The organism is Actinotalea alkalitolerans (genome assembly GCF_023369855.1).
Classification (GTDB): Bacteria; Actinomycetota; Actinomycetes; order Actinomycetales; family Cellulomonadaceae; genus Actinotalea.
This window is the reverse complement of the sequence record NZ_JAMBPP010000014.1, coordinates 1-57272: the sequence shown is the minus strand read 5'-3', so window position 1 is coordinate 57272 and position 57272 is coordinate 1. Positions and strand designations below refer to the sequence as shown.

Annotated in this window: 52 protein-coding genes and 1 riboswitch (1 of these 53 running past the window's edge); of the genes, 20 read left to right on the top strand and 32 right to left on the bottom strand. The window is 71.7% G+C overall.

The annotated features are described in order from the left end of the window. On the bottom strand, positions 1 to 336 hold the 5' portion of the coding sequence (dapE, locus tag M1R94_RS16460) for a succinyl-diaminopimelate desuccinylase (protein ID WP_374109483.1). Its footprint begins 807 nt before the window's first position; the window shows 336 of its 1143 coding nt (coding positions 1-336); its start codon is at positions 334 to 336; its stop codon lies beyond the left edge, outside the window. A gap of 89 nt (positions 337 to 425) precedes the next feature. Here dapE and dapD point away from each other — a divergent pair, with 89 nt between their 5' ends. Both dapD and M1R94_RS16450 read left to right on the top strand, forming a co-directional pair. Beyond that, the gene (gene dapD, locus M1R94_RS16455) at positions 426 to 1358 is read left to right on the top strand and encodes a 2,3,4,5-tetrahydropyridine-2,6-dicarboxylate N-succinyltransferase (RefSeq protein WP_249382801.1); all 933 of its coding nucleotides are present in this window, start codon (positions 426 to 428) and stop codon (positions 1356 to 1358) included. A gap of 4 nt (positions 1359 to 1362) precedes the next feature. Beyond that, positions 1363 to 2253: a hypothetical protein gene (locus M1R94_RS16450; RefSeq protein WP_249382800.1), complete on the top strand. Its 891-nt coding sequence runs from the start codon at positions 1363 to 1365 to the stop codon at positions 2251 to 2253. An 18-nt stretch (positions 2254 to 2271) separates the two neighbouring features. On the opposite strand, the gene M1R94_RS16445 is transcribed toward M1R94_RS16450, so the two are convergent. From M1R94_RS16445 to fdxA, 3 genes are all read right to left on the bottom strand, one after another. After that, positions 2272 to 3570, bottom strand: a complete 1299-nt coding sequence (locus M1R94_RS16445) for a citrate synthase (RefSeq protein ID WP_249382799.1) — start codon at positions 3568 to 3570, stop codon at positions 2272 to 2274. A 285-nt stretch (positions 3571 to 3855) separates the two neighbouring features. Then, positions 3856 to 4983: a succinyldiaminopimelate transaminase gene (dapC, locus tag M1R94_RS16440; protein WP_249382798.1), complete on the bottom strand. Its 1128-nt coding sequence runs from the start codon at positions 4981 to 4983 to the stop codon at positions 3856 to 3858. A gap of 37 nt (positions 4984 to 5020) precedes the next feature. Beyond that, positions 5021 to 5347: a ferredoxin gene (fdxA, locus tag M1R94_RS16435; RefSeq protein WP_249382797.1), complete on the bottom strand. Its 327-nt coding sequence runs from the start codon at positions 5345 to 5347 to the stop codon at positions 5021 to 5023. Between the two features lie 88 nt (positions 5348 to 5435). Here fdxA and M1R94_RS16430 point away from each other — a divergent pair, with 88 nt between their 5' ends. Next, complete coding sequence (locus tag M1R94_RS16430) at positions 5436 to 5738, top strand: putative acetyltransferase (protein ID WP_249382796.1); 303 nt, start codon at positions 5436 to 5438, stop codon at positions 5736 to 5738. Positions 5739 to 6009: 271 nt separating this feature from the next. On the opposite strand, the gene M1R94_RS16425 is transcribed toward M1R94_RS16430, so the two are convergent. The 6 genes from M1R94_RS16425 to M1R94_RS16400 all read right to left on the bottom strand — a co-directional run bounded on the left by M1R94_RS16425 (position 6010) and on the right by M1R94_RS16400 (position 16090). Continuing rightward, entirely contained in the window at positions 6010 to 8826 is a 2817-nt protein-coding gene (locus tag M1R94_RS16425) for a VanW family protein (RefSeq protein ID WP_249382795.1), read from the bottom strand. 52 nt (positions 8827 to 8878) lie between these two features. Beyond that, entirely contained in the window at positions 8879 to 9271 is a 393-nt protein-coding gene (locus M1R94_RS16420) for a DUF6113 family protein (protein WP_249382794.1), read from the bottom strand. A 5-nt stretch (positions 9272 to 9276) separates the two neighbouring features. Beyond that, a complete protein-coding gene (locus M1R94_RS16415) occupies positions 9277 to 10272 on the bottom strand; it encodes a PIG-L family deacetylase (RefSeq protein WP_249382793.1) in 996 nt (331 codons plus the stop codon). A 2-nt stretch (positions 10273 to 10274) separates the two neighbouring features. Continuing rightward, complete coding sequence (locus M1R94_RS16410; protein ID WP_374109482.1) at positions 10275 to 12032, bottom strand: BCCT family transporter; 1758 nt, start codon at positions 12030 to 12032, stop codon at positions 10275 to 10277. A gap of 81 nt (positions 12033 to 12113) precedes the next feature. Then, the gene (gene typA / locus M1R94_RS16405; RefSeq protein ID WP_249382792.1) at positions 12114 to 14024 is read right to left on the bottom strand and encodes a translational GTPase TypA; all 1911 of its coding nucleotides are present in this window, start codon (positions 14022 to 14024) and stop codon (positions 12114 to 12116) included. Positions 14025 to 14197: 173 nt separating this feature from the next. Further along, on the bottom strand, positions 14198 to 16090 hold the full coding sequence (locus tag M1R94_RS16400; protein WP_249382791.1) for an ABC transporter ATP-binding protein: 1893 nt from the start codon (positions 16088 to 16090) through the stop codon (positions 14198 to 14200). 100 nt (positions 16091 to 16190) lie between these two features. Between M1R94_RS16400 and M1R94_RS16395 the strand changes: the two genes are divergently transcribed. After that, on the top strand, positions 16191 to 16808 hold the full coding sequence (locus tag M1R94_RS16395) for a PH domain-containing protein (protein ID WP_249382790.1): 618 nt from the start codon (positions 16191 to 16193) through the stop codon (positions 16806 to 16808). 26 nt (positions 16809 to 16834) lie between these two features. Here M1R94_RS16395 and M1R94_RS16390 read toward each other — a convergent pair whose 3' ends face one another. From M1R94_RS16390 to M1R94_RS16380, 3 genes are all read right to left on the bottom strand, one after another. Beyond that, positions 16835 to 17851 (bottom strand): ABC transporter permease, encoded by a 1017-nt coding sequence (locus M1R94_RS16390; protein WP_249382789.1) that lies wholly within the window; start codon positions 17849 to 17851, stop codon positions 16835 to 16837. After that, on the bottom strand, positions 17848 to 19386 hold the full coding sequence (locus M1R94_RS16385; protein ID WP_249382840.1) for an ABC transporter permease: 1539 nt from the start codon (positions 19384 to 19386) through the stop codon (positions 17848 to 17850). Before M1R94_RS16385 ends, M1R94_RS16390 begins: the two co-directional genes overlap by 4 nt. A gap of 307 nt (positions 19387 to 19693) precedes the next feature. Further along, positions 19694 to 21514 carry an ABC transporter family substrate-binding protein gene (locus tag M1R94_RS16380; protein ID WP_249382788.1) on the bottom strand — a complete coding sequence of 607 codons (1821 nt, stop codon included), beginning with the start codon at positions 21512 to 21514 and terminating at the stop codon, positions 19694 to 19696. A 519-nt stretch (positions 21515 to 22033) separates the two neighbouring features. On the opposite strand from M1R94_RS16380, the gene M1R94_RS16375 reads away from it, so the two are divergent. Beyond that, on the top strand, positions 22034 to 24226 hold the full coding sequence (locus tag M1R94_RS16375; RefSeq protein ID WP_249382787.1) for a SpoIIE family protein phosphatase: 2193 nt from the start codon (positions 22034 to 22036) through the stop codon (positions 24224 to 24226). Positions 24227 to 24231: 5 nt separating this feature from the next. Next, a complete protein-coding gene (locus M1R94_RS16370) occupies positions 24232 to 24579 on the top strand; it encodes a DUF952 domain-containing protein (RefSeq protein WP_249382786.1) in 348 nt (115 codons plus the stop codon). A gap of 24 nt (positions 24580 to 24603) precedes the next feature. Here M1R94_RS16370 and ychF read toward each other — a convergent pair whose 3' ends face one another. Beyond that, the gene (ychF, locus tag M1R94_RS16365; RefSeq protein WP_249382785.1) at positions 24604 to 25698 is read right to left on the bottom strand and encodes a redox-regulated ATPase YchF; all 1095 of its coding nucleotides are present in this window, start codon (positions 25696 to 25698) and stop codon (positions 24604 to 24606) included. A 74-nt stretch (positions 25699 to 25772) separates the two neighbouring features. Here ychF and M1R94_RS16360 point away from each other — a divergent pair, with 74 nt between their 5' ends. Continuing rightward, positions 25773 to 27113, top strand: a complete 1341-nt coding sequence (locus tag M1R94_RS16360; RefSeq protein WP_249382784.1) for a DNA recombination protein RmuC — start codon at positions 25773 to 25775, stop codon at positions 27111 to 27113. Between the two features lie 19 nt (positions 27114 to 27132). Here the strand turns inward: M1R94_RS16360 and M1R94_RS16355 are convergent, their stop codons facing one another. After that, on the bottom strand, positions 27133 to 28164 hold the full coding sequence (locus M1R94_RS16355) for a 4-hydroxy-3-methylbut-2-enyl diphosphate reductase (protein WP_249382783.1): 1032 nt from the start codon (positions 28162 to 28164) through the stop codon (positions 27133 to 27135). Positions 28165 to 28291: 127 nt separating this feature from the next. On the opposite strand from M1R94_RS16355, the gene xseA reads away from it, so the two are divergent. Genes xseA through M1R94_RS16340 form a run of 3 tightly spaced genes read left to right on the top strand, consistent with a single transcriptional unit; the run spans position 28292 to position 31000 of the window. Further along, positions 28292 to 29596: an exodeoxyribonuclease VII large subunit gene (gene xseA, locus M1R94_RS16350; protein WP_374109481.1), complete on the top strand. Its 1305-nt coding sequence runs from the start codon at positions 28292 to 28294 to the stop codon at positions 29594 to 29596. Positions 29597 to 29621: 25 nt separating this feature from the next. Continuing rightward, positions 29622 to 29918: an exodeoxyribonuclease VII small subunit gene (locus tag M1R94_RS16345; protein WP_308199924.1), complete on the top strand. Its 297-nt coding sequence runs from the start codon at positions 29622 to 29624 to the stop codon at positions 29916 to 29918. Continuing rightward, positions 29918 to 31000 carry a carbohydrate kinase family protein gene (locus tag M1R94_RS16340; protein ID WP_308199923.1) on the top strand — a complete coding sequence of 361 codons (1083 nt, stop codon included), beginning with the start codon at positions 29918 to 29920 and terminating at the stop codon, positions 30998 to 31000. The genes M1R94_RS16345 and M1R94_RS16340 overlap by 1 nt, the downstream gene beginning before the upstream one ends. A 23-nt stretch (positions 31001 to 31023) precedes the next feature. Here M1R94_RS16340 and M1R94_RS16335 read toward each other — a convergent pair whose 3' ends face one another. The 5 genes from M1R94_RS16335 to M1R94_RS16315 all read right to left on the bottom strand — a co-directional run bounded on the left by M1R94_RS16335 (position 31024) and on the right by M1R94_RS16315 (position 36812). Beyond that, positions 31024 to 32301: a glycoside hydrolase family 15 protein gene (locus M1R94_RS16335; RefSeq protein ID WP_249382782.1), complete on the bottom strand. Its 1278-nt coding sequence runs from the start codon at positions 32299 to 32301 to the stop codon at positions 31024 to 31026. A 63-nt stretch (positions 32302 to 32364) separates the two neighbouring features. Further along, complete coding sequence (locus M1R94_RS16330) at positions 32365 to 33684, bottom strand: ABC transporter ATP-binding protein (protein WP_249382781.1); 1320 nt, start codon at positions 33682 to 33684, stop codon at positions 32365 to 32367. A 34-nt stretch (positions 33685 to 33718) separates the two neighbouring features. Beyond that, entirely contained in the window at positions 33719 to 34558 is an 840-nt protein-coding gene (locus M1R94_RS16325) for a carbohydrate ABC transporter permease (protein WP_283253539.1), read from the bottom strand. Further along, positions 34558 to 35547 carry a carbohydrate ABC transporter permease gene (locus M1R94_RS16320; RefSeq protein ID WP_249382780.1) on the bottom strand — a complete coding sequence of 330 codons (990 nt, stop codon included), beginning with the start codon at positions 35545 to 35547 and terminating at the stop codon, positions 34558 to 34560. The genes M1R94_RS16325 and M1R94_RS16320 overlap by 1 nt, the downstream gene beginning before the upstream one ends. Continuing rightward, on the bottom strand, positions 35544 to 36812 hold the full coding sequence (locus M1R94_RS16315) for an extracellular solute-binding protein (RefSeq protein WP_374109486.1): 1269 nt from the start codon (positions 36810 to 36812) through the stop codon (positions 35544 to 35546). The genes M1R94_RS16320 and M1R94_RS16315 overlap by 4 nt, the downstream gene beginning before the upstream one ends. A gap of 201 nt (positions 36813 to 37013) precedes the next feature. On the opposite strand from M1R94_RS16315, the gene M1R94_RS16310 reads away from it, so the two are divergent. The 5 genes from M1R94_RS16310 to M1R94_RS16290 all read left to right on the top strand — a co-directional run bounded on the left by M1R94_RS16310 (position 37014) and on the right by M1R94_RS16290 (position 41593). Then, the gene (locus M1R94_RS16310) at positions 37014 to 37691 is read left to right on the top strand and encodes a carbonic anhydrase (RefSeq protein ID WP_249382779.1); all 678 of its coding nucleotides are present in this window, start codon (positions 37014 to 37016) and stop codon (positions 37689 to 37691) included. A 97-nt stretch (positions 37692 to 37788) separates the two neighbouring features. After that, a complete protein-coding gene (locus tag M1R94_RS16305; RefSeq protein WP_249382778.1) occupies positions 37789 to 39216 on the top strand; it encodes a class II fumarate hydratase in 1428 nt (475 codons plus the stop codon). A gap of 39 nt (positions 39217 to 39255) precedes the next feature. Further along, on the top strand, positions 39256 to 40083 hold the full coding sequence (locus M1R94_RS16300; protein ID WP_249382777.1) for a pentapeptide repeat-containing protein: 828 nt from the start codon (positions 39256 to 39258) through the stop codon (positions 40081 to 40083). A 56-nt stretch (positions 40084 to 40139) separates the two neighbouring features. After that, a complete protein-coding gene (locus tag M1R94_RS16295) occupies positions 40140 to 40661 on the top strand; it encodes an ArsR/SmtB family transcription factor (RefSeq protein WP_249382776.1) in 522 nt (173 codons plus the stop codon). Beyond that, the gene (locus tag M1R94_RS16290; RefSeq protein ID WP_249382775.1) at positions 40658 to 41593 is read left to right on the top strand and encodes a M23 family metallopeptidase; all 936 of its coding nucleotides are present in this window, start codon (positions 40658 to 40660) and stop codon (positions 41591 to 41593) included. Before M1R94_RS16295 ends, M1R94_RS16290 begins: the two co-directional genes overlap by 4 nt. Here M1R94_RS16290 and M1R94_RS16285 read toward each other — a convergent pair. Both M1R94_RS16285 and M1R94_RS16280 read right to left on the bottom strand, forming a co-directional pair. Next, the gene (locus M1R94_RS16285; protein ID WP_249382774.1) at positions 41543 to 42889 is read right to left on the bottom strand and encodes a PhoH family protein; all 1347 of its coding nucleotides are present in this window, start codon (positions 42887 to 42889) and stop codon (positions 41543 to 41545) included. The two genes, M1R94_RS16290 and M1R94_RS16285, sit on opposite strands and share 51 nt — an antisense overlap. 270 nt (positions 42890 to 43159) lie before the next feature. After that, positions 43160 to 43921 (bottom strand): isoprenyl transferase, encoded by a 762-nt coding sequence (locus tag M1R94_RS16280; protein WP_249382773.1) that lies wholly within the window; start codon positions 43919 to 43921, stop codon positions 43160 to 43162. A 151-nt stretch (positions 43922 to 44072) separates the two neighbouring features. On the opposite strand from M1R94_RS16280, the gene trhA reads away from it, so the two are divergent. Continuing rightward, complete coding sequence (gene trhA, locus M1R94_RS16275; RefSeq protein WP_249382772.1) at positions 44073 to 44732, top strand: PAQR family membrane homeostasis protein TrhA; 660 nt, start codon at positions 44073 to 44075, stop codon at positions 44730 to 44732. Between the two features lie 36 nt (positions 44733 to 44768). Here the strand turns inward: trhA and M1R94_RS16270 are convergent, their stop codons facing one another. From M1R94_RS16270 to mca, 7 genes are all read right to left on the bottom strand, one after another. Then, positions 44769 to 45554 (bottom strand): energy-coupling factor transporter transmembrane component T family protein, encoded by a 786-nt coding sequence (locus M1R94_RS16270; RefSeq protein ID WP_249382771.1) that lies wholly within the window; start codon positions 45552 to 45554, stop codon positions 44769 to 44771. Next, positions 45551 to 47065 (bottom strand): ABC transporter ATP-binding protein, encoded by a 1515-nt coding sequence (locus M1R94_RS16265; RefSeq protein ID WP_249382770.1) that lies wholly within the window; start codon positions 47063 to 47065, stop codon positions 45551 to 45553. The genes M1R94_RS16270 and M1R94_RS16265 overlap by 4 nt, the downstream gene beginning before the upstream one ends. Next, positions 47062 to 47706 carry an ECF transporter S component gene (locus tag M1R94_RS16260; RefSeq protein ID WP_249382769.1) on the bottom strand — a complete coding sequence of 215 codons (645 nt, stop codon included), beginning with the start codon at positions 47704 to 47706 and terminating at the stop codon, positions 47062 to 47064. The genes M1R94_RS16265 and M1R94_RS16260 overlap by 4 nt, the downstream gene beginning before the upstream one ends. Further along, a complete protein-coding gene (locus tag M1R94_RS16255; RefSeq protein WP_249382768.1) occupies positions 47703 to 48356 on the bottom strand; it encodes a Ykof family thiamine-binding protein in 654 nt (217 codons plus the stop codon). Before M1R94_RS16255 ends, M1R94_RS16260 begins: the two co-directional genes overlap by 4 nt. A 47-nt stretch (positions 48357 to 48403) precedes the next feature. Next, positions 48404 to 48523: riboswitch (TPP riboswitch) on the bottom strand. Positions 48524 to 48566: 43 nt separating this feature from the next. Then, positions 48567 to 49391, bottom strand: a complete 825-nt coding sequence (locus M1R94_RS16250; RefSeq protein WP_249382767.1) for a nitrilase-related carbon-nitrogen hydrolase — start codon at positions 49389 to 49391, stop codon at positions 48567 to 48569. Then, a complete protein-coding gene (locus M1R94_RS16245; RefSeq protein ID WP_249382766.1) occupies positions 49388 to 49729 on the bottom strand; it encodes a hypothetical protein in 342 nt (113 codons plus the stop codon). The genes M1R94_RS16250 and M1R94_RS16245 overlap by 4 nt, the downstream gene beginning before the upstream one ends. Then, the gene (mca, locus tag M1R94_RS16240) at positions 49726 to 50610 is read right to left on the bottom strand and encodes a mycothiol conjugate amidase Mca (RefSeq protein WP_249382834.1); all 885 of its coding nucleotides are present in this window, start codon (positions 50608 to 50610) and stop codon (positions 49726 to 49728) included. Before mca ends, M1R94_RS16245 begins: the two co-directional genes overlap by 4 nt. A 217-nt stretch (positions 50611 to 50827) precedes the next feature. Here mca and M1R94_RS16235 point away from each other — a divergent pair, with 217 nt between their 5' ends. Next, positions 50828 to 51271 carry a DUF4307 domain-containing protein gene (locus M1R94_RS16235; RefSeq protein WP_249382765.1) on the top strand — a complete coding sequence of 148 codons (444 nt, stop codon included), beginning with the start codon at positions 50828 to 50830 and terminating at the stop codon, positions 51269 to 51271. A 303-nt stretch (positions 51272 to 51574) separates the two neighbouring features. Next, positions 51575 to 52063 (top strand): transcription elongation factor GreA, encoded by a 489-nt coding sequence (gene greA, locus M1R94_RS16230; protein WP_249382764.1) that lies wholly within the window; start codon positions 51575 to 51577, stop codon positions 52061 to 52063. Positions 52064 to 52165: 102 nt separating this feature from the next. Here greA and ilvA read toward each other — a convergent pair whose 3' ends face one another. Genes ilvA through M1R94_RS16215 form a run of 3 tightly spaced genes read right to left on the bottom strand, consistent with a single transcriptional unit; the run spans position 52166 to position 55811 of the window. Beyond that, complete coding sequence (gene ilvA, locus M1R94_RS16225; RefSeq protein WP_249382763.1) at positions 52166 to 53380, bottom strand: threonine ammonia-lyase; 1215 nt, start codon at positions 53378 to 53380, stop codon at positions 52166 to 52168. After that, entirely contained in the window at positions 53377 to 54600 is a 1224-nt protein-coding gene (locus M1R94_RS16220) for an AI-2E family transporter (protein WP_249382762.1), read from the bottom strand. Before M1R94_RS16220 ends, ilvA begins: the two co-directional genes overlap by 4 nt. After that, the gene (locus M1R94_RS16215) at positions 54597 to 55811 is read right to left on the bottom strand and encodes a cystathionine gamma-synthase (protein WP_249382761.1); all 1215 of its coding nucleotides are present in this window, start codon (positions 55809 to 55811) and stop codon (positions 54597 to 54599) included. Before M1R94_RS16215 ends, M1R94_RS16220 begins: the two co-directional genes overlap by 4 nt. 134 nt (positions 55812 to 55945) lie before the next feature. Here M1R94_RS16215 and msrA point away from each other — a divergent pair, with 134 nt between their 5' ends. Beyond that, entirely contained in the window at positions 55946 to 56578 is a 633-nt protein-coding gene (gene msrA, locus M1R94_RS16210; protein WP_249382833.1) for a peptide-methionine (S)-S-oxide reductase MsrA, read from the top strand. 131 nt (positions 56579 to 56709) lie between these two features. Further along, a partial coding sequence (locus M1R94_RS16205; RefSeq protein ID WP_249382760.1) for an ABC transporter ATP-binding protein occupies positions 56710 to 57272 on the top strand: 563 nt, incomplete at its 3' end.

The window sequence follows — 57272 nt, the reverse complement described above, 5'->3', positions numbered from 1 at the left end:
GACCTCGGCGCTGTCGCCGTCCGCGCTCTCCCAGGTCGGCAGGTTCCCGGCGACGGGGACGGTGTCCAGGTGCCCGGCGACCACGACCCGCTCAGCACGACCCAGGCTGGTCCGGGCGACGACGGCGTCCCCGTCACGGAGCACCTCGAGGTGGTCGAGCCCGCGCAGCGCCCGCTCGACGGCGTCGGCGATCGCCCGCTCGTCGCCGCTGACCGACGGGATGTCGCACAAGGCGCGGGTCAGGACGACCAGGTCGCCCGTCAGGTCGAGCGACGCGACGGGTACGGGCTGGACAGGCGGTGCGGCCGCGTGACCGGGGGCAGGCTCGTTCGACACGGTGCGACCCTACTGCCACCCCCGGGCGGGCACCCGGGGGTCCGGGCGTGCGAGCAGGGTGGTCGCGTGCGGCCTCTAGGCTGGACGGCATGACCGACCTCATGGCCTGGGGCCACGGCCTGGCCACCCTCACCCTCGGGACCGGCACCGTGCTCGACGCCTGGTTCCCCGCCCCGGCCCTGGGCCGTCGACCCGACGACGCCGACGTCCCGTCCGAGCTGTCCGCGCTGGCCGGCACCGACGAGGCCCGGGGGGTGCGGCTCGAGGTCGTCACCGTCGAGATCGACCTGTCCTCCCCGCCCGCCGGCACGACGGACGCCTACCTACGGCTCCACCTGCTCTCGCACCGCCTCGTCCGCCCGCACGGCCAGAACCTCGACGGCATCTTCGGCGTGCTGCCCAACGTCGTGTGGACCGACCGCGGACCGTGCGCGGTCGAGGGCTTCGAGAGCACCCGCCTGCGCCTGCGCGCGGCGCACGGCACTGCCCCCACGGTGCACGGTGTCGACAAGTTCCCCCGGATGGTCGACTACGTCGTGCCCTCCGGTGTCCGGATCGCCGATGCCGACCGGGTACGCCTGGGTGCGCACCTCGCCGAGGGCACCACCGTGATGCACGAGGGCTTCGTCAACTTCAACGCCGGCACCCTGGGCACCTCGATGGTCGAGGGGCGCATCTCGGCCGGTGTCGTGGTGGGCGACGGGAGCGACATCGGCGGGGGTGCCTCGATCATGGGGACGCTGTCCGGCGGCGGGCGCGAGGTCATCTCGATCGGCCAGCGGTCGTTGCTCGGCGCGAACGCGGGCCTGGGCATCCCGCTGGGCGACGACTGCGTCGTGGAGTCCGGCCTGTACCTCACCGCCGGGACGAAGGTCGACCTCGAAGGGCGCGTGGTGGCTGCCCGCGAGCTCGCCGGGGCCCACGGACTGCTCTTCCGTCGCCACTCGATGACCGGAGCGGTGCAGGCGCTGCGCAGGGCCGGTACCGGCGTCGACCTCAACCCCGCGCTGCACGCCAACTGAGCCGATGGGTCGCTCCACGTCGCGCCGCCGTCGATCCGTCCTGCGGGGCGTGCTGGGCACGACCCTCCTGGTGGCGGTGACCGGGGTCGGTGCGCTCGGGGTCGCCGGTCTGCTGGGCCGGCTCGACTCCCCCGCGCCGGTGGTGCGGTGCGCGGCGGCCCTCGACGGCACGGACTGGTACCTCGCGACCGACCAGGCCGACACCGCGGCCCTCCTGGTCGCGACCTCGGTGCGGCGAGAGATGCCGGCCAGGGCCGCCACCATCGCTATCGCGACGGGTCTGCAGGAGTCCAAGCTGCGGAACATCGACTACGGCGACCGTGACTCGGTCGGCATCTTCCAGCAGCGACCGTCCCAGGGCTGGGGCACCGTCGAGCAGATCATGGACCCGGTCTACTCGACCAACGCCTTCTTCGACGGGCTGGCCCGGGTCGAGGGCTACCAGGACCTGCCGGTGACCGAGGCGGCGCAGGCGGTGCAACGGTCGGGCTTCCCCGACGCGTACGCCCAGCACGAGACCCGCTCTCGCGCGTGGGCCTCGGCACTGACCGGGAACTCGACGGCAGCCGTGAGCTGCACGCTGCGCGAGCCCGGCGGGCCAGGTGACCCGGCCGCACTGCTGGCCCGGGCCGAGCGTGACTTCGGGGCTCTGACCGGCGCCGTCGGGCAGGACGGTGCCGTCCTGCTGGACCACTCGGCCCTCGCCGGTGCTCAGGACGACGTCGACCGGCTCGGCTGGGCCGTCTCGCAGTGGGCGGTCGCGGTGGCCTCGCCGCTCGAGGTCGTGGAGGTCGAGCACGCCGGGCAGGTCTGGACCAGGGACTCGGCGGGATGGTCGGTCAGCGACCGTGAGGGCCCGCCCACCGGCCAGGTGAGGGTCGTCCTGGCCGGTTGAGCGGTGCGGTGCGGGCTCTCAGCGGGTCGCGGGGTCGGTGTAGTCGCGCGTCGTCGGGCCGGTGTAGATCTGCCGCGGACGGCCGATCTTGGTCGACGGGTCCTTCATCATCTCGCGCCACTGGGCGATCCACCCCGGCATGCGCCCCACCGCGAACAGCGGGGTGAACATGTTCGTCGGGAAGCCCATGGCCTTGTAGATCAGCCCGGTGTAGAAGTCGACGTTGGGGTAGAGCTTGCGCTCGATGAAGTAGTCGTCGCTCAGCGCGATCTCCTCGAGCCGCATGGCGATGTCGAGCATCTCGTCACGCTTGCCCAGGTTGGACAGGACCTCGTCCGCGGCCTTCTTCACGATCGCGGCCCGGGGGTCGTAGTTCTTGTAGACGCGGTGGCCGAAGCCCATCAGGCGGACCCCGTCCTCCTTGTTCTTGACCCGCTTCATGAACTCGGTGGCGTCACCGCCACCGGCCTGGATCGAGTCGAGCATCTGCAGCACGGCCTCGTTCGCGCCACCGTGGAGCGGACCCGAGAGCGCGTTGATCCCGGCAGAGACCGACGCGTACAGGTTGGCCTGGCTCGACCCCACGATGCGCACCGTCGACGTCGAGCAGTTCTGCTCGTGGTCGGCGTGCAGGAGCAGGAGCACGTCCAGGGCCTTGACCATGGTGGGGTCGAGGTCGTACGCCGAGCCGTTGGGCTGGAAGGCCATCCGCAAGAAGTCGGCGACGTAGCCGCGGCCGCGGTCGGGACCGATCATCTCCTGGCCGACAGAGCGTCGGAACGCGTAGGCGGCGATGGTCGGAGCCTTGGCGAGCAGCAGCACCGTGGCCAGCTCGACCGTCGCGGGGTCGAAGGGGTCGACGCTCTCGGGGTAGTAGCCCGGCAGCGCGGAGACCGCGCTGGACAGCACCGCCATGGGATGGGCGTTGGTCGGGAAGGCGCCGATCAGTGCCTTGAAGTTGTCGTGCAGGTGCGTGTGGCGCTCGACCCGCTCGATGAAGGCCGAGAGCTGGTCGGGGGTGGGCAGCTCACCATGGGTGAGCAGGTAGGCGACCTCGAGGAAGGAGGACCGCTCGGCGAGCTGGTCGATGGGGTAGCCGCGGTAGAGCAGCACGCCGTCGTCCCCGTCGATGTAGGTGATCGTGGACTCGCACGACGCGGTGTTCATGAACCCGGGATCGACGGTGACCATCCCCGTCTCCTTGAGCAAGGACGACACCACGATCCCGTCGTTGCCTACCGATGCACCGACCACGGGCAGGTCGAGCGTCCGTTCGCCGACGTGAAGAGCCACCGGAGTGGTCACGGTCTCAGTCATACGTCTCCTCCTAGCGGTCCAGCACGTCGTCGGCACCTGACGGGTCCGGTCCGTGCTGGTCGAGCGTCGTCGGCCTCGACGACGGTACCTGTGCGGAGAGGCCCAGGCCCACTCCGCAGTGGGCTGAACGTCCCTTTCGCCGCGTGATCCGTGTCACATGGCGTTTCTCGTCATCTCCCCTGCTCTGCCTTAAGTGTTTGTCAAAGATAGACCAAGTCTGCACCGTGCGCGTCCATGTCGGTGCGGGAGTCCGACGCGTCGCGCAGACCTGTCGAGCGGGGTCGGTCAGGCTCCCTGGAGCCGCGCGGCAGCCCGCGCCACCGCGTCGTCCGACGCGGTCAGCGCGATCCGGACGTGGCGTGCGCCCGCGGGACCGTAGAAGGCGCCCGGCGCGACCAGGATGCCCAGCTCCGCCAGGTCGGCGACCGTCTGCCAGCAGTCCTGGCCTGCACCGGCTGCGCGGGCCCACAGGTACAGCCCGGCCGGCGACGCCTCGACCTGCAGACCGGCAGCCTCCAGCCCATCCAGGAGGACCCTCCTGCGCCGGCGGTACCGCTCACGCTGCTCGGCGACGTGGTGGTCGTCGGCGAGGGCTGCGGTCATCGCCACCTGGACCGGACCAGGGACGATCATCCCGGCGTGCTTGCGCACCTCGAGCAGGCGGGACACCAGTGCGGGGTCACCCGCCACGAACGCCGCCCGGTAGCCGGCGAGGTTCGACTGCTTGGACAACGAGTGCACCGCGAGCAGGTCGGTGTGGCTGCCGTCGCACACGCGCGGGTCGAGCACGCTCGGCACGCCCGCACCGGCCCACGGCTCGTCCCAGGCGAGCAGCGCGTAGCACTCGTCGCTGGCCACCACAGCGCCGATCCGGCGCGCAGCGACCACCACCTCGCGCAGCTCGTCGACCCCCCGCACGCGACCCGTCGGGTTGGACGGTGAGTTGATCCACACCAGCCGGACGTCGTCCCGACCGGACCAGGCCGCGACGTCGTCGGCCGGGAGAGGCTGCGCGCCGGCGAGCCGCGCCCCGACGTCGTACGTCGGGTAGGCCACCTCGGGGTGCACCACGACATCACCCGTCCCGAGCCCCAGGAGCGAGGGCAGCAGCGCCACGAGCTCCTTGGAGCCCATCGTCGGGAGCACCGCGGTCGGGTCCAGGTCAGTGACAGCGCGGCGCCGGGCGAACCAGTCGACCACCGCACCGCGCAGGGCAGGTGTCCCGTGGGTCGTGGGGTAGCCGGGCGAGTCCGCCGCCCCTGCGAGCGCCTCGCGCACGAGAGCCGGCGTCGGGTCCACCGGCGTGCCGACCGAGAGGTCGACCATGCCGTCCGGGTGGGCGCGTGCACGCTCCGCGTAGGGGACCAACGAGTCCCAGGGGAAGTCCGGCAGCGCGCCGGCCAGCAGACCCACCGCTACCCGACCAGCGCCCGGGCGCGCGAGGTGGTCCTCACGCCTCGGTGTTCTGCGGTGGCAGGGCGGCGATGATCGGGTGGTCGTAGTCGATCTCGCCGAGCTTGGCGGCGCCACCCGGCGACCCCAGGACGTCGAAGAACTCGACGTTGGCCTTGTAGTACTCGCTCCACTGCTCGGGGGTGTCGTCCTCGTAGTAGATCGCCTCGACGGGACAGACAGGCTCGCAGGCTCCGCAGTCCACACACTCGTCGGGGTGGATGTAGAGCGAGCGCTTGCCCTCGTAGATGCAGTCGACCGGACATTCCTCGATGCAGGCCTTGTCCTTGACGTCCACGCAGGGCTGAGCGATCACGTAGGTCACGAGCAGTACCTCCCAGAGCCGAGAGCACGCCGTTGGCGCACCGCCCTAGTATCCCTCAGGTGAGACGGTGCGCGACGAGTGGTCCACGATGAGCGAGACCGACCCTGAAGGGCGCCCGCCCGAGCAGCCGACCGGGCGACCGGCGGGCCTCGGACCGCCCCCCGCGTGGTGGACGTGGGCACCAGGCACCCGGGTCGTGGTGCGTCGGCGGCTGCCCGAGGGAGGCTTCAGCGACGTCCTGGGCGACGTCCTGAGCAGCGGGGCGCACGGCGTCCGCATCCTGACCCGCACCGGAGAGGTCGACGTGCCGGCCGGCCAGATCGCCCTCGGCAAGCCGATCCCTCCGCCGCCCCCGCGACGCGCGCCTCGCAGCGCCCCGCCGGACGGGTGAGCCCGGCCCTGGTCGTGCCCGGCACCTCGCTCGGGCGTCATCGGGCAGGCTCAGGCGGACCGAGCCACATCGCCCACAGCGCAGGCCCGTCCGGCACGGGATCGAGGTGTCCCCGGCTCACGAACGCCCAACCACGCCGCGACGGCATCGCTGCGGGTAGCGGTCGCCGGAAAGACCCAGCACATCAGCGGGTCGTCCGCGTAGGCGCGCGCGAGCAGCGTCCTGATCTCCGGGACGCTCGTCCCGTCCCGCGCCGCCACGCCCTGTGGGCCTAGCCTGCGGGTGGCTGCTCGGGCGACCCCGGGGCCGGACCGCAGACGATCGCGTTCTGCGGCTGGTACTTCCAGCTGTTGGACTCCTCGTGCTGCACCTCACCCTCGAGCAGCAGCCGACGCGTCACCGTGACCTGGAAACCGGGGTTCCCGGCCGACTGCGAGATGCAGCCCGCCGAGGTGTTGTAGACCGTCTTGGGCGCCACGATCCCCGACCGGCCGCTCGTGGAGTGCTCGACCGTCCAGTAAGGGGTGCTCCACACCGCGACGTGCAGGCGCCCACCAGCCACCCACGACTGCAGGAGCACGCCGTACGGGGTGTTGTTCCCGAGCTTGACGTCGAGCACACCGTCGTAGATCGTCGCCTCACGCCCCTCGGGGTAGCGACTGAAGTAGTAGCTGTGGGGGCGGTGCTCGACATCCTCCAGCCCGGCGAAGAACCCTGCGTTGTACACCGTGGTGCCCATCTGGGACAGACCACCACCCGTTCCCTGGGTGAGCACACCGTTGACCACCACGCCGGCCTGGCGGTAGCCCCCCGCCGTCGTGATCGGTGCGAGGGTGTCCGTCAGGCTGAAGACGTCGTCGGGGCGCAGCAGGGTGCCGTTGACCCTGCTCGCGCCCAACGTCAGGTTGTGGTTGCGGTCTGCGTCGTTGGTCAGCGGGGTCGAGAACTCGGCGACCTTGGTGGTCACCCCGAGACCCTCGAGCTCTGCCGTCGTCTGCTCGGGGTCCACCTCGACCAGGTCGACCCGGGCCGTGCGGTCCGAGGCCGTCCCGGCGGCCGCGACAGCCGCGCCGACCTGCTCGGGATCGAGGGTCGTCCCCTGGACCCCTCCGACGATCACCGGCACACCGTCCTGGAACTCGAACGAGGCGTCCGCGGGCGAGATCAGCAGGTCGGTCGTGCGGACCACGACCGCCTCGACCAGCGCTGCACCGTCCATCACGAGCTCGAGCCCACCTTCGTGGGGGACGAAGGTCGCGGCCGAGGTCACGACGTCGACCGGGAGCTCGGCGAGCTGCTCGCCCACGGCGACCGCGACCGGTGCCCGGGCGAGCGGGCCGGCCAGCGTCGCGACCGTCTCGTCGACCTCGGCCTGGGTGATGTCCGGCTCGGTGACGAGGGTCGGCAGGTCGATCGGGCGCGGAGCCGTCAGCCACCCGTCGACCAGCAGCCCGGTCGTGCCGTCGACATCCAGAGCCGTCCCCGCGACGGCATCCGTGGTCTGGGGTGTCCCGTCGACGAAGAGGACGGACCCGTCCACCGGGGGCGTGACCAACGAGTCCTCGAGGACGGTGACAGCCGCGGCGAGCGCATCGCCGTCGACCTCGGTGACGGGGTCGACCACGCCGACGCCGAAGACCTGGTGCCAGAGGCGTGCGGGCTCCAGGCTGAACCCGGTCATCTGCGCGACCGTCGCGTCCGTGTCGAGCACGAGACCCGCAGCGACCGGGTCGAGGGTGGTGCGCTTCTCCCCGGCCGCGACCGGGAGCGGCTCCGAGGTCGCAGCCCGCAACGACTCGTCGAGACGTGCCACCGCCTCGTCGGCCTCGAGACCGCCGATCTCGACCCCCGCGACCGTCGCGCCGGGCGGAACCCTCTCGGCCCAGAGCCACTGCGCACCGACGTAGGCACCACCGAGCACCACCAGGACCGCCCCGACCAGACCGAGGACCCGGTGCCACCGGCGTGGGCGCCGTTCGTCGGGGAAGACGTCCATCGGCGAGCCGTCCCGTCCTGGCGCCGTCTCGTGCCCGACCGGGGCGGCGTGCGCGGAGGACTCGCTCCGGGGCTCGGTGCGCTCCGGGAGCCCGCTCTCGGGACTCGGGTCCGGGCCCGGCTGCGCGGAGGGCACCGGCGGTGAGGGCCGGGTCGACACGCGCGCGGGAACGGGGGCCGGGTCTGCTGGTCCGGAGCGGCTCTCCCGGTCCGCGGACGCCGAGACAGGTGTCGACGGACCCGCGACCGACGCGGTGTCGAGCGAGGTGGTCGCGGTGTCCTGGGCGGTCGGATCGGGCACCGGGGAGCGGGACCACGACTGGGGTGTCCACACCGCGGTGTCGTCCAGGGCCGGCGCTGTCGAGTCGTCGGGCGCCGGAGCGTGCTGGTCTCCCGACGCGTCGCTGTCGGTGTCGCCTGCGGCGTCTTCGGACGCGGGTGCATCCGGCGCGACCGGCGTGGGCACGTCCGGTGAGGGCTGGACGGGCTCGGTCTGCCGAGGGCTCCCGTCGCCGTCGGAGCGACCGATGGTGTCGGACGGCGAGCCGGTGGCTACCGGGACCGACTCGTCGACCGGCTCGGGACGGGTCTGCGCGTCGGGAGCGCTCGGCTCGGTCGCAGGTGCGCTCGGCACGGGCTCGGCCGACTCGGGGCTCGCTGCCTCTGCCTCAGCCTCAGCCGGATCGGGCCCGATCGCCTCGGGCTCGGCCACCTCGGGGGCCGCTGCCTCCGGTTCGGCCGGCTCCGGCTCAGTCCCAGGCTCGGCCGGCTCCGGCTCAGTCCCAGGCTCGGCCGGCTCCGGCTCAGTCCCAGGCTCGGCCGGCTCCGGCGCGGCCACCTCGGCGGCCGCTGCCTCCGCCTCTGCCTCTGCCTCTTCTGGCTCAGCCGACGCGGACTCGAGCGTCGGCCCAGGAGCAGGCGAGGTCTCGGGAGCGGTCACGGCTACGGTCTCGTCTGGATCGGCCAGCACCTCGGGAGGCGCAGTCTCGTCGGACGGAGCCACAGCCTCCGTGGGCGTCTGCTGCATCGTGCCCGAGGGTGCCTCGGCGGTCGGGTCGTGCGCGTCGCCGTCCGGCCGTCGCTCGTCCGTCATCTGTCCCTGGTCTCCCCGCAACACGACGGGGCCACCCCCCGCCGGCGCGATTCTACGTGCTGCCCGGCCCGTCTCTACCAGGACGCGAGCGCGCCTCGTCGACGAACCACCCCCGAGGCGCGAAGGCAGCGACCGCATACAGCCCCAGGTGCCCGTAGGCCCAGATCACGCTCAGGCTCTGGGCGGGGATGAGCACGTCACCACCGGGACCGCGGCCACCCATGAGCTGGACGGCGAGGAACGTCCCGGCTGCGACCGCGAGAACCCCGGCGAGCCCCGACCACGCCCGGGCGAGCACCGCGGCCGAGAGGACCGTTGCCAGTGCGAGGACGAGGCCCCACGGGACCATCGCGCGGTGCACAGCCGTGCCGACGACTCCCACGACGAGTCCGACGAGCAGCGCTCCGGCCCAGCGCGCGAGCACGCGACCGCTCAGGGGTTCCACGGCGGTCAGGCTACCTGGGTCACGCCCTCGGGCCAGACCACCGTCCGCCCCGGGCCTCCCGGCGCTGACCGGTAGGTCTCGTGCCTGAGCAACGGTGCGAGCACCCCGTTGCTCAGGGCGTAGCTTCCCAGCCGGTGGGCGGTCGGGACGTGGGTCCGCACAGCCTGCACCTGCGTCGCGTGGGCCAGAAGAGCATCACGCACCCTCGGCAGCACCGGCGCGACCTCCACCATCACGTCCACGGCGGTGGAGGGGACCGCACAGGACGGCACCGGACCCGCCGGGTCCGGTGCGGTGAGCAGGGACGGGGAGCCCGGGCGGGAGGCACCCCCCGCACCGCCGGCATCGGCCAGCTCCCGCCACGCGGCCCGCAGGGATGCCTCGTCCAGCACGGTCCAGAGCACCATCGGGACGGTGAACGGTCCGGGCACCATGGGTGCTGTGGTCCCACGGGCCTCGGCGAGCTCGACCGCACGGTGCATCACCGCGTGCGCCCGGACGTGGTCGGGGTGCCCGTAGCCGCCTCCGGGCTCGTATCCCACGACGACCTCCGGCTGCCGGTCGAGGATCACGTCGGCCAGGCGTCGAGCGGCGTCGTCCAGGTCGACCGAGACGAAGGCGCCGTGGGGCAGACGCTCGGCGGCAGCCGCCTGTCCGGCACCCACCCAGGCCATCCCGGAGTCCACGAAGCGACGTGGGACGCCGCGTGCAGGAGCCGGCAGGTCGGGGGACGGCGCCACCTGGTCCAGGAAGAGGTGATCGGTCACCCCGAGCGCGGTCAGTGCACCGGCCAGCTCGGCCTCGCGGTGGGCGGCCAGAGCCGGCCCGTCGCCCTCGAGCGAGGCCCTGGCATCCCCGATCACTTCACCGGCCTCTCCCCGGGTACAGGTCACCACGGTCACCGGGCGGCCGGCCGAGGCCCACGTCGCCAGGAGTGCGCCGTTGCTGAGCGTCTCGTCGTCGGGATGGGCGTGGACGGCGAGCAGACCTCCGCGTCGCAACGTCAGGTCCTGGGTGGGGGGAGGGACTCCGGGCCGGCGTCGGGTCGTGACCGAGCCGATCGCCGCGGACCTGTCGCCTGCGCGCGTGAGGCCTCGTCGAGCATGGTCGTGACGTGACCGGTGACGTGACCGGTCACGTGCGCGGTCAACCGGTCCCTGAGCACCAGCCGCTGGGCCCGGAGGAGCAGCTGGTGCTCGTCGTGCAGGGCACGGGTGGTGGCGAAGGCCATCCCGATCATGACCACGCTGAAGGGCAGCGCGATGAGGATCGCCGCCGTCTGCAGGGCCAGGAGACCACCGGCGATCAGCAGGGCGATCGCCAGCAGACCCTCGAGCGAGGCCCAGGTGACCCGTACGGCTGTCCGCGGGTGCGGGTTGCCGCCGGTGGCGAGCATGGCCACGACCAGCGAACCGGAGTCGGAGGACGTGATGAAGAACAGGGCGATCAGGACGATGGTCAGGACGGACAGCACGGCACCCCAGGGCAGCCCCCCGAGCAGGTCGAACAACGCGTTCTCCGGGACGACGCCGCCGTCTTCCCCGATCAGGCCGCCGTCGCCGAAGAGCTCACGGTAGATCGCGCTCCCGCCCAGGACGGAGAACCACAGGAACGTGATGAGCGTCGGGACCAGGAGCACCCCGCCCACGAACTCGCGGACCGTGCGGCCGCGAGAGATGCGGGCGATGAAGACCCCGACGAACGGTGCCCACGAGATCCACCAGCCCCAGTAGAAGGTGGTCCAGCCGGCCTGCCACGCCTCACCCTCGGCACCGGCGAAGGCACTCACGTTGAAGGTCATCGGCAGGACGTTTGCGAGGTACACGCCGATCGACTGCACGAAGTCACGGAGCAGGAAGAGCGTCGGACCCAGCAGCAGCACGGCCAGCAGGAGAACTCCCGCCAGCATGACGTTGATGTTCGAGAGCCACTTCAGCCCCCGGTCCAGGCCTGAGACCACCGACAGCGTCGCCAGGGTGGTGATCACGATGATGATGACGACCTGCACGACGGTCGTGGAGTCCACCAGCCCGATGTGCTCGAGCCCGGCCGCGATCTGCAGCACGCCCAGTCCGAGCGAGGTCGCGACCCCGAAGATCGTACCGACGACGGCCGTGACGTCGATGAGGTCGCCCCACCGGCCCTTGACCCGGTCACCCAGGAGGGGCTCGAGGGCCCAACGGATCGAGACAGGACGCCCCCGCCGGTGGATCGAGTACGCGAGCGCCAGACCCACCACCACGTAGATCGCCCACGCGTGGACCCCCCAGTGGAGGTAGGTCTGGGCCATCGCGGTCTCAGCGATCCGCTCGGGAGCGCCGGCCACCCCGGGCTTGGGGGACGCGAAGTGCGTGAGCGGCTCGGCGACGCCCCAGAAGACGAGGCCGATGCCCATCCCGGCGGCGAACAGCATCGCGAACCAGGGCCGCACCCCGAACTCCGGCTCGTCGTCGTCCTTGCCGAGCTTGATGTCGCCCCAACGGCCCAGACCCACCCACAGGGCGAAGGCCACGAAGGCAGCGACCAGCAGCACGTAGTACCAGCCGAAGACACCGATCACGTTCGACTGGATCGCCCCGATGGTCCGCTCGGCCGCGGCCGGGAAGATGATCGCCAGCAGGGCGACGGCAAGGATGATCGCCATCGAGGGCCAGAAGACACGGGGCGCCACACCACCCCACCCACGGCCGTATCGGGGCTCGTCAGCAGGCTCAGGATCGCTCGGCGGCGGTACGGGCACGGCAGTTGATGACTGGACCATCCCCCCACCGTGGCAGAGTCGGCCGCCCCTTGTCCTCCCCCGCCCCGTAGGCCTCCCGGTTGGGGAGACCTACGGCAGAGGTCACGCGCGCTTGGAGCGTGCCATCGCGCGGGCCCGGTCCGTCTGGTCGAGCAGCACCTTGCGGATCCGCACGAACTCGGGCGTGACCTCGACGCACTCGTCCTCACGGGCGAACTCGAGGGACTCCTCGAGGGTGAGCTTCCGCGGAGGGGTGAGGTTCTCGAACGTGTCGCTGGACGCAGCGCGCATGTTCGTGAGCTTCTTCTCCTTGGTGATGTTGACGTCCATGTCCTCGTTGCGGGAGTTCTCGCCGACGATCATGCCCTCGTAGACCTCCTGCGTGGGGTCGACGAAGAAGGAGCCACGCTCCTGGAGGTTGATCATCGCGAACGGCGTGACCTTGCCGGCGCGGTCGGCGACGAGCGACCCGTTGCTGCGGGTCTCGATCGGCCCGAGCCACGGCTCGTAGCCGTGCGCGATCGACGAGGCGATGCCCGTGCCGCGGGTGTCGGTCAGGAACTGCGTGCGGAAACCGATCAGACCGCGCGCCGGGACGACGAACTCCATGCGGACCCAGCCCGTGCCGTGGTTCGACATGGTCTCCATGCGGCCCTTGCGCTGGGCCAGCAGCTGCGTGACCGAACCGAGGTACTCCTCGGGGACGTCGATGGTCATGTGCTCCATCGGCTCGCACACCTTGCCGTCGACCACGCGGGTGACGACCTGGGGCTTGCCCACGGTCAGCTCGAAGCCCTCGCGGCGCATCTGCTCGACCAGGATCGCCAGCGCGAGCTCACCACGGCCCTGGACCTCCCAGGCGTCAGGGCGCTCGGTCGGCAGGACCTTGAGGGAGACGTTGCCGACGAGCTCTGCGTCGAGACGGTCCTTGACCTGTCGCGCGGTGACCTTGTGGCCCTTGCCGCCCTTGCCCGCGAGCGGCGAGGTGTTGATCCCCACGGTCATCGAGATGGCCGGGTCGTCGACCGTGATGAGCGGCAGCGGCCGAGGGTCGTCGATGTCCGTGAGGGTCTCACCGATGGTGATGTCGGCGATGCCGGCCACGGCCACGATGTCGCCCGGACCGGCCTGGTCGGTGGGGACCCGCGAGAGGGCCTTGGTCTCGAGCAGCTCGGTGATCTTGACCGTCTGCAAGGTGCCGTCCGCCCGCGCCCAGGCGACCTGCTGGCCCTTGCGGATGGTGCCGTTGAACACGCGCAGCAGCGCGAGCCGGCCCAGGAACGGCGAGGCGTCGAGGTTCGTCACGTGCGCCTGGAGCGGCGCGCCCTCGGTGTAGGTCGGGGCGGGGATCTTCTCGAGGATCGTCTTGAACAGCGGCTCGAGGGTCTCCGAGTCGGGCATGCCGCCGTCGGCGGGCTGGTTGGTCGAGGCGCGGCCGGCACGTGCCGAGGCGTACACCACGGGGACGTCCAGGATCGCGTCCAGGTCCAGGTCCGGGACCTCGTCGTGCAGGTCGCTCGCCAGACCCAGCAGCAGGTCGGTCGACTCGTGGACGACCTCCTCGATGCGGGAGTCCGGGCGGTCCACCTTGTTGACCAGCAGGATCACCGGCAGCTTGGCGGCCAGGGCCTTGCGCAGCACGAACCGGGTCTGCGGCAGCGGTCCCTCGCTCGCGTCCACCAGGAGCACGACGCCGTCGACCATGGACAGCCCGCGCTCGACCTCACCGCCGAAGTCGGCGTGGCCCGGGGTGTCGATCACGTTGATCGTGATGCCGTCGGCCTGGCCTGCCGCGGCAGCAGCGGGACCGCGGTAGCGGATGGCCGTGTTCTTGGCCAGGATCGTGATGCCCTTCTCACGCTCCAGGTCGCCCGAGTCCATCGCCCGCTCGTCGACGTGCGCGTGATCGCCGAACGAGCCCGACTGCCACAGCATGGCGTCGACGAGCGTGGTCTTGCCGTGGTCGACATGGGCGACGATTGCGACGTTGCGCAGGTCGGAGCGCACAGGCATGCGGGTACTCATCTCAGATGTTGGGGAGCGCGCCGCGACATGGGGCGCCCCACGATTTTACACGCATCGACGCAACCCTGCGTCCAGGGTCCACGTCGAGGGACGTGGACCCTGGGTCGGCTCGTGCGATGCCCGGCCCGCAGGGCGACGCCGGGGCCCGCGGAGGTCGCCGGTCAGCCCCGAGGAAGTCGACGCGGGTCTCCCGCGGCGTTGTCGCTCTGGAGCCGCTGCTCGTTCCGCTCGACCGCCTCGCGGTCGGTGCGGGCCGCACGCTGCGCGGTGTGCAGGCCCATGCGGACCGCCTCCTCCTCGAGGAGGGCGTCGCGCGCCTCGCGGCGGATCTTCTGCTCGGCCGGGTCGGGAACGGGCACCGCGGTCAGCAGCCGTCGCGTGTAGTCGTGCTGCGGATCCCGCAGGATCTGGTCCCGCGGCCCCTGCTCGACGAGCTTTCCCTTGTGCATCACGGCGATCCTGGTCGCCAGGATCTCCACGACCGCCAGGTCGTGGCTGATGAACAGGCACGCGAACCCGTGCTCACGCTGGAGCTCCTGGAAGAGCTCGAGCACCCGGGCCTGCACCGACACGTCCAGGGCCGAGGTGGGCTCGTCCGCGACCAGCATCTTGGGCGACAGGGCCAGGGCGCGGGCGATGCCCACCCGCTGACGCTGCCCGCCGGAGAGCTCGTGCGGGTACCGGTTGCGCATGCCGCGTGCCAGGTGGACCTGGTCCAGCAGCGTCTCGACCCGCTTGTTGAGGTCGGCCCCCTTGGCGATCTTGTGCAGCTTGAGCGGCTCGCCGATCGACTCGCCGATGGGCAGCCGCGGGTTGAGGGACGAGCCCGGGTCCTGGAAGACGATCGAGACGTGGTTGCGCAGCTCGCGCAGGTCCTTGGGCCGGATGCCGGCCATCTCGGTCCCGCCGATCGACAGCGAACCCCCCGCCACCGGGAGCAGACCGACGACGGCGCGCCCCACGGTGGTCTTGCCCGAACCCGACTCGCCGACCAGGCCGACCACCTCACCGCGCCCGATCGTCAGGTCGATCTCGTCGACGGCGCGGAACGCAGGGACCCGCCCTCGCGAGGGGTACTCGATGACCAGCTTCTCGGCCTGCATCGCGGGGAGGTCCTGCTGCGCGGCGGTCCCCATCATCGACTCGGGACGGCCGGTCGCGGCGGTGACCGGGGTCGCCGTCGTCGAGCTCGTCGCGAGGGCAGGGGTCGCCGACCCCTCGGGCGCACCTGCGACGGTGCGGCCCAGGTGGGGGACGGCGTCGAGCAGCTGGCGGGTGTAGGCGTGCTGCGGGCGGTTGAAGATCTCGTCCGCCGTCCCGGCCTCGACGATCCGGCCGCTCTTCATGACGATCACCCGGTCGGCCAGGTCGGCGACGACCCCCATGTCGTGGGTGATCAGGATGATGCCCGAGTCGATCCGGCTGCGCAGGTCGCGCAGCAGCTTGAGGATCTCGGCCTGCACGGTGACGTCCAGCGCCGTGGTGGGCTCGTCCGCGATCAGCAGCTTGGGGTCGCAGGCCAGGGCCTGGGCGATCATCGCGCGCTGCCGCTGCCCACCCGAGAGCTGGTGGGGGTACTTGTCGACGGACTTCTCCGGTGAGGGGAGGTCCACCAGGCGCAGGAGCTCGACCGCACGCTCACGCGCAGCCTTGGGCCCGATGTCGAAGTGCGTCCGCAACGTCTCGACGATCTGGAACCCGACCGTGTAGACGGGGTTGAGCGCGGTCATCGGCTCCTGGAAGATGACCGCGACGTCCTTGCCCCGGACCTTGGACAGCTGCTTGTGCTTGAGACCGATGAGCTCGCGACCGAGCAGCTTGGCACTGCCCGACGCGCGACCGTTCTGGGGCAGCAGTCCGATCAGCGACATCGACGACTGCGTCTTGCCCGAGCCAGACTCACCGACGATCGCCAGGACCTCGCCCGAGCGCACGGTGTAGCTGACGTCGATCGCGGCGGGGAACCACTCACCCTCGACGTAGAACTCCACCCCGAGGTCGGCGACCTCGAGGATCGATGCGTTCTCCTGCGCAGCAGGTGCCTCAGTAACCACGGGGGGACCGTGCCCTTTCCTGACGTGCGTCGCGATGCGCACTGGTGGGACCGGACGGGCGGGGCCGCGCGGTCTCGGGGGGATCTGTAACGATGACGCCATGACGACGCCTGCTGGACCTGTCGAGTTCCGCGCACGACTCGGTCGCGGGCTGACGGTCGCCGTGGCGGTGCTCTGCGGCATCGCGCTGGTCTCCACGGTGCTGACCGACCCGGGCGCTGCTCTGCGCCTGGCTCCTGCGCTGGCCCTGCCCGCGGTAGTCGTCTGGGCGCTCTTCGGACGTCCGGCGGTGATCGTGAGCGACGCCGGGGTCGAGGTGCGCAACGTCCTGCGGACCGTGCGGCTGCCCTGGCCGTCGATCGAGCGGATCGACACCAAGTACGCCCTGACCCTCTACACGGCCTACGGCTCGTACGCCGCCTGGGCGGCGCCGGCCCCGAGCCGCGTGCAGGCCATGGGCTCCGGTCCGCAGGACCTCAGCCACCTGCCCGAGTCGTCCTACGCGGCAGGTGGGGTGCGCCCGGGCGACCTCCTGAGCTCGGCCTCGGGCCAGGCCGCCGCTCACATCCGTCGCCGCTGGGAGGACCTGCGGGACGCGGGGTACCTCGACGCACCGCGCCTCGAGCGCGACACGCCCGAGGTGCGGTGGCACCTGCGTCCGGCCACCGCCGTCCTGCTGCTGGCCGTCTCGGCAGTGCTCAGCAGCCGCTACCTCTGAGGTGTCGGGAGCCACGCGCACGCGGCTCAGCCCTTCGCCATCTTGCGCTTGCTCGGGATGCGGCGCTGCCTGGGGTCGAAGGCGTCGCGCAGACCGTCACCGATGAAGTTGACGCACAGCGCGATGCTCACGATGAACAGACCGGGCCACCAGAAGAGCCAGGGCCGGGTGGCGAAGGCGGTCTGGTACTCGTTGATCAGCTGCCCGAGCGAGACGTCGGGGTAGCGGATCCCGAACCCGAGGAAGCTCAGGGCCGTCTCGAGCAGGATGGCGGCAGCCATCAGCAGGGTCGTGTTGACGATGATCACACCGATGGCGTTGGGCAGCATGTGCTTGAACATGATCCGGAAGCTGCTCGCCCCGGCGACCCGGGCCGCGTCCACGAACTCACGCTCACGCAGCGACAGGAACTCCCCGCGCACGAGACGTGCCATCGAGGTCCACGTCACCAGGCTCAGTGCCACGGCGAGCGTCACGGGGCTCGCACCGCCCACCCAGAAGCCCAGGATCGCACCGATCATGACCACGGGAATGGTGATGACCATGTCGGTCAGTCGCATCAGCACGTTGTCCAGGTGTCCCCGGAAGAACCCCGCGAGGGCTCCCATGACGATCCCGATCGTCGTGGCGAGTGCTCCGATGATCACCATGACGAGCAGCGACTGCTGCGTGCCGCGCATGACCCGCGCGAAGGTGTCCTGGCCGATGTTGTCCTGGCCGAACGGGTGCTCACCCACGACCAGCCCGCCCGAGAAGCTGAGCGTCGGCGCACCACGCGGGTTGGCGATGGGGCTCATGTCCTGGGGGGTGTGCTTCCACCAGCCGGGGATCGGGCCCCAGCCGATCGAGGTGGTCGCCAGCACGACGATGCCGAGCAGGACGATCGCGGCGATCATCGCGCCACGGTGACGCACGAACCTTCGCAGGACGATGCGGCCCTGCGACAGGCCCTCGACCTCCTTGAGCTCGATGGCGTTCTCGGTGTTCTCCACCAGGTCGTGGTGGTCGCCCGGCTGCGGGGCGATCGGCGTGGGGGTGGTCATGCGTTCACCCGGATCCTGGGGTCGAGTGCGGCGTACACGAAGTCGACGATGATGTTCGCCAGGACGAGCATGGTCCCGACGACGATGAAGTAGCCCATCACCGGGTTGGCGTCCCGAGCCTCGAGCGAGTGCAGGAAGAGCGACCCCATGCCGCTCCACGCGAAGATCCGCTCGGTGATGATCGCGCCGCCGAAGAGCGCGGCGATGTCGAGCGGGACGATCGTCGCGAGCGGGATGAGGGCGTTGCGGAAGGCGTGGCGCACCGTGACGACCCGTTCGGGCAGGCCCTTGGCGCGCGCGGTCCGGATGTAGTCCTGGTTCATCACCTCGAGCAGGCTCGCCCGGGAGTACCGGGTGTAGGAGGCGAACGAGATCAGGATCAGCGCGATCGTGGGCAGCAGCAGGTGGGTGAACGTGTCGAGGGTCAACACCCAGAAGTCGTTGCCACCGAACCCGGGTGTCTGCGACCCGATCGTCGCGATCGGCCGGCCACTGATCCTGCCCGAGTTGCTGTAGGCGTACCAGACGCCCATCAGCCGGTCGATGAAGATGAAGACCCCGACGACCACGGCCGTGATGGCCGCGCCCCGCATCGACTGCGCGCGGTCGGGCCCCCCGAAGAGGAAGCCGACGATCAGGCCGGACAGCACGCAGGCCAGCCCCATGCCGAAGATCAGCCAGAACGTCGCGTACTGGAACGCGAACTGCAGCGGGTAGTACAGGGCAAGCCCCAGCGCCACGACCGTGAGCGCCGAGTACAGGGCCTTGCGGTTGCGCAGACCCGCCGTCAGCGCGGTCACGCCGAAGGCGACAGCCACCCCGATCAGCCCGATCGTGACCGGGCCGAGGCTCGGGTCGAGCAACCACCCGGAGATCGAGATGAAGGCCAGGGCCGCGGCGGTCGCTGCCGCGGCGATCGCGAAGGTGATGGCACGGCGTCGTACTGCGCCCCCGACGACCGCCTGCCAGATCAGGCCGCCCACCACCGACAGGCCGATGATCGCCGGCGTCGAGAAGGTCGGGTCGGCCAGGAAGTCGTTGAAGCCGATGGCGCCCCACAGCTTGAGCAGGACGGCGACCCAGAACGAGGGCAGCGAGTAGAGCACGAAGGACATGAACGTCACGCCGTAGTCGAAGCCCGTGTACTGGCGCAGCGCGCTGGCGATGCCCACCGTGATGCCCAGCCCGATCGCCAGGAAGGTCGACATGGTGATGAGCTGCAGGGTCGAGGGGATCGCCGAGCTCAGCAGGTTGATCACCGGTTGCCCGGTGACCCAGCTCGAGCCCAGGTCGCACTGCCCGATCAGGCAGCCGCCGGCGCCCTGCAACCACAGGAGGTAGCGGATGGGCGCCGGGGTGTCGAGGTTCAGCGCACGGATGCGCGACTCGATCAGCTGCTCCTTGTTGGGCGCGGAGCTGGCGTAGAGGTCCTCGAGGGGGTCGAGGGCCACCGACAGGAGCATGTAGACGATGAACGTCGCGCCGAGGAGCACGATCACCGACGACAGGACACGTCGTCCGATGAAGGTGAGCATCGGGGCCGAGCTGCGGAGCCTGGCGCGGGGGCCGGTCGAGCCGGTCGACGTGGCAGATCCTGCCTTGTCGCTGTCGGCTCGACTCGTCACTGAGGTTGCCATGTGGGTGCTGGACCTCGCTGGAGGAGTGGTCTGGTCGGCGCGAGTCTACGCGGACCCTTCGGTGGTGCTGCGACACGGGCGTCGGCCACCGGTTCGGTGGGGCAACGCCCGGTGGGGTGCTGCGGTCCGAGGACCGCAGCACCCCACCGGTCATGCGTGGCACCCGGCCCTGGGGGCCGCCGTGGTGCCAGGTCTGGCGATCAGGTCAGAGGGTGTCCTCTGCGCTGATCTCCCAGTCCCAGTAGTTCCAGAAGATGGTCGGCGACAGCGGGATCGTCGAGACGCCGGAGAGCACGTCACGCTTGGCCACCACACCGGGGAACTGGAAGATCGGGACACCGAAGGCGTCCTCGTTGACCTGACGCTCGATGTTGATCGTCAGCTCGGTCTCACGCTCGGGGTCCGTGTTGGTCCCCATCTCGGCGTACCAGGCGTCGACGTCCTCGTTGGAGTACCCACCGAAGTTGTTCAGCCCGCCGGTCACGTAGTTCGCCTCGGAGTTCAGGGCGAACGTGTTGGTCGACTGCCATCCGAAGAGCGAGGCGTCGTAGGTGTCGGTCTGGGTCAGACGGCCGCCCCAGGCGTCGTCACCCTCGTCGATCACGTTGAAGCCCGCCTGCGCCGCGGAGGCGGCGATCAGCTGGTACTCGTTGGCACGACGCACGTTGGACGCGCCGTACAGGAAGCGCACGTCGACCGGGGTCTCGACGCCGGCCTCCTCCAGGAGCTGCTGCGCCTGCTCGATGTCGACCTCGGAGTACAGGTCGGACGCGTTGTTCTCGACGACCTCGTCGTAGGCCGGCGAGCCGGGGACCACGGTGTGCGAGTTGCGGAGCGTCGCGTCCTCCTGGAGGGGGATGATCAGCTTCTCGAGGATCTCGTCACGCGGGACCGTCAGCAGGAAGGCCATCCGCACCATGCGGGCAGTCTCCTCGTCGCCACCGTAGGTGGCGGGGTCGAACGGGCCACCGTTGTTGAAGATCAGGTCGACGTGCTCGTAGGTGCCCTCGGCGCCGGTCTCGTAGGTCACGCCGTCGATGCCGTCGAGGGTTGCCAGGACGTCCACGGACGACTGCGGCGCGATGAGGTCGACCTCACCGTTCTGGAGCGCGGTGACCGAGGCCAGCGGGTCCTCCGAGTACCGGATGGTGATCGACTCGACCTTGGGCGCGGGGCCCCAGTCGTAGTCGTCACGAGCGGTGACCGTGAGGTACTGGTTCTCGACGTACTCGGTCATGACGTACGCGCCCGACGACAGGTACAGACGCTCGTCGTCCGGCATCGAGGTGTAGTTGAAGGCGTTGTTCCAGGCCTCCGACATCGGCGCGAGGGCCGCGGTGTCGCTGTTCGTGAAGGCGTCGACGACGGCCTGCTTGCCCTCTTCGGCGTCCTCGATGTCGAGGGCGACGCCGGCCAGGGCGTGAGCGGCGATGGGGGGAAGGTTGAAGGAGACCTCCCAGTCGGCGCGCGGCTCGTCGTAGACCAGCGTGATGGTCAGGCCGTCCTCGCTGATCTCCGGGGTCTGCGAGATCAGGTTCATCGCGACCGAGGAGCTGTCGAAGTAGACCTCGTCGCCCGCGGCGATCTCGCCGGTCTCCTCGTCGACCTCGATGTCCTCGTCACCGGCGGTGTCGAACTGGTCGTTCTGCGCGCCCCACCAGAGCAGGAGGTCGGCGGCGTCGACGGGCGTGCCGTCGGACCAGGTGACGCCCTCGTTGATCGTGTACTCGACCGTGAACGGGTCCTCGGAGACGACCTCGTAGGAGCCGAAGTCCTCGTTCTGCGCGATCTCGAGGTCGCCGTCGTAGTAGAAGAAGTACGAGCTGGTCAAGTAGATGACGTTTGCGTTCGCCGTCGCGTTGCCGGACGAGGTGAGGTTGTTCTGCGAGTAGAACGGCTGGTTCCAGCCGACACTGACAGAGGTGTCCTCAACGATCTCGCTTCCACCGGGGGTGGCGCACGCACTCAGCACGAGTGCGCCCGTCGCGACGATGGCGCCTGCGGCACCGATTCGCCTGATCTTCACTGTTCCTCCTGACAAGGATGCGGTGGAGCCCTCGCCCGTGTCGCTCGCCCGGTCCGGCCGGGTCCGTGCACGCCACGTTCAGCAGGCATCCACCTTGGATGATGGGGAGCGTACAGCGGTCGATTCCGGCATTCGGGACACGTAACGGAGCAGGTCTTCGATCGTTACCTATTCGATACTGGCTGGTAGGTATCAGATGATGAGACGGCAGTGGTCGTGGGTTCGATCGACCCTGGCACGCGGCTCGTACCGTCACGACGATATCCATCGTGAACGGTGTCTCGAGCTGCTGAAATCGGCGCCCGGAAGGTGCCATACGGGCTCTACCAGATCGCACTGCTCGGAGTCGCTGAGTGAGACTGGCCGGCGGCCGCGGCCGCCGGTGTCGACGACACCCCGCCGCCGGCGCCCGACCGGCCCCGCACGCCGTCACATCGCCCCGCGGGCGCCGAACGACCGCGGATGACACACAATGGTCACCGCCCGGCCGCCCACCGGTCCAGGCGGTGAGGAGGACCGATGTCCACGCGCCCGTCGCCCGAGCACGGACCGTCGGGCGGCCCCTCCCCCCGTGCCGCCCAGCGTCGTCCCTCGGTGAACGGTGACGAGGCCCGCCGCGTCATCGGCGAGCTGGCGATCTCGGCGGCCGGCATCGGCACCTTCGACTGGGACCTGGTCACCCAGACGTTGGAGTGGGACGACCAGCTGATCGAGCTCTTCGGCTACGACACCGTCACCTTCGACCGGACGATCAACGCCTTCGACGCACGCGTCCACACCGAGGACCTGCCCCGTGTCCATCGGGCCATGTGGGGAGCCATCGACGCCGGCGGCGAGTACGCGGCCGAGTACCGGATCGTGCTGCCAGGCGGTGAGACCCGCTGGGTCGCGGCTCGCGGTCGGGTGCTGACCGACGAGGACGGTCGGTCCGTGCGGCTGCTGGGTGCTGCCTACGACACCACAGCCCGCCAGGACGGCGAAGCCCGGGTCGCTCGGGTCCTGGAGTCGATGCCCTCGGCGTTCTACTCACTGAACCGGGACTGGGAGTTCACCTACGTCAACGCCGCTGCGGAGCGACTGCTCGGGCGACGCCGGGAGGAGCTCGTCGGTGGCGTGGTGTGGGATCTCTTCCCCGCCGCGCTCGACTCCGACTTCGAGTCCAGCTACCGCCACGCGATGGCCACCGGCCAGGACGTCACCTTCGACGCCTACTACCCCGCTCCGCTGAACGGGTGGTTCGAGCTGCGTGCCTGGCCCGGACCGGACGGGCTGTCCGTGTACTTCGTGGACATCACCTCGCGCCGGGCCGCGCAGGCAGTGGCGGAGGCAGCAGTCCGGCGTGCCGCGCTGCTCGCCGAGGTGACGACGGAGGTGGCAGAGACCCTCGACGCCGAGGAGGCGGTCGGACGGCTCGCACAGCTGGTCGTCCCAGCGCTGGCCGACTGGTGCGTGGTCACCCTCGTCGACGACGTCGAGCACGCCGAGGCCCTGCGAGGACTGCGTGGCCTGCGCGACATCGGCTCGTGGCACTCCGATCCCGAGCAGCGCGAGCGGGTCGCCCGCTACGCGGCCCTGCGCCTGGACGCCCTGACCGAGGGGTCGTTCCTGGGCCGCGCCTTCGAGACAGGGCAGGCCGTGACGCTGACCGACCACGCGACCGACGCCATCCGGTCCGTCCTCGAGCCCGGTCCGGCCCGGGACGTCCTGACCGAGCTCGCCCCCGAGACAGCGCTCGTGCTGCCCCTGCGAGGACGCGGACGCACGGTCGGAATCCTCAGCCTGTTCAACGGCGCGAAGCGCGGCCCGATCAGCGACGAGGCGCTCACCACGGCGCAGGAGGTGGCCGGCCGCTCGGGGCTCGCCCTCGACAACGCCCGCCTGTACAGGCAGCAGCTGCGCCTCGCCGAGGGCCTCCAGCGGTCGCTGCTGACCGCCCCACCAGAACCTGACCACGTCCAGATCTGCGTCCGCTACGAGCCTGCTGCCGAGGCCGCCCAGGTGGGCGGCGACTGGTACGACGCCTTCCTGCAGCCCGACGGGGCGACCGTGCTGGTCATCGGCGACGTCGTGGGCCACGACGTCACCGCCGCAGCCGCGATGGGACAGATCCGCTCGCTGGTACGCGGGATCGCCGTGGCCACCGGTGTCGGCCCGGCCGACCTCCTTCGCGGGGTGGACAAGGCCATGCGCACGCTCCAGGCCGAGACGGTCGCGACGGCCGTCGTCGCCCGGATCGAGCAGCGTGCGGACGAGCTCGAGCGCGGCATCACCAACGTGCGCTGGTCGAACGCGGGGCACCCGCCGCCCATGGTGATCCATCCCGACGGCACGGTCGCGGCGATGCTGGGGATCCAGTCGGACCTGCTGCTGGGGATCCTCCCGGAGACCCAGCGGGTCGAGTCCAAGGTCACCCTGGACCGGGGGTCCACGATCCTGCTCTACACCGACGGGCTGGTCGAGCGACGGGACCGTGGCCTGGCCGCCGGGATGGCCGAGCTCCGCGACACCCTGGAGCAGCTCTCCCACCTCGAGCTCGACGCCCTGTGCGACGAGGTGCTGCGGCGGATGCTCCCGGCCCGACCGGCGGACGACGTCGCCCTGGTCGCCGTCCGGCTGCACCGGCAGGACCGGCCACGACCCGCCGAGGCCGGCCCGAACGACGTCCCCCCGGACGTCCCCGACCCGCCACCCTCACCACCGCAGGCCGGCTGAGAGCCGTGGCGATCTTCCATCTGGCCCGCCGCGACGAGTGGGACGCGGCAGTGGCCCACGGAACCTACGAGATCTCGACCCGCGGCGCGAGCCTCCACGACGTGGGCTTCATCCACGCCTCGTACGTCCACCAGCTCGCAGCCGTGGCCGAGCTCGTCTACGCCGGGGACGACACCGAGCTCTGCGTGCTGGTCCTCGACCCGGGCGCCCTCCGCGCCCACGGGACGCGTGTCGTGGACGAGGACGGCGGGGAGGGTGAGCTGTACCCGCACGTCTACGGCCCGATCGACCCCTCGTGCGTGACAGAGGTCCGGCCGGCCTGGTTCGACGCCGAGGGCCGCTTCCGGTTCTGACGACCTCCGCGGACGCGCCCGACCTCACACGTTGAAGCGGAACTCCACCACGTCGCCGTCGGCCATGACGTAGTCCTTGCCCTCGATGCGGGCCTTGCCCGCAGACCGGGCGGCGGCTATGGACCCCGCCTCGACCAGGTCGTCGAAGGAGATCACCTCGGCCTTGATGAAGCCTCGCTCGAAGTCGGTGTGGATCACACCCGCCGCCTGCGGGGCCGTCCACCCGGTGCGGATGGTCCAGGCGCGGGCCTCCTTGGGCCCGGCGGTCAGGTAGGTCTGCAGCCCCAGGGTGTGGAACCCGACGTGTGCGAGCTGAGCCAGGCCGGGCTCGGACTGACCCGACTCGGCGAGCATCTCCGCAGCGTCCTCGGGCTCGAGCTCGACGAGCTCGGACTCGAGCTTGGCGTCCAGGAAGATCGCGTCGGCCGGGGCGACGAGCTCGCGCAGCGAGGCCTTCATGCCCTCGTCCGCGAGGCCCGCGTCGTCGGTGTTGAAGACGTAGATGAACGGCTTGGTCGTCAGGAGCTGGAGCTCGCGCAGGGCCGCGGGCTCGACGCCCTCCTTCGTGAGCCGGTCGCGGGCGGCGAAGAGGGTGGTGCCCTCCTCCAGGACGGCCTGCGCCGCCTGGGCCGCCGCGAGCACCGAGGCGTCGACCTTCTTGGTGCGCACCTCCTTCTCGAGACGCGGCACCGCCTTCTCGACCGTCTGGAGGTCGGCCAGGACCAGCTCGGTGTTGATCGTCTCGATGTCGTCGGCGGGGTCGACGCGGCCCTCGACGTGCACCACGTCGTCGTCGGTGAACGCCCGGATGACCTGGCAGATCGCGTCCGCCTCACGGATGTTGGCCAGGAACTTGTTGCCCAGCCCCTCGCCCTCGCTCGCACCGCGGACGATGCCGGCGATGTCGACGAAGGACACCACGGCCGGCACCAGTCGCTCGGAGCCGAAGACGTCGGCGAGCACCTGCAGGCGGGGGTCGGGCAGGGGCACGACCCCGATGTTGGGCTCGATCGTGGCGAACGGGTAGTTCGCTGCGAGCACCTGGTTGCGGGTCAGTGCGTTGAACAGGGTGGACTTGCCGACGTTGGGCAGGCCGACGATGCCGATGGTGAGTGCCACGGGCGACGAGTCTACGGTGCCCGGCCCGCGCGCCGGACGGTGATCGTGTCGGACCGGGCTGGCACGGTGGGGACATGGGACTCGCCGACGTACTGATCGTGCTCGTCGCCCTGGGCGCAGGACTCGCCCTGGGCCACCTCCTGGCGACGGTGCGTGGAGCTGGGGCCGACCGGCGGCTGCACACCGAGCTCGCGACCGCCCGGGCACAGCTCGACGCCGAACGCCGGTCGGCCGCCGAGCGGGTCGAGACCCTCCGCGCCGACCACGGCCGGCTCGCGGACCAGTTCCGTGCCCTGGCGGCCGACGCCCTCGCGGCCAACAACCAGCAGTTCATGGGCCTGGCCGAGCAGCGGCTCCGGACCGCTGAGCAGAACCACGCGGCGACCCTCGCCTCACGCGAGCAGGCGGTGCGTCACCTGGTCGAGCCCCTCGCCCAGGTGCTCGACCGGGTCACCACCGACCTCGCGACGGCCGAGGAGGCACGGGTCGCGGGGCAGTCGGCCATCGGGGAGCAGGTCCGTTCGATGCGGGAGGCCTCCGAGCTGCTGCGCACCGAGACCTCCCAGCTCGTCACCGCCCTGCGCTCGTCCCAGGTGCGAGGCCGGTGGGGCGAGATCCAGCTGCGCCGGGTCGTGGAGGCCGCGGGGATGCTCGACCACGTCGACTTCGTCGAGCAGTCCTCGACCCGGACCGACGACGGCGTCCAGCGGCCCGACATGGTCGTCCACCTCGCCGGCGGCAAGCACGTGGTGCTCGACTCCAAGGTCGCCTTCCTCGGCTACCTCGACGCCGTCCAGGCGACCGACGACGCCGTCCGCGCCCAGCGGATGGCGGCGCACGCCCGCCACCTGCGCAAGCACGTGGACGACCTCGCCTCCAAGCAGTACTGGGAGCAGTTCTCCCCGGCCCCCGAGTTCGTCGTCATGTTCGTCCCGGCAGACGCCTTCCTGCACGCGGCCCTCGAGGCGGACCCGGGCATCTACGAGCACGCGATGGAGCACAACGTGGTCCTCGCCACGCCCATGACCCTCATCGCCCTGCTCCGCACCGTCGCGTACGGCTGGCGGCAGGAGGCCCTCGCGGCCAACGCCCAGCAGGTGCTGAGCCTGGGCCGCGAGCTGCACGGGCGGATCGCGACCCTCGGCGGCCACGTCAGCAGGTTGGGACGCCAGCTCGACGGCGCCGTCCGGGCCTACAACGAGTCGGTCAGCTCGCTCGAGTCCCGGGTGCTGGTCAGCGCCCGCAGGCTCGCCGACCTCAAGGTCACCGACGACGAGCTCGAGGCTCCGCAGCAGGTCGACCGGGCCGCCCGGCAGGTCCAGGCCCCCGAGCTGGTCGCCTCGATGACCTCGGCCGTTGTCTCCCTCGACGACGCCTCGAGCCGCGAGGGCGCGGCGCAGCGGACCGGGACGTGATCCCCGGGGCGCGGCCGGCTCAGACCGGCTCGACGCTCAGCGACCGGCGCTCGCCACGGGTCGGGCGAGGAGGTTCCTGGCCCGCGGCCTTGAGGTCTGCGCGCAGCTCCTTGGGCAGCGAGAACATCAGGTCCTCGGTCGCGGTGCGCACCTCCTCGACGTCCTGGTAGCCACGCTCGGCGAGGTCCGCCAGGACGTCCTTGACCAGGATCTCGGGCACCGACGCTCCCGACGTGACACCGACCGTGCTGACCCCCTCGAACCAGGCGGGGTCGATCTCGGTGGCGCGGTCGATCCGGTAGGACGCGCGGGCGCCGGCGTCCAGGGCGACCTCGACCAGTCGCACCGAGTTCGACGAGTTCGCCGAACCGACCACGATCACCAGGTCGCAGTCGGGCGAGAACTTCTTGACCGCGACCTGCCGGTTCTGGGTCGCGTAGCAGATGTCGTCGCTGGGCGGGTCCTGCAGGCTCGGGAAGCGCTCGCGCAGCCTGCGGACCGTCTCCATCGTCTCGTCGACCGACAGCGTCGTCTGGGAGAGCCAGACGACCTTGTCGGGATCCCGCACGGTGACCTTGTGCACCTCGTCCGGGGAGTTGACCACCTGGACGTGGTCGGGTGCCTCCCCGGCGGTCCCCTCGACCTCCTCGTGACCGTCATGGCCGATCAGCAGGATGTCGTAGTCGTCGCTCGCGAACCGCACCGCCTCCTTGTGCACCTTGGTGACCAGGGGGCAGGTCGCATCGATGGTGCGCAACGACCGTGCAGCGGCAGCCGCGTGCACCGCGGGTGAGACGCCGTGGGCCGAGAACACCACCCGGGCACCCTCGGGGACCTCGTCGGTCTCGTCGACGAAGACCGCGCCACGCTCGGTCAGGGTCTCGACCACGAACTTGTTGTGGACGATCTCCTTGCGGACGTAGACGGGAGCGCCGTAGTGGTCCAGCGCCTTCTCCACGGCGATCACCGCCCGGTCGACCCCCGCGCAGTACCCGCGGGGGGCGGCGAGCAGCACACGCTTGCGGACGGGGACGGCGGGGTCGGGGATCACCCGGACAGTCTACGAAACCCCTTGGGCGCGGTCGTCCGGCCACGGGCCCGCACCGGCCGCGTTCGCTGTCGGCGTCGAAGACCGCGTCAGCCGACGACGCGTCCGCGGCAGGTGGCAGGCTGGTCCCGTGAGCCCCTCCACCGGTCCGTCCTCCGAGCCGGCGGGCAGTGCCGTGGCTCATCCGCCGACCGCGGTCCCCCGTGGACCGCTGCCCCTCAAGGCGCTGGAGACCACCGCGGCCCGGCCCTGGCCGGTGCGACACCTCTCGCCCAAGATCGCGGACTACGTCGCCAAGATGCCGCCGGTCTGGGTCGAGGGCCAGGTGCTCAACGTCAAGCGGTGGAACCAGATGTACTTCCTGACCCTGCGCGACACCGACGTGGACATGTCCGTGCAGGTCACGCTTCCCGCGGCGGCCGTGCTCAAGGTCGGCGGCGACGCCGGCGTCCAGGACGGCGCGCACCTCGTGGTGCACGCACGCCCCACCTTCCACCTCAAGAAGGGCTCGCTGGGCCTCGCCGGTGACGAGGTCCGGCTCGTCGGGGCGGGTGAGCTGCTCGCCCGTATCGAGCACCTCAAGGGGATCCTGGCCGCCGAGGGACTCTTCGACGCCGCCCGCAAGCGGCCGCTGCCCTTCCTGCCGGCGGTCGTCGGGCTGGTCTGCGCCCAGCAGGGCGACGCCGAGCACGACGTGGTGTCCACCGCGCGTGCCCGTTGGCCGCAGGTCGAGATCGAGATCCGTCGGGTGACCGTCCAGGGGGCCCAGGCCGTCCCCTCGGTGGTCGGCGCCATCGCCGAGCTCGACGCAGACCCTCGCGTCGAGGTGATCGTCGTGGCCCGGGGCGGCGGCTCGTTCGAGGACCTCCTGCCCTTCAGCAACGAGACCCTGGTACGGGCGGCCGCAGCGTGCCGGACCCCGTTGGTCAGCGCGATCGGCCACGAGAAGGACAGCCCTGTGCTGGACCTGGTCGCCGACTTCCGCGCCTCGACGCCCACCGCTGCGGCGAAGCGGGTGGTGCCCGATGTCGGCGAGGAGCGCGCGCGCGTGGTGCAGGCGCGCGCCCGCACCCGGGCTGCGATCACCCAGCTGCTGCGGCACGAGACCGAGCGGCTCACCGCGTTGCGCTCACGCCCGGTCCTGGCCGGTCCGCTGACGATGCTCGAGCCACGCGAGCGCGAGGTCCGCACCTTGCGCGAGGTGGTACGCAGGGCCCTGGACCGGGTGGTGCAGTCCGGGTCGGCCGAGGTCGACCGCCTCGCGGCACAGGTCCGCGCGCTGTCCCCGGCCTCGACCCTCGAGCGTGGGTACGCGGTCGTGCAACGGGTCGAGGACGGCGCAGTGGTCCGCTCGCCGAACGACGTCCGAGCCGGTGACCGCCTGCGACTTCGGGTCGCCCAGGGTGAGGTCGGGGCCACGGTCGACAGCGAGTGACGGTCGCACACGGTTTACTGGACCCGTGCCAGCTGCCGAGCAACCCCCCGCCGCGAAGAACCGATCCGCCACCGATCCGGCCCTCGCCTCCGAGGTCCCGGTCGACACCCTGACCTACGAGCAGGCTCGTGAAGAGCTCGTCTCGGTGGTCCAGCGGCTCGAGACCGGCGGCGAGACGCTCGAGGGCTCGCTCGCCCTCTGGGAACGCGGGGAGGCCCTGGCCGCTCGCTGCCAGGACTGGCTCGACGGGGCGCGCCGTCGCCTCGAGCGGGCGCGGGGCGAGGACGCCGCCGCGACGACGACGATCACCGAGGAGTCCTGATGTCCGAGCCCACCCCCGTACCGGTCCCTGCTCCTGGAGCCGCACCCGAGGACGTCGCCGGAGACGCACAGGTCCCGACGGGTCTGATCGACCGGGACACCGTCGAAGGATCGCTCGATGCCGAGCCCGAGGCGGCCATGACCGACGCGGGCGTCACCGAAGGACGCGCCCTGGTCATCGGGGAGGCGCTGATCGACGTGGTCCGCCAGGCCGACGGCCCGGTGGCCGAGCACCCTGGCGGCAGCCCGGCGAACGTGGCGCTCGGCCTGGGCCGGCTCGGCCGGACGGTCGACCTGCTGACGTGGTTCGGGCCCGACGAGCACGGTCGGCTCCTGCGCAGCCACCTCGAGGCCTCCGGCGTGACGATCTCGCCCGGGAGCGACACCGCGCCCCGCACCTCGGTCGCCGCGGCCACGGTGGACGCCGACGGCGTCGCGACCTACGACTTCGACCTGTCCTGGCACGTCCCCGACACGTGGGCCTCACCGCCGACGGCGCCGCTCGTGGTGCACACCGGTTCGATCGCCGCCGTGCTCGCACCGGGCGCGTCGGACGTCGCCAACATCCTGGCCGCGCACCGCGAGTCCGCGACCCTGACCTACGACCCCAACCTGCGCCCGAGCCTCATGCCACCTCCCGAGGCGACGAGACCCGTCGTGATGGAACTCGTGGCCCTCGCCGACGTGGTCAAGGTGAGCGACGAGGACCTCGCCTGGCTCGAGCCCGGCTCCGACCCGCTCGAGGTGGCCAGGACCTGGGTGGGTGCCGGGCCGTCGGTGGTGATCGTGACCCGAGGTGGCGACGGGGCGACCGCCCTGACCTCCCGCGGTCTCGAGGTCGACGTCGCCGCCCCGCGGGTGCAGGTGGCCGACACCGTGGGAGCGGGCGACTCCTTCATGGGTGGACTGATCGACGGGCTCTGGTCCGCCGGGCTGCTGGGCGGCGCGCACAGGTCGGCCCTGCAGTCGATCGACGAGGCCACCCTGCGTGCCGTGCTGCAGCGGTGCACGGAGATCGCGGCGATCACGGTCTCACGACCGGGCGCCAACCCACCGACCCGGGCCGAGCTGGACGCGACCTGAGCCACGTGCGCCCGGGGTGCGGCTCAGTCGGCCACGACCTGATCGGCGCGGTCGATCTCGTCCAGGGTGAGCAGCACGACCGACGCGGTCCAGGCGAGCGGCGCGACAGCCGACGGCCGTCCGTCCCAGAGGACCTTCTCGGGCAGTGAGCCACGCGCGGTCCGGTGCTCGTCCAGCCACCCGAGCCACCGGTGGGCCTGGTCGAGGTCCCCGGACGCCGCAGCGGTCAGAGCGAACAGAGCGGTCTCAGGGGTCCAGGAGATCCCGTCCTCCTTCCAGCCCTCGCCCGGCGCCAGCCCGCCGGCCGGGCGGGCCATACCCACAGCGGCCTCCTGCCACGCGCGACGGACGCCGCCGTCGGGCGGGGCGAAGGGCGGCATGAGGAAGGCGACGGCGGTGTCCTGCAGCCGGCCGCCGAGATGACGGGGGTAGACCGGCGCGAAGTGCGTGTCCACGGCTGTGGCCAGCAGGCGCTCGAGCGCGGTCTCCGCTGGGGCCCCGAGCGCCACCAGCACCGGCTCGGCAGACCGTACGCCCAGGAGCAGCGGTGCGAGGGTGCCCAGGGTCGGCACCGACTCGGCGACCTCCCAGTAGTCCGGGAACACCTCGGGGACTCCGGACGTGGGGTCGGTGCGTGAGCGGATCGCGTCGAGCGAGCGCTCGACCAGGGGGCGCAGGGCCTCGAGCCCCCGGTCGCGACCCGGCCCGGGAGGAGCCGCGGCGTACCACTGCGCCACCGCCCACAGCACCCAGCCGTTCCCGTCGAGCTGCAGGCCACGACCGTCCGGGACGTCACCCGAACCGTCCGGGAGATACCGCGCCTCGAACACCCCGTCGGTCGACCGGCGGTCCTGCATGTCCTGGAGATAGGCCAGTACCGCGTGGGCATCCTCGGGGTGACCGGTGCGAGCCAGCGCGGCAGCGGTGAACGACGCGTCACGTGGCCACACGTAGCGCCAGGCCGTGCTCGCCGCGGCGATCGACGCCCCGTTCTCCAGGACCAGCGCGTCGAGGTCACGCAGGGCACGCTCGGCCATGTCCCGGTAGCGCTCAGGCCCCGGGACCACGCCCTCGGCGAGCCAGGCGTCCTGGGCGGCAAGCACGGCGGCGTCCTCGGACGCCGCACCGCCGACCGGGACCAGGTGGGGCATCCCGTCCGCGCCGAGCAGCACCCCGTCGGAGTACAGCGGGATCTCCTCGTAGGGCTGCGTCACCGATGAACCCGCCGATGCCGCACCCACCAGGACGCAGACGGCAGCGAGCCCCGCGAGAGCACGCAGTCGACGCGAGGAGGGCAGCACCACGCGACACTAGCGTCCCCGCGGCGCGGCGGTGGAGGACGGTCGGCGCGCCCGGGCGCGCACTCAGCCCGTCGCGGGCTGCGGAGCACCGCCACGGTGCCGCCCGGTTGCGGCCGCACCGCCGTCGTCCTCCTCCCGCGCCTCACGAGCCTGGGCCCGCTCGAGGGACGCCTTGCGGTCCTCCTCGTTCTCGGCGTCGATCTGCGCCGCGACGTCGTCGTCCCGGGTCAGGTTCACACCGGTCTCCGGGTCGAAGACCAGCAGCCGGGCCGGGTCGTACCAGAGCCGCGCCGCGGAGCCGTCCCGCACCCGGCTCTCCGAGCTGAGGGCCACGATGACCTGGGTGCGCATGCCCTCGCCGTCGAGCTCGCGGTCCAGGTCCTCGAGCTTGGCCGCCACGTCCGGGTGGGTGTCGAAGGGGATGTAGGCGTAGAGCTCCGAGCCGAGCCACTCGGTCGCGTCCACCTCGCAGTCGAAGGAGAACCCGCTGGCGACCTTGTCCTGCTCGAGGAGCGAGGCGTCCTCGAAGTGCTCGGGCCGCAGCCCCACGATGACCAGCGCCCGGTCGCCGATGCGCGTGCGCAGGTCCTCGTCCAGCGGGAGGTCGGCGAAGGGGAGCCGGAGCCTGTCGCCCTCGACCTGACCGGGCACGAAGTTCATCGGTGGTGAGCCGATGAACCCGGCGACGAAGAGGTTGACCGGCTGCTCGTAGAGGGCTCGGGGGCTGGCGACCTGCTGCAGCTCACCCTTGCGCAGCACCGCGACCCGGTCGCCCAGGGTCATCGCCTCGGTCTGGTCGTGGGTCACGTACACCGTGGTGGTCCCCAGCCGGCGCTGCATCCGGGCGATCTCGGTGCGCATCTGGCCACGGAGCTTGGCATCGAGGTTGGACAGCGGCTCGTCGAACAGGAAGGCCTCGGCCTCGCGCACGATGGCCCGCCCCATGGCCACGCGCTGACGCTGGCCACCCGAGAGGTTCGCGGGCTTGCGCTCGAGGTGCTCGCGCAGCTCGAGGGTGTCCGCGGCGAGCTCGACCTTGCGTCGGATCTCCGACTCGGGGAAGGCGCCCTTCTGCAGCCGCAGCGGGAAGGCGATGTTCTCGAAGACCGTGAGGTGGGGGTAGAGCGCGTAGTTCTGGAACACCATCGCCAGGTGACGGTCGCGGGGCGCCTTGTCGTTGACCCGCGTGCCCCCGATCTCCAGGTCCCCGTCGGTGATGTCCTCGAGGCCCACGATCATCCGCAGGAGGGTCGACTTCCCGCAGCCCGAGGGACCGACCAGGATCACGAACTCGCCGTCGGCGATGTCCAGGCTCACTCCCTTCACGGCGGGGAAGCCGTCGCCGTACTTCTTGACGATGTCCCTCAGGACGATGGATGCCATGGGATCTCCTTCGGAGTCGGGCGGGGCGAGGGGCTCAACCCTTGACCGCGCCCTGGGTGAGGCCGGCCACGATCTGACGCTGGAAGAGCAGGACGAGCACGACGACGGGAATGGTCACCACGACGGCTGCCGCGGAGATCGAACCGGTGGGCTCCTCGAACTGCGAGGCCCCGGTGAAGAACGCGAGCGCCGCGGGCACCGGCCGTGCCGCCTCGGTCGAGGTCAGCGAGATGCCGTAGACGAAGTCGTTCCACGCGATGAAGAACGCGATCAGGGCAGTGGTGAAGACCCCGGGGGCGGCGAGCGGCACGATCGCCTTGCGGAACGCCTGCCAGGTGGTCGCCCCGTCCACCTGGGCGGCCTGCTCGAGCTCCCAGGGGATCTGGCGGAAGAAGGCCGTGAGGATCCAGATGGAGATCGGCAGGGTCAGCGACAGGTACGGGATGATCAGCCCGGGCCAGGTGTCGTACAGGCCGATCGTGCGCCACAGGTTGAACAGCGGCGTGACGATCGAGATCACCGGGAAGATCGAGACCGCGAGCGCCGTGGTCAGGATCAGCCGCTTGCCGGGGAAGTCGAGCCGGGCGATCGCGTAGGCGGCCAGCGTGGCCAGCACCGCCGCGATCGCGGTCGCGATGAGCGAGATGCCGATCGAGTTGCGCAGCGAGGACAGGAACAGGCTCTGGGCGTCGCCCACCAGGATCTGCTCGTAGTTGATCAGGCTCCACGTCCCCGGCAGGAAGCGCCCGTTGTCGAGCTCGCTGGGGATCTTGAAGCTCGTGGCGGCGATCGCCGCGACCGGGAACAGCGCGTAGACCAGGACGACGACCGTGATGACCGCCCACCAGACCTTCTGCTTCGTGGTCAGGCCCATCACTTCTCCCCTCTCGCGCCGGCCAGATCGACCTTGAAGAGCTTGATCGCGATGAAGCAGATGAGGATCACGCACACGAAGAGCAGCACCGAGATGGCCGATCCCAGACCGATCTCGAGCCGGGCGATCGAGGTGCGGTAGGCGAGCAGAGACAGGACCTCGGTGTTGTTGGCCCCTCCGGTCATGATGAACACGTTGTCGAAGATCCGGAAGGCGTCCAGCGCCCGGAACAGCACCGCGACCATGATGGCCGCCTTCATGTTGGGGATCACGACGCGGTTGAGACGCTGCCACCAGGTGGCGCCGTCGACCTCGGCGGCCTCCTCGAGCTCGGTGGGGACCTGGGCGAGGCCCGCGAGCAGGAGCAGCGAGATGAAGGGCGTGGTCTTCCAGATCTCCGAGGCGATGATGACGAACAGGCTCGTCCCCATGTTCGCGAACCAGTTGAGGTTCTCGTCGACGCCCGGCACCCAGGCGAACCAGGTGTTGACGAACCCCGAGCTGATGTCGAAGGCGTAGAACCAGGCGAAGGCCGAGACGACCGTGATGATCCCGTAGGGCACCAGGATCGCGGTGCGCAGCAGCCCCCGGAGCTGGGTGATCGCGCGGTGCATGACCAGGGCCAGGGCGAAGCCGAGCACCACCTCGACCGCGACGGCCACCACGGTGATCAGCAACGTCACCCCGAGCACGCGCCAGAAGACGACGTCGCTCAGGACCACGACGTAGTTGGTCAACCCGATGAACGCCCGCTCGTCGGGGGCGCTGAGCCGGAAGCGGAAGAGCGAGTCGAAGATCGCCTGGGCGATCGGGTAGGCCGTGACCGCGAGCATGACCACGAAGGCCGGCCCCGCCAGGTACCAGCCCAGCCGGGACTCGGCGCGGGTCCGGTCGGACTTCTGTGCCCGGTTGCGACGCTTCCGGGCCTCTTCCTCGGCGGCGGCCTCCGACGCGCCGCTCCCCTTGGCGGGTGCTACCTGGGCGCTCACAGCAGACGCTCCCCTCGCAGGACGGCGGTGATGAACTCCGACGACTGCGCCGGCGTGGAGTCCGGATCCACCGCGGACGGCGGGTGCCAGGTCCCCTGGAGCCCGGTGGACACCTCGTTGTAGTACGGGGTCTGCGGGCGGGGCGCCGCCTGCTCGAGGGACTGCCGGATCACGTCGGCCATCGGGAAGGCCTCCTGGACGGCGGGGTCGTCGTAGGCGCTGATCGACGACGGCGGGTTGCCGTTGGTGGTGAAGTACTCGGCCTGGTTCTCGGGGCTCACGATGCACTCGGCCGCCGCGTACGCCAGGTCCACGTGCCGGGAGTACGCGCCGATCCCCAGGTTGATGCCGCCGTACGGCGGTCGGGACTCCTGGCCCTCGGTGACCTGGGGATACACCGCCCAGCCGATGTCGTCGAGGAGCTCGGTGTCCAGGGTGCCCGCCTCGACAGCCGCACCGGTCGCGGTCCAGACGAAGGGCCAGTTGACCATGAAGGACCCGCGGTCACCCTGGAAGAGCGAGAGCGAGGCGCTCTCGTCGGCGGTGGGGAGCCCGGCGCCCGCAAGGCCCTGGGCGCCGATCTCGCTCATGATCCGGGCGGCCTCACGCCCCGCGTCGGAGTCCAGGCCCAGGGTGACGTCGGCGGCCTCCGCCTCGGGGTTCTCGACCACGTGCCCTCCCGCGGACTCGACCAGGGCGTTGATCCACACGGTGAGGGACTCCGCACGGGTCCCCTGGACCCCCAGCAGGACGTCCTGGTCCTGCGCGGCCTGGATCAGCTGGTCCCAGGTGACGGGCTGCTCCATGTCGAGGCCCGCCGCCTCGGCGACCGAGGTGCGGTACCAGAGCAGCTGGGTGTTGGCCCAGAACGGCACCGCCACGAGCCGGTCGTTCCAGGTGGCCCCCGCGAGCGCTCCAGCGACGACGTCCTCGCTGACCCGCTCGGCGACGTCGTCGGGCACCTCGGCGAGGAACTCCCCCTCGACGAACTCGGGGATGAACGGGGGGTCCAGGCTCATCAGGTCGATCGAGGCGTCGCGGGCCGCGAGTCGGCGGGCGAGCTGCTGCCGCTGCTCGCTCGCGTCGCGCGGGAGCAGCGAGATCTCGATGCGGTACTCACCGCCGGCATCCTCGGTGCATGACCGGGCGATCGCCGCCTGACCGCCGTCGTCGGGGTTGATGTACCAGGTGAGCGTGGGCGGGCCGTCGTCCGCCCCGCAGGCCGCCATGGTCAGGACGGCCGCGGCGGCCATCCCCCCTGCCATCCATCTGCGTCGTCGCACCGGATCTCCTGACTCGCTGAGCATCTGGGGACCCGCTGAGCGGTGTGCCCTCCACCATGGCTACACCGACCTGGCGGACGACGCCACCGGGAGGAAGATCGAATCGGTTCGGGCGCGCGGATCCCTCGTCCTGGCCGGCGGGCACGGTGCCGCGACCAGCCGTGCGGATGCCACTATGTGGCCATGCCGCACTCGATCACCCCCGCCCAGGCCTGGACCGCCCTCCTCGAGGGGAACGCCCGCTTCGTCCGCGGGGAGATGGAGCACCCCTCGCAGGGGATGGACCGGCGCGCCGAGGTGAGCGTCGCCCAGCACCCGTTCGCGGTCATCTTCGGCTGCTCGGACTCCCGGGTCGCCGCGGAGATCGTCTTCGACCAGGGCCTGGGCGACCTGTTCGTGGTCCGCACCGCCGGCCACGTCGTGGACACCACCGTCATCGGGTCGATCGAGTACGGGGTCGACGTCCTGGACGCCCCGATCGTCATCGTGCTGGGCCACGACTCCTGCGGCGCCGTGGGTGCGGCGGCTGACGCGCTGGCCACCGGGCGCATGCCCTCGGGCTTCGTGCGGGCCGTGGTGGACCGGGTGATCCCGAGCATCGTCAACATCCCCGACCCCGACCGACCCGAGGGCGACGCGACCACCGGGGCCGACCGGCCCCTGCTGGCTCCCACCCCGGAGATCCTGGGGCGCGAGCACGTGCGCCACACCGTGCGGATGCTGCAGAGCTACTCGGCGGGCCTCTCGGCCGCGGTCGCCGAGGGCCGGTGCGCCATCGTGGGGCTGGAGTACACCCTCGCCGACGGCCGGGTCAGGCTGGTCGAGTCCTCGGGAGACCTCGACAGCGAGATCCCTTCCTGAGGGCTGTCGCGTCCTGAGGGCTGTCGCGTCCTGAGGGCGGTCGCGCGAGCCACGCCCTCGGGTGAGGCCCACCCGCTCCGGATGGAAGACTGCTGCCATGACTGCCGACGACGCGACCAGCACCCGACCTCCTGCCGGCTTCCGGGTCGAGCACGACACGATGGGGGACGTCCTGGTCCCCGTCGACGCCCTCTACCGGGCGCAGACCCAGCGGGCCGTGGAGAACTTCCCGATCTCGGGCACCCGCCTCGAGCGCGGGCACATCGAGGCCCTCGCCCGGGTCAAGAAGGCGGCGGCCCGGGCCAACGCCGAGCTCGGGGTGCTGCCCCAGGACGTCGCCGACGCGATCGTGACCGCTGCGGACGAGGTCGCCGACGGACGGCACGACGAGCACTTCCCGGTCGACGTCTTCCAGACCGGGTCGGGCACCTCGTCGAACATGAACACCAACGAGGTGCTGGCCACGCTGGCGTCGGCCCACCTCGGCCGGGCGGTGCACCCCAACGACCACGTCAACGCCTCGCAGTCCTCCAACGACGTGTTCCCGACGTCGGTGCACGTGGCCGCGACCGCGGGGGTCGTGCGCGACCTCGTGCCCGCCCTCGCGCACCTGCGTGACGCGCTCCGCGAGAAGGAGCGCGAGTTCGCGACGGTCGTGAAGTCCGGACGCACCCACCTGATGGACGCGACCCCGGTGACCCTCGGCCAGGAGTTCGGGGGCTATGCGGCGGCGATCGGCTACGGGATCGAGCGTCTCGAGGCTGCGCTGGTCCGGGTCGCCGAGGTACCGCTGGGCGGCACGGCGGTGGGCACCGGGATCAACACCCCCGCCGGGTTCCCCGCGCGGGTCATCGAGCTGCTGGGCCAGGACACCGGGCTGCCGATCACCGAGGCGCGGGACCACTTCGAGGCCCAGGGGGCCCGCGACGGGCTGGTCGAGCTCTCCGGGGTGCTGCGCACCGTGGCGGTGAGCCTGACGAAGATCTGCAACGACCTGCGGTGGATGGGTTCGGGCCCCAACACGGGCCTGGGCGAGATCTTCATCCCCGACCTGCAGCCGGGCTCCTCGATCATGCCCGGCAAGGTCAACCCGGTGATCCCCGAGGCGGTCCTCATGGTCGCCGCCCGGGTGGTCGGCAACGACGCGACCGTGGCCTGGGCCGGTGCGAGCGGCTCCTTCGAGCTCAACGTGCAGATCCCGGTGATGGCGCAGGGTGTGCTCGAGTCGGTCCGGCTGCTGTCCAACGCCTCCCGGCTGCTCGCCGACCGCACGGTCGTCGGGATCACGGCCAACGTCGAGCGCGCTCGCGCCCTCGCCGAGTCCTCCCCCTCGATCGTCACGCCGCTCAACCGGGTGATCGGGTACGAGGCTGCGGCGAAGGTCGCCAAGCACGCCGTCGCCCAGGGAGTCACGGTGCGCCAGGCGGTGGTCGACCTGGGCTTCGTCGAGCGCGGCGAGGTCACCGAGACGCAGCTCGACACGGCCCTGGACGTGCTGTCGATGACCCGACCGCCGCAGGCCTAGGTCTCCGTGCCGCCGGAGCCAGAGCGGGCCGGGGCCGCGGTGCCCGACCGCTCCGTGCTCCGCGCCGACTGCTCGCGCTGCGTCGGCCTGTGCTGCGTCGCCCCGGCGTTCTCCCGGTCCGCGGACTTCGCCCTGGACAAGCCTGCGGGGACACCGTGCGTCCATCTCGGTCCCGACTCCCGGTGCGGGATCCACACCGAGCTGCGGCCACGGGGCTTCGCGGGGTGCACGGTGTACGACTGCTTCGGTGCGGGGCAGCGCATCACCCAGGCGACCTTCGGCGGGAAGCACTGGCGCGAGGACCCGGGGACCGCCCGCGCGATGTTCGCCGTGCTGCCGGTCGTCCGCCAGCTCCACGAGCTGCTCTGGTACCTGGCCGAGGCCCTCGACCTGATCCCGCCCGGCGAGCTCCGCACGGCCCTCGCCCGCTCGGCCGCCGCGACCGAGCGGCTGGCTGCCGGGAGCGCCGACGAGCTGCTGACGCTCGTCGTCGCCGATCACCGGGCACGGGTCAACCCGCTGCTGCTCCGCACGAGTGAGCAGGTCCGCGAACCGGTGCTGCGAGCCGGGTCGAGAGCCGCGAAGGACCACCGTGGTGCGGACCTGAGCGGTGCGGACCTCTGCGGTGCCGACCTGTCGGGCGCGAGCCTGCGTGGGGCGCTGCTGCTGGGCACCGACCTGCGCCGGGCCGACCTGCGGGTGGCCGACCTCATCGGGGCAGATCTTCGGGGCGCCGACCTGAGCGGCGCCGACCTGCGAGGCAGCATCTTCTGCGTGCAGGCCCAGCTCGACGCCGCGCGAGGCGATGCCACGACGCGCGTCCCGGACGCGCTCGTCCGGCCGGGCCACTGGTCGAGCTCGTCCTGAGGGGGGAGCAGGGAGAAGCGCTGGACCCTTTCTTCGTTAATCCGTACTATCGAATTATGACCACTGATCTGTCGCTCCGCCTGGCCGCCCTCGAGGAACGCGTCGCAGCCCTCGAGGAACGACGCGGCGACCCGCACGCCTCCTCGGGTGGCGATCCGCGCGGGCCGGACCCCGACACCTTCTGGGCCCTGACAAGCCTGCGCGCACGGCTCCCCGAGCAGGGCGGCGTCCTGTTCACCGGGTCGGTGCGGTTGCCTACGGGCGAGCACGTCGAGTGGCAGCAGTCCGCCGAGACCGAGAGCCTCCTGGAGCAGGACTGGTCCACGGCCGCCCCCGCCCTGGACGCCCTCTCCCACCCGGTGCGCCTCCTCGTGCTGCACGCGGTGCTCGGCGGGACCCGCTCGACCGCGGAGCTCGCGGCCCTCGAACCCCTCGGCACCGCAGGGCAGCTGCACCACCACCTGCGCCCGCTGGTCGCCGCGGGGTGGCTGCGCACCACCGGGCGAGGTCGGTACGAGGTCCCCGCGACACGCGTCGTGGCACTGCTGGCCGTCCTGACGGCGGTGGGGCCGGCATGAGCATCGAGCTGCCCACCCGCACCCGCCTGGCGGCACGCGTCGGCTCAGCGGCCGCACTCTTCCCGATCCCGGCCTTCGCGCTCGCCATCACCCTGGACCTCCTGGACGCACCGCTGCAGTCCGGGCTCCTGTACCTCGCGGGGCTGAGCAGCCTGATGGTCGGCTTCCCGCTGTCCTTCGTCCTCCCACGGCCCCTGACCGTCGACCCGCTCGTGGTCGACTCCCCGGTCGCCGGACGCTGGTTGGCCCTGAACAGCCCGGCGACCAAGGTCCCCAGCCACGGGACGCACGCCTACGGCCAGACCTACGCGGTCGACCTGGTGCACGCCCCCGAGGGGGTCGAGCGCCCGACGTTCGGCGACGGCTCGCACCTGCGAGAGCCCGAGGACTACCCGGCCTTCGGCCAACCGCTGCACTGCGTGGCCGACGGCGTGGTCGTCCGCGTGGTCGACCGGTGGCGCGACCACCGCAGCCGGTCCAGCTGGCCGGCGTACCTGCTGATGATGGTCGAGGGCATGGTCCGCGAGTTCGGTGGACCTGGCCCGATCCTGGGCAACCACGTCATCATCCGACTCTCCGACGGCACCTACGTCCTGTACGCCCACCTGCGGCGCGGCAGCGTCCAGGTCGGGGTCGGGCAGCGGGTCACCGCGGGTGAGCGCCTGGCCGAGTGCGGCAACACCGGCAACTCGAGCGAGCCGCACCTGCACCTGCAGCGCATGGACCACCCCAGACCTCTCCTGGCCCAGGGGCTGCCATGGGCCATCAGGGGCGGGGCCGCCGACGGCGGAGACGGGCTGCCCGCGAGCACCGAGGCCCTCGAGGGGGTCCCGGCGACGGGCCGAACCGGCGGCCCGACGAGCGGGCGACCAGAAGGACCCTCAGCCCTCGATGCCCTCAAGCAGCTCGGTGACCAGCGCCGCGACCGGTGACCGCTCGGACCGGGTGAGCGTCACGTGCGCGAACAGCGGGTGGCCCTTGAGCGCCTCGATGACCGCCGCGACACCGTCGTGGCGCCCGACGCGCAGGTTGTCCCGCTGGGCGACGTCGTGCGTCAGGACCACCCGCGAGCTCTGGCCGATCCGCGACAGCACCGTGAGGAGCACGTTGCGCTCGAGGGACTGGGCCTCGTCGACGATCACGAAGGCGTCGTGCAGCGACCGCCCCCGGATGTGTGTCAGGGGCAGCACCTCGAGCATCCCCCGGTCCATGACCTCCTCGACGACCTCGGAGGACACCAGCGCACCGAGGGTGTCGAAGACCGCCTGCGCCCACGGGTTCATCTTCTCGGCCTCGGAGCCCGGCAGGTAGCCCAGGTCCTGCCCTCCGACGGCGTACAGCGGTCGGAACACCATGACCTTGCGGTGCTGACCCTTCTCCAGGACCGCTTCCAGGCCTGCGCACAGCGCGAGGGCCGACTTGCCCGTCCCCGCCCGGCCGCCGAGCGACAGGATGCCGATCTCCTCGTCGAGCAGCAGGTCGATCGCGATGCGCTGCTCGGCGCTGCGGCCGTGCAGGCCGAAGACGTCCTGGTCACCGCGGACGAGCTGCAGGTGCTTGTCAGGGGTCACCCGCCCCAGGGCCGACCCGCGCGGGGAGTGCACGACCACACCGGTGTGGCACAGCAGCGGACCGGTGTCCTGGCTGCCGAGGTCGATGTCGGCGAGCTCGACCCGCCCGCTCTCCCAGAGGCCGGCCATCTGGTGCTCGGCGATCTGCAGCTCGGTCATCCCGGTCCACCCCGAGTCGACGGCGAGCTCGGCGCGGTACTCCTCGGCCGCGAGACCCACCGCAGACGCCTTGACACGCAGCGGCAGGTCCTTGGACACCAGGACCACACGTTCACCCTCGTCGGCCAGGTTCTTGGCGACCGCGAGGATGCGCGTGTCGTTGTCGCCCAGGCGGAACCCCGCCGGCAGCACCTGCGGGTCGACGTGGTTGAGCTCGACGCGCAGCGTCCCGCCCTGCTCCCCGACCGGGACCGCCTGGTCGAGCCGCCCGTGGGTGACGCGGAGGTCGTCGAGCATGCGCAGCGCGCTGCGTGCGAAGTACCCCAGCTCGGCGTGGTGCCGCTTGGCCTCGAGCTCGGTGATCACGACCACCGGGAGGACCACGGCGTGCTCGGCGAACCGCAGGATGGCCCGCGGGTCGGAGAGGAGCACCGAGGTGTCGAGCACGTAGGTGAGCGACCGGTCGACGTCGTCCCTGGTGGTGTCCTTGGTGACCATGGCGGGCTCCCTCCGGCGCCTCAGCGCCGCTCTCGCTGCCTCCTGCCGGCGCACGGCCGGCGATCGGCGACTGGGTGGGGGCGGTCGACCGGCCACAGGGCCGGGTACCGACCCTCCTCCCGGAGCGAGTGCTCCATGGGCTGGCCTCCCGGAGGACGGCGAGCGCCGTCCGTCACCGCGAAAGTACGCCGCACCACCGACACCCGAAGCCCTCGACACGCCTACCGCGGGGAGGTCACCAGAAGTTCACACGCCGGTCACACCGGGAGGTCAGCGACCGAGCCGACGTTCGCGGGCTGCGTAGGCCCGTAGTGCCCGCAGGAAGTCGACCCTGCGGAAGTCCGGCCAGTAGGCCTCGCAGAAGTAGAACTCGCTGTGGGCGCTCTGCCAGAGCAGGAACCCGCCCAGCCGCTGCTCCCCCGAGGTGCGGATCACCAGGTCGGGGTCGGGCTGGCCCTTGGTGTAGAGGTGCTCAGCGATGTGCTCGACGTCGAAGGAGTCCGCAAGGTCCTCCAGGGAGGTCCCGTTGCCGGCGTGCTGCCGCAGCATCGAGCGGACCGCGTCGGCGATCTCCCGCCGGCCGCCGTAGCCGATGGCCACGTTGACGTGCAGGCCGGCGACGTCGCGGGTGCGCTCCTGCGCTCCCCGCAGCGCCTCCGCGGCGGGTTCGGGCAGCAGCTCGAGGGCCCCCATGACCTGCAGCCGCCACCGCCCGGTGGCGGCGAGCCGCTCGACCGCGTCCTGGATGATCTCGAGCAGCTGGGCGAGCTCCTCGGGCGAGCGCGAGAGGTTGTCGGTCGAGAGCATCCACAGGGTGACGACCTCGACCCCGACCTCCTCGGACCAGGTGAGCAGCTCGGTGATCTTGTCCGCCCCGCGCTGGTGGCCTGCCGAGGCGGTCGCTCCGAGGGACCGTGCCCACCGCCGGTTCCCGTCCAGGATCACGCCGATGTGACGCGGGATCCCGTTCTCGGGCAGCGACGACGCCAGCCGCCGCTCGTACACCCGGTAGAGCGGGTTGGGCAGTCGCATGCACAGTCCTCGGGCATCGGTGGGTGGCGTCCTACGGGTCGAGGTCACGCTACCGCTCGGGGCCCGCGGCCGGGGTGGAGGACGCGTGGAGACCGGACCCCTCGCTGCGATAACCTACGCTCCCGTAGGTTCATCCAGGGAGAGGATCAGCATGGCGACCGAGGCGATCACCGACGCCCTCAAGCCCCGCCTGCGCGGGTGGATCCACGCGGGCATGGCACCTCTCGTGGTCGTCGCGGCGATCGTGCTGATCGCGCTGTCCCCCACGACCCCCGCCCGGGTCTCCAACGCGGTCTTCGGCGCCTCCGCGATCCTGCTCTTCGGCACCAGCGCGGTGTACCACCGGGGCACCTGGTCCCCGCGGGTCACCGGCGTGCTACGACGCCTCGACCACACCAACATCTTCCTGATCATCGCGGGGACCTACACACCGCTCGCCGTGCTCATCCTCGAGTCGCGCCAGGCGCGGATCCTGCTGTGGATCGTGTGGCTCGGCGCGCTGGCCGGACTGCTGGCACGGGTGTTCTGGCTCGGCGCGCCGCGCTGGCTCTACGTGCCGATCTACGTCGCGCTCGGCTGGGTGTCCGTCGGCTACATGCCGCAGTTCTGGCGGGACGGCTCGCCCACGATCGTGTGGCTGATCGCGGTGGGCGGGCTCGCCTACTCCCTCGGCGCGGTGGTCTACGGGCTCAAGCGTCCCAACCCCAGCCCACGGTGGTTCGGGTTCCACGAGATCTTCCACGTGCTGACCGTGATCGGCTTCAGCTGCCACTACGTCGCCGTGGTCATCGCGACCTATCGCCTGGCCTGAGGGCGCACCCCCGTCGCGGTGCTCGCTGCCCTGTGATCACAGCAGCACGAGCACCGCGGCGAGGGTCCCCCCCACCACGGCGACCAGCACGACGTCGGGTGCTCCGACGCCGGCCGGCCGCCACACGGTGCGCTCCCCCCTGCGGAGCGCACCGAGCCCCCGGCTCTCGAGCGAGATCGCGACCCGCTCGGCCCGGCGGATGCTCGTGGCGAGCAGCACGAACGCCACCCGACCCAGGACACGGGGCGAGGTCGAGAGCCGACGGCGTCCGTCCTGCCGGGCCACGGGCTCCCGCACGGCGTGCGCCCGCCGGACGGCGACCCACTCGGCGGGAAGGTCGTCGAGCAGCCGGTGCGCAGCCAGGAGGGCGGACGTCACCCGGACCGGGAGCCTGCCGACCTGGTGCAACGAGGTCAGCAACCGGGAGGGTTCGGCGGTCGCGAGGAAACCCACCGCGCACACCCCCACGAGCAAGGTCCGCACCCCCAGCGCGAACCCCGTCCTGAGCCCGAGGTCGGTCACCTCCACCGGGCCCCAGGCCGCGACCACCACCGCGTCACCGCCGCTGCGGGTCACCGCGTTGACCATCACCAGGCTCAGCGCGAACGACACGAACGGCAGCTGGGCCAGGAGCAGCCGGCGCACCGGCACCCGCGCCGCGAGCACCACCCCGACCACCGCGCACGCCCACAGCGCGAGCAGCGGAGCCGGTTCGTAGACCCTGAGCAGGACCAGCGGCACGCCGACGACCACGACGAGCAGCACGGTGGGGTCGCACCGGCGCAGCACGGCTCCCGGGCCGGCCACGACCACCGCGCTCATCCTCGCCCCACGCGGTGCAGCACCGGCGCCTCGACCAGCAGACCGGCCTCGGCGAGCAGCCCGGCGTCGTCGAGCAGACCGGGTCCGCCGACCGCCACCTGCTCACCCTGCGAGAGCACCAGGACCTGGTCGGCGAGCCGTCGGCCCAGGTCCAGGTCGTGGGTCGCGACCACGACCGCTGTGCCCGCGTCGGCCAGCTCGCGCACCAGGTCCACCACGGCGCGGGTCTGCGGCAGGTCCAGGCCGAAGGTCGGCTCGTCCAGGAGCAGGACCGGCCGGCCGACCACGGCCATCGCCGCGACGGAGAGCCGCCGCTGCTGGCCACCCGAGAGACGGAACGGATCCGCGTCGGCCAGCGGTGCCAGGTCGAAGCGGTCGAGCCAGGCTGCGGTGGTCGACGCCCGGGCGGCCTCCTGACGGTCGACGCCTTCCCGGGCGGACGCACGGGCCCACCAGCGCCGCGAGCCGGTCGGTCGGGGCAGCCCGTGGGCGACCTCCTGCGCAACGGTCCGGGCCAGGAACTGGTGCTCGGGGCGCTGGAAGACCAGCCCGGCGGCTCCGGCGCCCGCCCGGACCCCGCCGCCAGGCAGCAGCCCGGCGGCCCCCAGCAGCACCGAGGACTTGCCGCTGCCGTTGCAGCCCACCACGACCGTCACCTGCCCTCGGCGCACGGACAGGTCGACCCCGCGCACCACGTCGTGACCACCCTGGGCGAAGTGCGCACGACGCAGCTCGAGCACCACGTCGCCGCCCGAGCGGCCCGGCACCGCCGCGGGATCCCGTGCGGCGCCTGCCGCGTCGCGTCGTGCGGCGAGAAGGTCGCCCGCCGGGCCGTCGGCCGCGACCCGCCCGGACTCGTCGAGCAGGACGGCTCGCTCGGGAGACCACGACATCTCCGCCGTCCGGTGCTCGACCAGGAGGGTCGTGCGCGTTCGGCTCTGCTCGCCGATCAGGGTGAGCACCTGCGCGGCGCTGACCGGGTCCAGCATCGAGGTGGGCTCGTCCAGGACCAGGACCTCGGGCTCCCCGGCGAGCACCGCGGCCAGGGCGACCCGTTGCTGCTCACCGCCGCTCAGCGTGCTGGTGCGGCGGCGGGCCAGGTGCTCGGCGCCGACCGCGACCAGCGCGCGCCGGACCCGTGGACCGATCTCCTCGCGCGGGACGCCCCGGTTCTCGAGCGGCAGCGCGACCTCGGTCTCCACGACCGGCAGGCAGGCACCTGCGGCCGGGTCCTGCCCGAGCCAGCCGACCTGCAGGGCGAGCTGGGGGACCGGGACGACCTGCGGGTCCTGCCCGAGCACCCGGACCTCCCCCGCCACGTCGGCGTCCACCGACTGCGGCACCACACCGGTGAGCACGTGCAGCAACGTCGACTTGCCGCCGCCCGAAGGTCCGAGCACCAGGACCCGCTCCCCCGGCCCGACCGTCAGGTCCACTCCGGACAGGCTCGGCGCCGCGCGACCGGCGAAGTGCACCGACAGCCCGCGCGTGGTGATCGCGGCGACGCTCACCGCGAGAGGTCCGGCGCAGGGTCGACCGAGGGCTCCCGGGCGACGCGCGCGGCCCGTGCCGCCCTGCCCGGGGCGAAGTTGTCGAGCACGCCCGTCCTGAGCAGCGCCTCCGCGATGAGCTTGGCGAGCACCCCGGTCAGGAGCAGCCCGCTCGCGAGCTGCAGACCGAGCCGCAGCAGCACGACGTCCTGGGTCCACCAGTCGTAGAGCGTCCCGGCCCACACGAAGCTCGCGATCGCCCCACCGAGCCCCGAGGCCAGGAAGGTCGGCCAGCCGTAGCGACGGTACCGGGTCAGGGCGAAGGCCAGCTCGGCGCCGCCACCCTGGACCAGACCGGCGATGAGCAGCATGGGCCCGGCCGGTGAACCCAGGAAGGCGAACTCGACGAAGGCGGCCGCGATCTCCGCCACGATCCCCGCCCCGGGTCGCCGCACGATGAAGACAGCCAGCGGAGCGACGGTGATCCAGCCCCCCATGAGCACGTTCTGGGCCAGGTCCCCGAACGGACCCATCGCGACCTGCAGCCCTCCCCAGGCCTGGACCAGGGCCCAGTACAGGAAGCCGAAGACCGCCGCGAGGACCGCCAGGACGACCAGGTCCCTCAGCGCCCAGCCGGCGCGCGGACGGCGCGACGCGCTCACCGGGCACCGGCCCGGCTGCTCGGGCTGCCCACGCTGATCGTGGCGTGCGCAGCGACGTGGGCCACCTCGCGGCCCACCCTGGTCCACGTGTCGAGGAAGGTCGCGATCACCTCGGCCAGGTCCCCGTCGAGCCGGGTCGCGAAGTTCTCCGCCCCGCCCCACGTCCCGGCCTCCCGCGCCAGGTCGATGGCCGACGCGATGGGACCCATCGCGTCGACGACCCCGAGCGGGTAGAGGGCCCAGTGCGCGGCGGCCGCGTGCCCCGTGCTCTCGAGCACGACCCGCGGGACGGCGACCAGGTCACCGGCCGGAAGCTCGCAGCCCACCTCGCCCGGGCACCCGCGCGACAGGGCGACGGTCGCCACGACGTGCCCCGAGCCGGTCGCCTCCGCGGCGTGCGCGACCACCGTGGTCAGGAACAGCGCGAGGTCCTGCTCGCTGCCGCGCAGCAGCGTCGAGACGTCGTCGGTACGCACCGTGACCGACGGGACCGCTGCCCGGCCCGCGGCCAGGGCGCCCAGGATCACCGGCACGACGTCGTCGGCCGCGGGGTGCAGGGTGAACCGGGCACCGACACCCAGGCGGACGTGGTCGGCAGCGGTGGGGGGCGTGGTCGGGGCCTCGGGGGACGTCGACTGGTCGAGGGTCATGGATGCCTCCAGGTGGGTGCACGGACCCCCGGACAGCACGGCACGTCGAGCAGTGCCTCGCCCAGCTCCCTACGCCGGCATGAACCGGATCAGGTTCCACGGGTCAGTGGCTCGACCTCTCGGTCCGACCACACTCTCAGCGCGTCCGCGCTCCCCGGGGGCTTGTCCCTGCAGACCTTACGCACAAGTCACGACCCGTCACAACGCGGGTCAGGAGATGGGCACCACGCCGTAGCGCCGGTTGGCCAGCGACGGGTTGCGCTCACGCACCGTGCGGACCACCTCGGGGTCGAGGTCGGCCGCCGCGACGCCCGGCGACCCGCCCTCCGTCACCCTCCCCCCGGCGCGGGCCAGCACCACCCCGTGCGGGTCGACGACCACCGAGTCCCCCACGACGCCGTGCCCCTGCTGGGCCGAACCCAGGACGTACGCGGTGTCCTCGATCGCCCGCGCCCGCAGCAGCGTGAGCCACTGGTCGGCCTTGTGCTCACCGGCGGCCCAGGCGGCGGGGACCACCAGGACGCTCGCACCGGCGTCCACCAGCCGGCGCGCGGACTCGGGGAAGCGCAGGTCGTAGCAGGTCATCACCCCGACCCGCAGGCCGTCGACGTCCAGCACCAGCGGAGCGGCGTCAGCCGGACCGGGCTCGAGACGCTCGGACTCACGGTGCCCGAAGGCGTCGTACAGGTGGACCTTGCGGTAGACCCCTGCGAGCCCACCCGTGCCGTCGACCGCGACCACGGCGTTGACCGCGCGGTCGGCACGCTCGCCCGGGAGGGTCGTCCCCGCCACGACCGAGACCCCGGTCTGCTCCGCGAGCCCCCGGAGCAGGTTGACGAACGGCCCGTCGAGGGGCTCGGCCAGCTCGGGGCCCACGCCCCGGGGGTCGAAGCGGGCCGCGTACTCGGGCAGCACCACCAGCCGCGCACCGTCTCTCGCCGCGGCGGTGATCGTCTGCGCCGCGGTGTCACGGTTGCGGACGGTGTCGGTCCCCCCGGTGGTCGCAGCGACGTGGACGCGCACCACCGCGGTCACCGGAGCCCGTCGACCTGGGTGCCCCGTCCGCCGTCAGTCCCCTCGGTCGGCTCGTCGGCCGCCTCAGCGGCGCCGTCGCCGGCCTCGGGATCGTCGGCGGGGGCCCTGCGATCGACACCTCGCAGCTTGCTGGTCAGCGACCGGAACAGCGGGATGCAGGCCACCGCAGCGCCGAAGATCACCAGGAAGCCCAGCAGACCGGGGGTGACGTCGTCGGGGGTCAGCCCCTCGCGCAGCACCGGGGTCGAGGGCTCGTCCACCTCGGTGGTCGCCCAGGTCTGCGAGGGCTGCGCCGGTAGGCCCGGGACGACGAGCAGGCCCGATGCGGGGGCGGTCATCCCGCGGCCCCCCGCACGGCCGGCCGATCGTCCTCAGGGTGGATCCCGGCGAAGAGGTCGTCCTCGGGGAGCTGGACGGGCACGTGCGACTCCGCGAGCTCGTACTCCTCGACGGGCCACACCTCGGCCTCGAGGTCGCGAGGGATCGCGAAGAAGAACCCCTTGGGGTCGATCTGCGTGGCATGGGCGACCAGCGCTGCGTCACGGGCCGGGAACCAGTCCGCGCACGCGATGCGTGTGGTCACCTCGCGCTCGGGGATCTCCCGCATCGCGCGCGAGCTGACCCACTCGCCGAAGGGCGACTCGAGCCCCGCCGCGACCACGGCCTCGTGGACGGTCTGGATCCGGTTCAGCGAGAAGTCGTGGTTGTAGTACAGCTTGAGCGGCTGCCACGGCTCGCCGTGACCGCGGTACCTCTCGATGCTGCCCGCCGCGGCGAACGCCTCGGCCGCGACCCGGTGGCACATGATGTGGTCGGGGTGCGGGTACCCACCCGTGGGGTCGTAGGTGGTCATCACGTGCGGGCGGAAGGAACGGACCAGCTCGACGAGCGGGATCGTGGCCTCCTCGAGCGGCACCGTCGCGAAGCACCCGTCCGGCAGCGGCGGCAACGGGTCTCCCTCGGGCAGCCCCGAGTCCACGAAGCCCAGCCAGTGCTGGCTGACACCCAGCGCCTCGGCGGCCTCGGCCATCTCCTGGCGTCGCACCCGGGCCATGTCCTCGAGCGTCGCCGGGGCCTGACCGTAGTGCGGGTTGAGGATGCTGCCGCGCTCTCCGCCGGTGCACGTCACGACCAGCACCTCGACGCCCTGCGAGGCATAGCGTGCGGTGGTCGCTGCCCCCTTGCTCGACTCGTCGTCGGGGTGCGCGTGCACCGCCATCAGACGCAACCCGGTCCTGGCTCGCACGTCGTGCCTCGCCTCGTCCACCAGCACACACCCTTCGTCGGCCTGCGGTGCGCCGACGACGCCCACGGACGGCGCGCACCAGGGACAATGGTCTCGCACGCGGAGGCCCCGTCGCACCTGCGTGCACCAGACCGAGGGCCGGTGCCCTCGCGTCGCGGTCGACCACCGACCCCTGACCGCTGGAGAGACGATGACCGAGCAGTCCTCGGACGAGCGCACGCAGCAGCCCGCTCCGGCGGCGCCCCCGGCCGGACGCTACGGTCCGCCCGCCGACCCGCGGGCCCGCCGCAGGAACGTGGTCACGCTGTGGGCGCTCGGCCTGCTCGGGCTCGCGGCGACCCTGTGGATCGGGTACGGCGCAGCGATGACCCCGGTCACCTGGAAGGACGTCGGCTTCCGGGTCGTGGACGACGGGACGATCGAGGTCACCTACGACGTCATCCGGCTCGACCCGTCGGACACCGTGCACTGCACCCTGGAGGCCCTCAACTCCCAGTACGCCCAGGTCGGCGTGCTCGAGGCACGGGTGGACCCGGCCGAGGACCGGGTGCAGCGGCTGACGTCGACCCTCTTCACCACCGAGCGTGCCGTGACCGCGGTCGTCGAGCTCTGCTGGGTGGTCGACGGCGACTGAGCCACCGATCCCGTCGACCATCTCCGGACGGCGAAACCGCAGGCCGGAGGGGTGTTCGGCCAGGGGGTGAGCGCTCTCGTTGCTACACTGGTCGTTTTCCACGCCTTCATGGCTTCCGGACGCACTCCTGACGGATCTGCGGACGGGGTCCGGCAGGTCCGGCACCGTCCGGCAGGCCGAGCACAGCGTCGTGCCCCCCGGGGCACGAGCGCAGGCGTGACACCCCCAGGGACACCCGTCCCACCGTGCGCGTCCTCCCCCGGCCGCGTCGCGACACGTACGACGAGCTCGAAAGGAGCGACCGTGACCGATACCGCCGCTGTCATCTGGCTGACCCAGGAGGCGCACGACCGCCTCACCGCCGAGCTCGCGCACCTCAGCGGGCCCGGCCGGAGCGAGATCGCCGAGAAGATCGACTCAGCGCGTTCCGAGGGCGACCTCAAGGAGAACGGTGGTTATCACGCCGCCCGTGAGGAGCAGGCCAAGCAGGAGGCCCGCATCCGCCAGCTCGAGGACATGCTCCGCAAGGCCGTGGTCGGCGAGGCCCCGCCCGACGACGGCGTGGTCGAGTCCGGCATGGTGGTCACCGCGACCGTCGCCGGCGACAAGATGACCTTCCTGGTCGGCTCGCGCGAGGTGGCCGAGGGAACCGGTCTCGACGTCTACAGCGTCAACTCCCCCCTGGGTGCCGCGATCGTCGGTCGCTCCCGTGGGGAGGCGACCTCGTACACCGCACCCAACGGCTCGGTGATCGAGGTCGAGATCCACGAGGCCAAGCCCTTCCAGGCCTGAGCCGCTCCAGGACCGAGCCCCGCCGGACCCGCCTCCGCCCTGCATGACGAACCCGTGCCGTGTCCCGACCGGCACGGGTTCGTCATGCCCGGCGTGGAGTGCCTAGCCCTCGACGACCTGGTACCCGGCCGCCCGGAGGTGCTCCAGGACCTGGACCCGATGGCTCGGTCCGCGGGTCTCGACCTGGACGCCGATCTCGACCTCGTCGATCGCCAGGTCCACCCCGGTCCGCACGTGACCGACGTGCATGACGTTGCAGCCCGTCGCCGCGAGCTCGCCCAGCAACGCCGCCAGACGGCCCGGGCTGTCATCGATGATCACCCGCAGCTGGAGGTATCGGCCGGCTGAGGCCAGCCCGTGCCGCACCACCCGGAGCAGCACCAACGGGTCGATGTTGCCTCCCGAGAGGATCACGACCGCGGGGGTGCGGACAGGCTCCCCACCCGCCATCAGCGCCGCGACCCCCGCGGCGCCCGAGGGCTCGACCAGCATCTTCGCGCGCTCGGCGACCAGCAGCAGCGCCCGCGAGAGATCCTCCTCCGAGACGGTGCGCACCGGCACGTGCGCGGCGTGCAGCAACGCGAACGGCACCTCACCGGGCCGGCCCACAGCGATGCCGTCGGCCATGGTGGACATCTGCGGGACCGGGATCGGCCTGCCCGCCACCAGGGACGCCGGGTAGGCCGCGGCCCCCGCCGCCTGGACCCCCACGACGTCGATCTCCGGATGGTCGTCACCCAGGGCCGCGACGACCCCAGCAGCCAGACCACCACCGCCCACCGGGACCACGATGGTCCGGACGTCGGGGACCTGCTCGAGGATCTCCCGCGCGATCGTGCCCTGCCCGGCCACGACGTCCCGGTGGTCGAACGGGTGGATCAGCACCGCACCCGTGCGCTCGGCGTGCAGCCGCGCGTGGTCGAGCGCCTCGTCGACCGAGCTGCCGGCGGCCAGCACGCGCGCTCCGTACTGCTCGGTGGCCGCGATCTTGGGCAGTGCCGCACCGTGGGGCATGTAGACGGTCGCCTCCACCCCGAGCAGACGGGCCGCCAGCGCGACCCCCTGGGCGTGGTTGCCCGCGCTCGCCGCGACCACCCCGCGCCGCTTCTCCTCGTCGGTCAGGCGCGCCATCCGCACGTACGCACCACGGATCTTGAAGGAACCGGCACGCTGGAGGTTCTCGCACTTGAGCAGCACCGGCCCGCCGGCGAAGGCCGAGACGGCCCGACTGCTCTCGACCGGGGTCCGGGTCACCACACCCTCGAGCAACCGGGCAGCGGCGGCGACGTCCGCCGGGCCCAGTGGCTGCTCGGTCACGCCTTCCGCTTGCTGCTCGGCGGTCCGCTGAGTCTCGCGAGCTCGGACTCCAGACCCCCGGGATCCAGGCCGAGGGCAGGGAACTTGTCCCTGCCGTGCAGGTAGAGGACCACGGTGTTGATCGTCGCGGCGATGGGCACGGCCAGCAGTGCGCCGACGATCCCGGCGGCCAGCGCCCCACCTGTCACCACGAGGAGGACGGCGACCGGGTGGAGCGAGACCGCGTGGCCGAGCAGCAGGGGCTGGAGCACGTTGCCCTCGAGCTGCTGGACACCCAGCACGATCGCGGCCATGATCAGCGCCGTCGCTGGGCCCTGGTCCACGAGGGCCACCAGGATCGCGATGGCGCCGGTGGCGATCGCCCCCACGAACGGGATGAACGAGGCCAGAAAGACCAGCACCCCGAGCGGCAGGGCGAGCGGCAGCCCCAGGATCGCCGCCCCGACCCCGATGCCGATGGCGTCGACCAGCGCGACCAGGATCTGCGCCCGGACGTAGGAGCCCAGGGTCAGCATGCCGCGACGTGAGGCCTCGAAGGCGGGCATCCGCGAACCCACGGGCAGCAGCCGGATCAGCCAGGCCCAGATGGTCTTGCCGTCCTTGAGGAAGAACAGCAGGCAGAACAGGGCGATCAGCGTCCCGGCGAAGACCTGCCCGATGGTCGTGGTGACGGAGAGCGCACCCGAGATCAACGTCTGGCTGTTGCTGCCGATCTGGTCACCGATCTGGGCCACGTAGCCGTCGATCTCGTCCCGGTCCAGACCGAGAGGGCCGTTGACGGCGTACTCCAGGAGCGCGTCGAACCCCTCGAGGGCCTGGTCCCGCAGGTCGGCGAAGCCCTGGACGATCTCGCGGCCCGCCATCGTCAGGAGCCCCGTCACGAACGCGACGAGACCGATCACCGACAGCCCGGCGGCTGCTCCGCGCGGGAAGCGCAGCCGGGCCTCGAGGTAGTTCACCACGGGGAGCAGCAGCACGGTCAGCAGCAGGGCGACCACGACCGAGACCCAGATGACCTTGCCGACCGACAGGGCGACGACCACCCCTGCCAGGGCGATGGTGATCGCGACCAGCCGCCAGGACCAGCCCGCGGCGACCTGCACGGACCGTGGGATCGAGTCGAGCACCGGTCGGGAGGCCTTCTGCTCGGGCGCCGGGGCGGGCTCGTGGGACGGCGCGGGGATGCTCGGTGTGCGTCGTCCGGTGGGACGCGGGCTCACGCGAGGGCCTGGCCGAGGTCCGCGACCAGGTCCGCGAGGTCCTCGATGCCCACCGAGAGCCGGACCAGGTCGTCCGGCACCTCGAGCATCGAGCCCGCGACCGAGGCGTGGGTCATCTGCCCGGGGTGCTCGATGAGCGACTCCACTCCCCCGAGGGACTCGGCAAGGGTGAACACGCGGGTCCGTGCGCAGACGTCGAGGGCCTTGGCCCGGCTACCCGTGCGGAACGAGATCATGCCGCCGAAACCGCTCATCTGCCGTGCGGCGACCTCGTGGCCGGCGTGCTCCTCGAGCCCGGGGTAGATGACCTGGGTGACAGCGCTGTGTCCCACCAGGAACCGCGCGATCGCCGCCGCGTTGCTCGAGTGACGCTCCATCCGGACGGCGAGCGTCTTGAGCCCGCGCAGGGTGAGCCAGGCGTCGAAGGGCCCGGCCACCGCCCCCGAGGCGTTCTGGTGGAAGGCCACGGCGTCGGCCAGCCCGGTGGTGCCGGTCGGCCCGTCGAGCCCTACCGGGAGCTGCGCGCCCTCGGCCACCACGAGCGCCCCGCCGACGACGTCGCTGTGCCCACCGATGTACTTGGTGGTCGAGTGCACGACGACGTCCGCCCCGAGCGAGAGGGGCTGCTGCAGGTACGGGGTCGCGAAGGTGTTGTCGACCACGAGGACCGCTCCCGCGGCCCGGGCGATCGCGGCGATCGCGGCGATGTCGCTGATGCCGAGCAGCGGGTTGGTGGGGGTCTCGACCCAGACCACCTTGGTGCGGCCGGGCTCGATCGCGGCAGAGATCGCGTCGAGGTCGGAGAGGTCGACCGGGGTGTGTTCGACCCCCCAGGGCCCGAACACCCGGGCGAACAGGCGGTAGCTGCCGCCGTAGGCGTCGTCCGGCACCACCATGTGGTCCCCGGGACGCAGCACGGCGCGCAGCACGGTGTCCTCGGCGGCCAGGCCCGAGGCGAAGGCGAAGCCCCGTGCACCTCCTTCGGCGGAGGCCAGGGCCTGCTCGAGCGCGGTGCGGGTCGGGTTGGCCGAGCGCGAGTACTCGTACCCTCCGCGCAGGCCGCCGACGCCGTCCTGCTTGTACGTCGAGACCTGGTAGATCGGGGGGACGACGGCGCCGGTCGCAGCATCCGGGTCCTGGCCCGCGTGGATGGCCCGGGTGGAGAACCCGGCATCGGTCCAGTCGTGGGGCGTGGGCGTGTCGGTGGTCACGGGAACAGGCTAGAGGGTGGGACGTGGGAACACCCCTGGGCACCCGGGGTGTTGTCGAGGAGCAGGTGGTCCGACCACCTGGCTCTCGCACCAGCGAAGGAGACGACGTGTTCGGTTCGATGCTCCGTACCACCATGGTCACCCCCGAGCGCGCGCTGCGCGGCAGGGACTCCTCACCGTTCCCCGTGCCCGCCCGGCACGCCGTGCTCGGGACCCCGCTGGCCGGGCCGTGGCCCGAGGGCACCGCGGTGATCGGCCTGGGCCTGGGCTGCTTCTGGGGTGCCGAGCGCGAGATGTGGCAGCTGCCGGGCGTGGTGACGACCGCCGCCGGCTACCAGGGCGGCTACACGCCGTTCCCCACCTACGAGGAGACCTGCACCGGCCTGACCGGCCACACCGAGACGGTCCTGGTCGCCTACGACCCGAGCGTCCTGAGCCACACCGAGCTGCTGCGCACCTTCTGGACCCTGCACGACCCCACGCAGGGCTTCCGTCAGGGCAACGACCGGGGCACGCAGTACCGGTCGGCGATCTTCACCACGACCTCCGAGCAGGCCGAGGCAGCCCAGGTGACCCGCGCGCTGTACGAGCCCGAGCTGCGCCGCAACGGCTTCGGCGAGATCACCACCGAGATCCGCCCGGTGGACGGTCCTGGCGGCGCCGGGCCGTTCTACTACGCCGAGGAGCCGCACCAGCAGTACCTGCACAAGGTCCCGAACGGCTACTGCCCGGTGCACTCGACCGGGGTCGCCTGCCCGCTGCCCTGACCACCCCCCGGGGGAGACGTCATCCTTCCGGCGTAGTCGACGGGGCACCCAGGTTCGTCCTCGTGGGTGTCGGCGTGGGTGGGGTCGGGTGCCTAGGTTCGTTCTCAACGGCACACCCTGAGGAGAACGACATGATCGAGGCCACCGGCCTGACCAAGAGATACGGCACCAAGACCGCGGTCGACGACATCACCTTCACCGTCGCACCGGGCAAGGTCACCGGGTTCCTGGGCCCCAACGGGGCCGGCAAGTCCACCACCATGCGCATGATCGTGGGACTGGACCGCCCCACCCACGGCACCGTGAGCGTCAACGGCCACCCCTACCGCACCCACCGCGCCCCCCTGGCCCAGGTCGGCACCCTGCTGGACGCCAAGGCCATCCACACCGGACGCACCGCGGCCAACCACCTGCACGCCATGGCCGCCACCCACGGCATCAAGCGCACCCGCGTGGACGAGGTCATCGAGATGACCGGCCTGGGCCAGGTCGCCCGCAAACGCGTCGGCGGGTTCTCCCTGGGCATGGGCCAACGCCTGGGCATCGCCTCAGCCCTGCTCGCCGACCCCCAGACCCTCATCCTGGACGAACCCGTCAACGGCCTGGACCCCGAAGGAGTCCTGTGGGTCCGCAACCTCGTGCGCTACCTGGCCACCCAGGGCCGCACCGTGTTCCTGTCCTCGCACCTGATGTC

Bases quoted from the DNA above. Each gene is read 5' to 3' on its own strand.
- dapD (WP_249382801.1), top strand. From the start codon at position 426: ATGACCGACCTCATGGCCTGGGGCCACGGCCTGGCCACCCTCACCCTC.
- M1R94_RS16450 (WP_249382800.1), top strand. From the start codon at position 1,363: ATGGGTCGCTCCACGTCGCGCCGCCGTCGATCCGTCCTGCGGGGCGTG.
- M1R94_RS16445 (WP_249382799.1), bottom strand. From the start codon at position 3,570: ATGACTGAGACCGTGACCACTCCGGTGGCTCTTCACGTCGGCGAACGG.
- M1R94_RS16430 (WP_249382796.1), top strand. From the start codon at position 5,436: ATGAGCGAGACCGACCCTGAAGGGCGCCCGCCCGAGCAGCCGACCGGG.
- M1R94_RS16425 (WP_249382795.1), bottom strand. From the start codon at position 8,826: ATGACGGACGAGCGACGGCCGGACGGCGACGCGCACGACCCGACCGCC.
- M1R94_RS16410 (WP_374109482.1), bottom strand. From the start codon at position 12,032: ATGGTCCAGTCATCAACTGCCGTGCCCGTACCGCCGCCGAGCGATCCT.
- typA (WP_249382792.1), bottom strand. From the start codon at position 14,024: ATGCCTGTGCGCTCCGACCTGCGCAACGTCGCAATCGTCGCCCATGTC.
- M1R94_RS16395 (WP_249382790.1), top strand. From the start codon at position 16,191: ATGACGACGCCTGCTGGACCTGTCGAGTTCCGCGCACGACTCGGTCGC.
- M1R94_RS16390 (WP_249382789.1), bottom strand. From the start codon at position 17,851: ATGACCACCCCCACGCCGATCGCCCCGCAGCCGGGCGACCACCACGAC.
- M1R94_RS16385 (WP_249382840.1), bottom strand. From the start codon at position 19,386: ATGCTCACCTTCATCGGACGACGTGTCCTGTCGTCGGTGATCGTGCTC.
- M1R94_RS16375 (WP_249382787.1), top strand. From the start codon at position 22,034: ATGTCCACGCGCCCGTCGCCCGAGCACGGACCGTCGGGCGGCCCCTCC.
- M1R94_RS16360 (WP_249382784.1), top strand. From the start codon at position 25,773: ATGGGACTCGCCGACGTACTGATCGTGCTCGTCGCCCTGGGCGCAGGA.
- M1R94_RS16340 (WP_308199923.1), top strand. From the start codon at position 29,918: ATGTCCGAGCCCACCCCCGTACCGGTCCCTGCTCCTGGAGCCGCACCC.
- M1R94_RS16330 (WP_249382781.1), bottom strand. From the start codon at position 33,684: ATGGCATCCATCGTCCTGAGGGACATCGTCAAGAAGTACGGCGACGGC.
- M1R94_RS16325 (WP_283253539.1), bottom strand. From the start codon at position 34,558: ATGGGCCTGACCACGAAGCAGAAGGTCTGGTGGGCGGTCATCACGGTC.
- M1R94_RS16315 (WP_374109486.1), bottom strand. From the start codon at position 36,812: ATGGCAGGGGGGATGGCCGCCGCGGCCGTCCTGACCATGGCGGCCTGC.
- M1R94_RS16310 (WP_249382779.1), top strand. From the start codon at position 37,014: ATGCCGCACTCGATCACCCCCGCCCAGGCCTGGACCGCCCTCCTCGAG.
- M1R94_RS16305 (WP_249382778.1), top strand. From the start codon at position 37,789: ATGACTGCCGACGACGCGACCAGCACCCGACCTCCTGCCGGCTTCCGG.
- M1R94_RS16295 (WP_249382776.1), top strand. From the start codon at position 40,140: ATGACCACTGATCTGTCGCTCCGCCTGGCCGCCCTCGAGGAACGCGTC.
- M1R94_RS16290 (WP_249382775.1), top strand. From the start codon at position 40,658: ATGAGCATCGAGCTGCCCACCCGCACCCGCCTGGCGGCACGCGTCGGC.
- M1R94_RS16285 (WP_249382774.1), bottom strand. From the start codon at position 42,889: ATGGTCACCAAGGACACCACCAGGGACGACGTCGACCGGTCGCTCACC.
- M1R94_RS16280 (WP_249382773.1), bottom strand. From the start codon at position 43,921: ATGCGACTGCCCAACCCGCTCTACCGGGTGTACGAGCGGCGGCTGGCG.
- trhA (WP_249382772.1), top strand. From the start codon at position 44,073: ATGGCGACCGAGGCGATCACCGACGCCCTCAAGCCCCGCCTGCGCGGG.
- M1R94_RS16270 (WP_249382771.1), bottom strand. From the start codon at position 45,554: ATGAGCGCGGTGGTCGTGGCCGGCCCGGGAGCCGTGCTGCGCCGGTGC.
- M1R94_RS16255 (WP_249382768.1), bottom strand. From the start codon at position 48,356: ATGACCCTCGACCAGTCGACGTCCCCCGAGGCCCCGACCACGCCCCCC.
- M1R94_RS16245 (WP_249382766.1), bottom strand. From the start codon at position 49,729: ATGACCGCCCCCGCATCGGGCCTGCTCGTCGTCCCGGGCCTACCGGCG.
- mca (WP_249382834.1), bottom strand. From the start codon at position 50,610: ATGGCGGTGCACGCGCACCCCGACGACGAGTCGAGCAAGGGGGCAGCG.
- M1R94_RS16235 (WP_249382765.1), top strand. From the start codon at position 50,828: ATGACCGAGCAGTCCTCGGACGAGCGCACGCAGCAGCCCGCTCCGGCG.
- msrA (WP_249382833.1), top strand. From the start codon at position 55,946: ATGGTCACCCCCGAGCGCGCGCTGCGCGGCAGGGACTCCTCACCGTTC.